The following is a 57,671-nucleotide window of genomic DNA, read 5'->3' as shown; positions in this document are numbered from 1 at the left end:
GAAAATCTGAATATTTTGCGCAGAACTAAGATAGCTCAAGATGGATGAATTCGCATAATTGGTTATGAAATCCGTACTTACATATTTTTCAGGAATATATATACGGTCTAGAGCAAACGGCTTCTTGTCCGCTGTACGGATACGCTCAAAGGATAATAAGATTTCTTCATCGTTCAAGCGAAGCAACCCTCTGATCTCTTCATCATGGGTAACCTCGGGCTCTGTGATCCCGATCGTGCCGACCGTATAGTTTTGTGCCTTCACTAGATCTGTCATGCTGTCTAGCTTCTCAATCCCTGTCGTTAACATCGGCGTTTTGGAGATGACAAATGTCCCTACGCCATGTTTTCGCACAATGTAGCCTTCGAGCTCTAGCTTCTGAAGAGCTTCTCGCAAGATGGGGCGGCTTATGTTCAACTTGTCCGCGAGCTTTTGCTCCGCATCCAATTTTTCTCCAATTTTGAATACATCATTTTCAATGAGATCTATAATGGTTCTTACCGCAAGCGACGATAATGATTCTTTTTCAATTCCAATGTTCTTCATTGATTTACCTCCTAAAAGCGACTGCCTTCATCTTACTATTGTTGAATATTGAAAAACAATATGCATTCTAGGAGGTAGAATCTTATAGGCTTAGCATTGTTTCCAGCGCAATATCAATCTCAGCTTGAATCGCTTCGTTCACAAAATCTGTGTGCGGGTTGTAATCATTCATATCACTAAAAGCATAACCATCGAGCGCAAAGATCCCGACAGCAGAGACACCTCTTAATCTGGCAATCACATAAAGTGCTGCAAGTTCCATCTCTGCCCCAAGAGCTCCTGACGCTTTGTACAGCATATGTGGGAATTCAAGTGGACCTGCATAGAACGCATCCAAGGTAACGATCGTACCTAGACCATACTTAAATTTCGTTTTCTTTGCTGCTTCTTCGAGTTTGAGTAACATTTTGAAGTCGGCAACAGCCGGAACGCCCTCAGGCACCATTTGCTTCGTTAATCCTTCTGCACGTACGGCTGAATCGGCGATAATCAAGCTTCCAGGAGGAAGCTCCTCGGTATAGGATCCTGCTGTACCTACGCGAATGATTTTCTTTGCACCTGCTTTAATCAGTTCTTCAAAACAAACAGCCGCACCCGGAGAGCCGACACCATGACTTGCAACGGTAATTTTTTTACCTTTATAGTAACCATTGATCGTACGGTATTCTCTGGAATAAGCGAGCTCTTCAGAATGATCTAATAGATCTCCAATCATTTTGGCACGCTCAGGATTACCAACGACAATAACATATTCAGATATAGCGCCTTGTTTCACTTTAATATTGGGTAACATCATTTCAGTCGTATCCACACGGATCACCTCACTCAGTCATTAAGAGGTCTGACCTCTTGACTATTATGATAAATAGATATGAAAACGTTGTCAAATGTTATTTTCATACAGATGTATCTCCGTTATACCCGATGGGGGAACCTAATAACGCCAGAATACAAATATCAAAAACCCGACCTCTTGAGGTCGGGTTCAATTTCGTGTGTACACCAGAAAAAAGCTACGGTTACTGCTTCAATTCAACTGGAAATAGGTAAAGTAATCTCGACAATCGTGCCCTTATTGATTTCACTTGTGATGTTGATACGGCCTTGATGGTCTTTAATGATTTTGTTACTGACAAGCAAACCTAAACCTGTTCCCTTTTCTTTTGAGGTGTAAAAAGGTTCTCCAAGTCTGGGCAGCAGCTCTTGTGAAATGCCGCATCCGTTATCGGAAAAGCGAATAAGGACTTGATTGTCGCTTAGAAGTTTGGTTTGAATATGAATTTCGCCAATTGCAGAGATGGCGTCCAGGGAATTCTTCATGATGTTGATGAATACTTGTTTTAGTTGATTTTCTTCACAGTTGATCGTAATGGGTATGTTTGAAAAGGTTGTATTGATTTCAATATTCTTTAAATGAGCCTCGGACGCAAGAAACTTTACAACGTTTTCTATGATTCGATGCAAAAGAATTGATTTTACATGGAGATTTTGTGGCTTCGCCAAGACAAGCAGCTCACTCACGATAAAGTTGATTCGATCTAGTTCAGACAACATAATGTCAGTAATAGTAGAAGATTTTTCTGAAATCGAGGGTTGTAGATATTGAATAAAACCCTTTAGTGAGGTAAGAGGATTTCTTATTTCATGCGCTATACTTGCCGCCAATCCTCCGATGACGGACAGCTTTTCTGTTCTCAGGAGTAATTCTTCATTCTGCTTCCTCTCCGTAATATCGCGTGTAATATTGAAGAAATGTTGACATTCGCCATCGGTGTTGAAAAAAGGCATTCCTATGGATTCGAAATAAATCCAATCACCATTTTCGAGTGTGTATCGATATTCGCAAGTAATGGGGGTTTTCGATTGAAGCATGTATGAAAAACGTTCACAGACGGTAGGAGCATCGTCAGGATGAATATTATGAAAGTTAATCCGATCTGTTCCTAACTTTTTAACATGCGAAGGAGAACTGTACATTGTATCGCCATTCTTATCAATCACAGAAATGAAGTCTGCTGTATTTTCAGCAATGAACCTGTATTGTTCTTCACTCTTCCGCAAAGCTTCTTCGGATTGTTTTCGTTCTGTGATATTACGTGACACGATTAGATAGCTCTCGATCTCATTGTTCTCAGAAAGGATCGGTACACAACGCGACTCCAAATACACCCAATATCCATCTTTATGTTGTACTCTGCATTCCATTTGAACGTTTTTTTTATGGATAGCGATGGATTGACGTAGATCTAGGAGTGTGTTGACATCATCAGGGTGAATAAGGGCGGCGAGAGTATCCTTCTGAAGATATTCATATGGAGTGTATCCCAAGTGAAGTTCTACAGAAGGAGATACGAATATTTTTTTCATGCTCAAATCATATGTGCTTATAATGTCGGTTGTATTTTCTACTAATATCCGATATTTAGCTTCACTTTCCCGCAAAGCTTCTTCAGCCATTTTACGGTATGTAACATCCCTAGCAATCACAGAAGTGCCAACGATATTCCCAGCTGAATCTCGTATTGGGGAAGCTGTTAGGCATACCTGGACCATCGTACCATCTTTTCGTTTACGTACCGTCTCATATCCAGAGAGTTTCTTACCAAAGGATTTAATCAGATGAAATCGTTCTTTCGTCTCAGTTATTAAAGGTTCTGGTACCAGGCAGTAAGGGTCATGAAGCAGGTCTTGGTAAGTCCAGCCATAGAACTGTTCAAAGGCAAGATTTACGAGAAGTATATTTCCCTGCATGTCCCGAATAGAAATCGCGTCCGTTGTAGTTTCGACAAGAGACTGAAGTAGTTCTTTCATGTCGATCTGTTCTTTACTTAGACTTGTTCGAAGAGTCTCTTTATCCATTGGGCGATCCCTACCTTTAATAAGGATTTGATTCTAAGTATATCTATTCCACCTTTCTTGTAAAGGTGGACTGAGGGCAGAATAGAAAAAAACATAAGAAACGACAAAAAGATACGAATAAAAATACAAAGTAATTCGATGGTCATCGAAGGATTCTCATGCTAGCATAGAGAGACAACATGAGAAATATAAGAAAGTAGGAATCGTTGTGCCTCGATTACTCTATGCCGCATTAGTGATGCTAAGTCTGATTTGGGGAGGTTCGTTTTTCTTTATTAAGCAGTTGCTGCACGATTTCGGTCCGTGGACGATCGCATTCCTCAGGTCCAGCTTTGGCTTGATTACTATTACAATAATCATGCTCGTACTACGAAAGCCATTCGAATTACGAAAAATCCAGTGGTTCCCGATGGCAGTCATGGCTCTCGTCAATACGGCTGTCCCATGGGCAATTATCGGTTTCAGTGAAACCAGATTGTCCAGCAGCATAGCATCGATCTTGAATGCTACAACGCCGCTATGGACGATCATCGTCGGGGCGCTGGTCTTCAAGGTGTCTACGAACCGGATGCAATGGATTGGCATGGGGGTTGCTTTTGTCGGGCTTGTTATTTTATTGGACATCAATCCGCATTCCATTGTGTCGGTTGATTTGATCGGATTTATTTGCATGCTGGTAGCTACGTTATGCTATGCGTTCGGTTCTCAGTTGTCCAAGCGGCTCAAGGGTGTGACCATGTATCAGACGACATTTGGCACGCTGCTCTGCGCCATGCTGGGAAGTGGGACCGTCGCATTTTCGGTCGAACCGGTTGACCTGTCGCGGTTGGCTTCATTAACGAATATCGGGATGATCATCGGGCTGGGTGTATTTGGCTCAGGAATCGCTTATATTTTGTTTTTTTTCATGGTTCAACGAGGAAGTCCCGAGTTCGCGACGATGGTTACTTATCTCGTTCCTGCAACAGCAATCATATGGGGGAGTACGTTATTGAACGAGCCCATTCATTGGAGCTTATTCGCAGGGCTTTCCTTTATTTTGGGCGGCGTATTCGTATCGAGTAGGAAACGAACGCCATCTGGGCTGCCATTGCAGAGCGAAGCGAAGTAAATATGCATTATCGTAACAAACTCGATCCAAAGACAAGACCCTCCCCGGAGAATTATCGAGGAGGGTCTTTCTTATTCAGGATCATGCGAGAGCATCTTCTGGCCCACTCAGAAAAATTTTCGAGGCAGAGCGTCTCGAAAACGCTTGCACCTTACGTAACGTAAGGTTTTATAATAGAGCTATCGGTATATAGTTAGCGCCAAAGAGAGGAGATGGTTAATGAAGAGATATTGGAAGATCGGGGACCTCGCCAAGATGACGGGGATTACCGTACGAACCTTGCGGTTTTATGATCAAATCGGATTATTCTCTTCGTCGGGACAGACGGAATCCGGCCACAGGCTGTACAGTGAATCGGATTTGTCACGTTTGCATCAGATTTTATCGCTTAAGGAGCTGGGCCTATCTCTCGAGGAAGTCAAAACGGTCTTAACTGGCGGGCAGATCACTCCGCTTGAGATCGTCAACTTGCAGATAGCCCGAATCAAAGAGCAAATCAAATTACAGCAGAAACTATTGGATCAACTCGGACATGTATCCAAGCTTATGCAGGGCAAGGCGCAATTAACGGTTGAAGATTTCACGAGCCTTCTGCAAGCGATGAAAATGGAATTTGAGAAGCCGGTCATTGAGCGTCAAACGATTTGGGAGCGACATTTGGATCTGTTGGGAAACTTTCTTATCGAGGAGCGCGAAATGCCGAAACCTAAGGAGGAAAATCAATGAACGAACGATTCATCAAGCATGCAACCTTCGTCGTCGAGCGGACTTATGCCGTTACGCCGGAGCGGGTGTATCAAGCCTGGGCCGACCCGATTGCCAAAGCCAAGTGGTTCTCGAAGCCGGAAATCTTCGACTTTCAGGTTGGAGGACGTGAGTACAGCAGTGGCGGGCCGCCGGAAGGGCCGATCTTTACATTCAACGCAAGTTACCAAGAGCTCGTTCCGGAGCAGCGCATTGTTTATACATACACCTTGGATTCGAACAGCACACGCATCTCCGTCTCGATAACAACAGTTGAGCTGATCAAGGTGGAGGGCGGCACGAAACTGATTTTTACGGAGCAAGGAGCGTACTTTGACGGACACGATACGCCTGAAGTACGGGAACACGGTACAAACGTCATGTTGGACGCCTTAGGCAAGGTAGTAGAAGGGGAGTTAGAAGCATGACTATAGGTGAAAATGAACTTATTGCTACGCGCGAGTACGATGTCCCGCGGGAGCTTGTGTTCCGGGCCTGGACAACCCCTGATTTGTTAGCCCAATGGTGGGGGCCGCAAGGCTTCACGAATACGATTCACGAGTGCGATATGAGTCCGGGAGGCACGTGGAAGTTCACCATGCACGGACCGAATGGCGTGGATTATCCGAACCATAATGTCTTTGTTGAGATCGTGCCGCATGAGCGGATCGTGCTTGACCATCTATCCGGCCACGAATTCCGAGTAACGGCTAGCTTCGATGACCTGGAAGGCCGCACCAAAGTTACTTTCCGTCAGGCTTTCAAGAAAAAAGAGGCGTTTGAACAAGCTAAGCTGATCTGCATAGAAGCTAATGAACAGCAGCTTGACCGACTTGGTAAAGTGCTGGCGGAAATGACGTCCTAGCTATGCAAGTGACATCGGAAGAAGCACCGCTTAAATAATGACTCTAAAGTTGTCGTCGTTCACGCCCCCTGTCGGGGTTGGACGGCGATTTTTATATTTTAGTAACGGGAGTACGGATTCCATCGAATGCGAATTTCACCAAATGTTGTACATAGGGTTCGTCCAACGTATCGCCTGTCACAAGCAAACGATAGAAAATCGGCCCATAAATGAGATCAGTGCATATGTCAATGTCGAGACTTTCTTTCAATTCCCCGCGTTGAATCCCTTTCTCTAAAAGACCCCTTGCCTCAAGTCGGCGGGGACGGAAAAATCGAGCTCGATAGGCCTCCGCCAACCCTGAATCAAACTGCCCTTCGCCTAATAACTCCGTAATGATGGTTCCCTCGCGACTCGTCAAAAACTTGGCTAAATTCGTGGCGTGTATTTGAATATCTTGAAATGTCGAACCCGTATCAGGCACGGGCAATCTGGCCGTGGCGGCATATAGGAAGCTATCCATGACCACGGCAGCCTTGTTAGGCCACCATTTATAAATCGTGGCCTTGCTAACTTGGGCACGATCGGCAATTTTATCAACTGTGACGGCTTGAAAGCCATTTTCCAACAATAGCTCATAAGATGCGGAAAGGATAGACTTTTGCGCTTCTACATTACGAGGCCTGCCTCTCTTGCCATTCATCGTAACTATCCCCTTTCGTCAATACATAACAGATAAAAACAAACTATACGTTCAGTATACCAATTATGAATAAAAAATAAAGTTGAAACCACCTATTTACAAAACTATACGTTCAGTATATTATCTTGTTATATAATTTATATACTATACGTTCAGTATTTAAAAACACGAAGAAGGAGGAACTACCATGAGGAGAAATTCGATGGAATTGTAATTGCCGTGAAGTAATGGAGTTTTCTGGCTTTAGAGGATTATCATTTTGTATAAGGAGTTGCCTAAAATGACTGCTGTAAAAGAACAAACAATCGAGAAAAATATCCCGACATGGTTAACCATACTTCTGGCTGCCGCATGCGGTATTGTTGTAGCTAATCTTTACTATGCACAGCCCTTGATCGGGGTAATCAGCTCTTCAATCGGGCTGTCCGCAACCAGTGCTGGCTTTATCGTGACGATAACGCAGATTGGTTACGTCGTCGGCTTGCTATTTGTCGTACCTATGGGAGATATTGTTGAGAACCGAAGGCTGATTGTCATATCTTTACTTCTCACAGCGGTTGCCCTTGCCATTACGGCAGTGTCGAAACAAGCTGTGCCGTTCTTAGCCGCTTCGTTTGTAATTGGTATTGGGTCGGTCGCTGCACAAGTACTCGTACCTTTTGCGTCATACCTTGCATCCGAATCCTCACGCGGCCGTGTTGTCGGCAATATCATGAGTGGTTTGTTACTTGGAATTATGCTTGCACGTCCTTTGTCGAGCCTGGTCGCTGACTTCTTTGGATGGCATACCGTATTCGCTTTGTCTGCCGCAGCTATTTTTATTCTGGCAATCGTACTGTCGAAGGTGCTGCCTACAAGAAGGCCTTCGACAGACACACACTATACAGCTCTACTCGGTTCGATGTGGTACTTGCTACGAACAACCCCGATCTTACGCCGTCGGGCTGCATATCATGCATGTGTGTTTGCGACGTTTAGCTTATTCTGGACAACAGTTCCATTACTGTTATCTAGCTCGATTTTTCATTTTTCTCAGAAAGGCATCGCATTGTTCGCGCTTGTCGGCGTCGCAGGTGCAGTAGCTGCGCCTGTGGCTGGGCGGTTGGCCGACCGCGGCTGGACTAAGCCTGCTACAGGGATTGCGCTCACTACGGTCGTCATTTCTGTTTTGTTACCGCTGATAATCCGTAGTAGTTCACCCATCGGCATTGCTGTTCTCGTGGTTGCAGCCATATTATTGGACGCTGGTGTATCTGCAAATCTTGTGCTCGGACAACGTGCGCTCTTCTCATTGAGTCCGGAAATTCGCAGTCGTCTGAATGGGCTTTTCATGGCTATTTTCTTTTTTGGTGGTGCCATCGGATCCGCAATTGGGGGGTGGATATACGCCACGGGCGGATGGAGTGCCGCGTTATGGATTGGAATAGCTTTCCCGATCATTGCCATACTTTATTTTGCCACAGAGAAGAAGTAGTTCTAAGCGTCGTCCTGTTTTTTCATTTTATTCATGTGAGCAAATGAACTTTCAGGATAGGCTGCACGTATTATAGCTATTCTACTAGAAGAGCGTATGGGCACAGATACGATCCTATTAAAAGCTCAGAAACCGCATTGAAAGGGTGAAGGGAATTGCTAACAATAAAACATTTTTCCAAGTGTTATAAGGGTGGCAAAAAGGCAGTAGACGACTTGAATTTAGTCATCGAGCCTGGCGATATCTACGGCTTTATCGGACATAACGGTGCAGGAAAAACAACAACCATCCGAGCAGTAGTCGGTGTTCTTGACTTTGAAGAAGGGGACATTGAAATTGATGGCATTTCGATTAAAAGAGATCCAGTAGCCTGCAAAGCGATTACCGCGTATATTCCTGATAACCCGGATCTATACGAGCACCTTACCGGCATACAGTACTTGAATTTTATTGGCGATCTCTTTAGCGTATCCAAGTCTGATCGTGAGTCACTCATTAAAAAATACGGCGATGACTTTCAGATTACTGCCTACTTCGGAGATTTGATCTCTTCGTATTCTCATGGCATGAAGCAGAAGCTTGCCATCATCTCTGCTCTCATCCATAGACCAAAGCTGCTAGTGCTGGATGAGCCCTTTGTGGGACTTGATCCAAAGGCTGCTCACATGTTAAAGACGATCATGGCCGATCTATGCAGTAATGGCAGTGCAATTTTCTTCTCAACCCATGTACTGGATGTGGCAGAAAAGCTCTGCAATAAGATCGCGATCATTAAAGCGGGGAAATTAATAACGCATGGCAAGACAGAAGAAGTAAAAGGGGACAACAGCCTTGAAAATGTGTTCCTGGAGTTGATCGATCATGATTAATATATGGAGATTAACGAAGATACAGCTGCTTTCTTCATTTGGCTTGAATAAAGCATTGCATACGCACGACGTTAAGGAGAGACGCAGATTACTCCTGCTGAGCATCGTTATTCTGATTAGTGTGGTCATGGTTGGAGTGGTCTCGTTCGGATACAGCTTCATGATGGCACTGACCTTTGAACAAATAGGCCGGATGGATCTCTTGCTTGCCATTATGATGGCTGTAGCTTCGGTAATCGGGTTCTTCACAACGATCTATAAGGCAAGCGGGGTATTATTTTTCTTTAAGGACTACGATTTGGTGATGTCGTTGCCTATTAAAGCCAGCCATGTTGTAGCGAGTCGTGTTCTTCAGCTTTATGTGCTGAATTTATTTTTTACTTTGATGGTGATGCTGCCGGCTGGTGTGGTTTATGCGATCAAAGTGAATCCTGAAGTGTTCTATTATCTGTTGTATCTCACGACGCTCTTATTTATTCCGTTAATACCTATCATTGCTGCAACGATCATTGGCTCACTAATTAGCTGGATCTCCTCTCGGTTCAAAGGGAGTCAGGTGATTAGCCTCATCTTAACCTTTGCAATCATCCTTGCAGTTATGTTTGGTTCGTTTCGTATGAATGGAAGTGTGCAGGTACTTTCGGATATGGGTACGCAACTGGCAGATATGATATTCAAGCTATATCCACTTACGTCCATATATGTAGATGCTGTCTGCTCGTATCAGATGGGTTCGTTTCTCTTATTTATTGTGATATCGGTTCTTGCATTTATGCTGTTTACCATTGTGCTTGGCACAAGATTTAAAGCGATATATACAGGAATAACCACCTCTCATGCCAGCAGCAAATATCAAATGAAGCCGCTAGAAGCAGCATCACCTTTTCTTGCACTTTATAGGAAGGAGCTGCGCCGATATATTAGTTCTTCCTTATATGTGCTGAATACAAGTATTGGCATGATTCTTTTGCTCGCGATGTCGATTTCCTTGCTGTTCATAAGTTCGGAGAAACTCGGACAACTGGTTGAAATCCCGCAACTTTCTACTTATCTAAGCAAACTGGCGCCAATGGTCGTTTCTATGTTTGTAACGTTAAGCTGCACAACGTCAAGTTCCATTTCACTTGAAGGCAAAAATATATGGATTTTAAAAAGCTCACCCGTCCCGAAACAAACCATACTGCTTAGCAAAATTGCAGTGAATCTTACGGTTACCATACCTATCCTGATTGTTAGTTATGTACTGCTTATGATATCCTTGCGCACGGGATGGATTGAAAGCTTGCTATTGCTTGCTATCCCCATGATTTATGCCTGTTATTCAGCGATGATGGGCGTGCTTGTCAACTTGAAATTTCCTAATCTGGAATGGACAAGTGAAGTTACGGCAATCAAACAAAGTGCATCGGTCATTGTGGCCATGCTTATAGGCTTCATCAGTCTAGTCATCCCATTTGCATTAGTTCTTCTTCTGTCCAATGTAAATGGCAATCTGATCTTGTTAGGGATTGGATTGATCATGATAGCGGTGTGCAGCGTGATTTTTAGATATATCCGGACAAAAGGGGAGCAGTTGTTTCAGATGCTTTAACCATCAGCATAAGAAGTGGGAAGGGGATTCCCTCCATAAATGCAACGCAGCTAATGCTACTGCGTTGCATTTAATTCGCTGACGTGAGCAAAATGCGAATCACATTTTCCATATGGTTCATCCAGTCCGAATCGCCGTCCCATAGTTCAAATTTTTTTAAGTATTTTTTAAGCGATAATCAAATTCAGTACTAACAATTGGATATTTTTATGATATGATATATGAATAGTCCTCAAAATGGAGGAAATCGTGATTTTTTGCTGTGAAGATGCTTTTTCCAAGTCGTTGGTGAGCATGGCGAACCAAAGCCACAACCCTTATAAGTACCTGGGTTAAGGCCTTGGTTTTTGTGTTATTCCTAGGTTTTTGTGTCATTACCTAAAATTTATCGGTTTTTTATAGCATGTAACTATCATATAATAGTAAATATCTTAATCTATTAATATTAGTGAGCCTAAACAGGCAGGAGCGCCTACATTATTTCTTTCAAATACTAGCGTGTAAGGACGGTAAACATGAGCGACAGACAAACCGAAACAGACGTTATTTTAATTGGTGCCGGAATCATGAGTGCAACTTTAGGGACAATACTGAAAGAATTAGTACCGGACTGGAAAATTACAGTGTTTGAGAAGCTAGCAAGTTCAGGAGAGGAAAGCTCTAACGAATGGAATAATGCAGGAACGGGCCATGCTGCACTGTGCGAGCTTAACTACACGGACGAAAAACCGGATGGATCGATAGATATTAGCAAAGCTGTAAAGGTTAATGAACAGTTTCAAGATTCCATGCAGTTTTGGTCTTATCTTGTACACAGCAATCTGATTCGTAATCCGCAAGACTTTATCATGCCGTTGTCCCATATGAGTTTAGTACAAGGGGAACAGAATGTAGCGTTTTTGAAAAAACGTTATGAAGCGATGTCAGCCAATCCTCTGTTTCCAGGAATGGAATTTTCCGATGACCCGAAAAAACTGATGGAATGGATTCCGCTCATTATGAAAGGCCGTGCATTGAACGAACCGATCGCGGCAACAAAAATTGACTCGGGCACGGATGTTAACTTTGGCGCTTTAACGCGCATGTTGTTCGACCATCTAAAGAGTAAAAACGTCGGTATCCATTACAAGCATAGCGTAGATGATATTAATCGTACTAGCGATGGCTTGTGGGAATTGAAAGTACGGAATGATAACGGTAAAGTCGAACGCCATACTGCAAAATTCGTCTTTATCGGCGGCGGGGGTGGCAGTCTTCCTTTGCTTCAAAAATCCGGTATTCCTGAAGGAAAACATGTTGGTGGATTCCCGATCAGTGGACTATTTATGGTGTGTAATAATCCGGAAGTGGTGGCACAGCATCATGCCAAAGTTTACGGCAAAGCTAAAGTTGGCGCACCTCCAATGTCTGTTCCGCATCTGGATACCCGATTTATCGATAATAAAAAATCGTTGCTCTTTGGACCGTTTGCCGGCTTCTCGCCAAAGTTCTTAAAAACCGGTTCCATGTTCGATTTGTTAGGTTCGGTGAAACCGAATAATGTTACAACGATGCTCGCGGCTGGTGCCAAGAACCTCTCATTGACAAAATATTTAATCCAGCAAGTGATGCTATCAAAAGAAAAGCGGATGGAAGAGCTGCGAGAATTCATCCCGAACGCAAAAAGCGAGGATTGGGATTTGCTAGTCGCAGGCCAGCGTGTGCAAATTATTAAAGATACGGCTGCCGGCAAAGGAACGCTTCAATTTGGTACGGAAGTGATTAGTGCCGAAGATGGCTCGATCGCTGCATTGCTCGGCGCTTCTCCGGGTGCTTCTACCGCCGTATCCGTCATGCTTGAAGTCATCAAAAAATGCTTCCCGCAGCATATCAAGGCGTGGGAGCCGAAAATAAAAGAAATGATTCCTTCTTATGGCGTGTCCCTGTTGAAAAACCCAGAGCTTATCCACGAAATTCATACTTCAACAGCACGGACGCTTGGTCTAAACAAAGAACTGCAGCCCGTCAGGTAGACAGCACAAAGAATACAAATCAGTTAAGCGGCCTTCGTCCTGAGTTCCATTGGATGGAAGGCCTTTTGAGTAGATAAAGGTATCTTCGCGATGAAAGGAACGAAACATGAAAGAAATATTGTTCAAGTACATGACGAGATGGACATCGCTTAACGAAGAAGAACAACAGGCGATCGTTGAAGATATCCTGATTGAGGAATACAGAAAGGGAACAGTGCTCCTTCGACAAGGAGATGTTCCCACGAAATGTTATTTTGTGTTAAAGGGATGCGTAAGGCAGTATTCAATTAATGAAGCGGGGAAAGAGGTCACCTCCAATTTCTATACGGAGGAGCAAGCCATCGCGATTTCCAATTCTTATAAACGAGATAAGTCATCCGAGTACACATTAACGTGTCTTGAAGACGCGGTATTGGTCGTTGGCGATCTAGCGATCGAAGATGACATGTATAACAAATACGATCAATTGGAATCCATGATACGCAAGATGATCGAGGAAAAGTTCGGTCAAGTACAGGATGAATATGCTGCATTTATCGCTTCTACACCTGAAGAACGCTTCAAATCACTATTACTGAAACGGCCCCATTTAATCGATCGCGTGCCTCAACATCAATTGGCAAGTTATCTCGGCATTACCCCCGAGTCACTTAGCAGAATTAAGAAGCGAGTCCATACAGACAATCATGAAGCAAATATTTAGGCCGTTATCGAGACTTTCCCGCCTTTGAACAGCAGCCATAACCCAAAGCCCAATTCTCCTACAATCATTGGCACAGTAAATATAAATTTAAGTACGGTAATGACCCCATCGAATTGTGGGAGAAACGCGTTGCATAGGTGAATTAGTATATAGCCTGCACCAGCAATTACCAATAAGATACTAATAATTTTAGGAATGCCGTTGGATTTGACAGCCACCCCACCCACAATGAGCAAGTGCCCGCCAAAAACAATTAAACCAATCGACCACATGGATTCAAAAGCATTTAAATACAGCATGACTTGTGCTTGAAGCGAATCGGATATCGCTAAAGGGTCAGCACTGTTCGCGAGCAGCCGCACAAATAGTAAATTCAATATGGCTATTCCCAATATCGCCGTATAGGTCAGACGGAACCATGCACCGAGCAGTGAAAGGCTGTTGTTCATTGGCTTCAGGAACATATAGAATGCCCAAGTAACCACGATGTCACTCATCAGGATGATGACCCAACCGAAGATTTCAGCTTTGAAAAGCGTGCTTGATGACATGAGATTATGAAATGTGGCGCTGGCATCTCCTTGCACCACAAGACTTGCATGGACATAGCCATACGAAAAAAATGAAGCAAGTGTCATGATGATAAGCGATATACCTGCAATCAGAGCAGGTTGTCGCTGATCCGTTCGTTGTATTCCTGTGGTAACCATCCCAATAACCCCCTTGTTAATCTCATTGTAATCGGAGGGTTATAACGGTTCATTGACTTAAATCAAGGGAATTCGTATTTGGAGGTAGTGATTGAATCATCGTATTGAAGGGCCATCTCAACAGATCCGAGTGGAGGGATGAATAATGAATCATAGTCCATGTATCATTCTAGTAACCGGTATTATGGCTAGCGGTAAATCTACAGTTGCGCAACTTCTTTCCGAACATTTCGATAAATCAGTACATCTTAGGGGGGACGTATTTCGTAAAATGATTGTGAATGATCGTAAGGAGGTTCATCCGGATGCAGACAAAGATGGGCTTAACCAACTTCGACTCCGCTATCGACTGGCTGCTCAAGCTGCAGAAACATATGTAAAGGATAGTTTCACGGTCATTGTACAGGATGTAGTTGTTGGCCCTATGTTGAATGATTTCATTTCGTACATTTCATATCGTCCGTTCTATGTGGTTGTTCTTTGCCCTGATCCCGATGTCGTCGCACAAAGGGAAGCTGAACGGGCTAAGACAGGATATGGGATATGGAGCGTAGCCGCACTGAATAACGTTCTCCGGCAAGAAACACCACGTACTGGAATGTGGTTAGATTCATCAAAATTAACCGCAGAAGAAACCGTCGATGAAATATTAAAACGAATGGAGACAGAAGCTCGTGTATAGAATATCAAATCGATAGGATAATCTTGCCGTTACAGACAGCGCGGAGAACCGTACCGCAAGTATCGGCAAGTTTTGGCGACCCGCCGTAAGGACTTCGAACATATATGTCGAAGTTTTTTCTGTGTAAATTTTTCTTGAATGAAGATTGCTTCTACTCTCTAGAAGCCGCGACTTGAAAACAACGATCCAACAATCAAAGACAACGTTTGCTTGTAAACGGCATGAGCGGCTTGTACATCACCCAAATGGCCACCCATGTAGAGATGGATAACGCCGTGAAGCGACGCCCAGAAGATACGGACGACGGTTTCCGTGTCATGCGGACCGGTAATCAGTCCTTGCTCTTGCGCATTGCCGATTACCGTCAACAATTGCCGCATGGCTGTCACGGTACCGTTCATGCTCTCCTCGTCCGGCTTAAAATCCGCGAAGGCTCCTCCGAACATCAGCTTGTAATAGCTGGAGTAACGCTGTCCGAATTGCCAGAATGCCTCGCCTAAATGGAGCAGCTGCTGTGCAGGATCGTCCGTGTGCGGCGTTCCCTCGAGTTCGTTGGCGAGAAGCTTGCAACCGTCGAGATACAGCTGCTGAGCCAGCCCCTCTTTATTGACAAACAGACTATATATGATTTTGGTCGAGCAATCCACCTTCTGCGCAACTTTACGGACTGTCACGGCTTCAGGACCCTCATCGTGCAAAATCGTTGCCGCAGCATCGACGACGAGCTTACGGAGATTTTCAGTATTTTGGAGACGAGCCTCCTGATACGTTTTCAACTTCCGTGTATTTGCAGCGGAGGGACTATTTTGGTCGGTCATCGCTATCACCCTCTATTCATGCGTTTTCGATAAGAAACGAGGTTTCCGATTCATAACAGGAATTTTAAATTGTTGTCGGACCGTTGTCAATGCGACGCGGAATGCTCCGAACCAGCGATTTAAAAAATGATGTTGACATTTTAAAAAAGCGAGATTACAATGAATCCAATTAGAAACAGTGTTACCGGAATGCGCAACAACTCTTGACTCTTATGGGAGTCAGGATTTATTTTTAACGCTTCGGTAACAGTGTTTCCTGATGAAAACAATGGATTCGATGGGAGAGTTGTAATATGAACATTCAAGGAAAATGGGCGCTTGTCACGGGAGCTTCTTCCGGCATCGGAGAGCAGTTCGCCCATCAATTAGCCAAAGAGGGCGGCCACCTCGTACTCGTAGCCCGATCGAAGAACAAGCTGGAGAGCCTGGCATCGGAGCTTAGAAAGAAGCATGGCGTCAAGGTCGAGGTGATTCCTGCCGATCTTGGCAAAGAGGGTGCACCAGGCGGTTTGTATCGTCAATGTCAGCTTCTGGATTTGGAGATCGAACTGCTGGTCAACAACGCAGGCTTTGCCACGCACGGTTTATTTGAACAAGTGTCAGGCGTGCGCCAGCATGAGGAAGTCATGCTCAATGTTGCCGCTGTTGTAGATATGACGCACTTGTTCCTGCCGGAAATGCTGCGCAGAAACTCCGGCGCCGTTATCAATGTCGCTTCGACCGCCGGATTTCAACCCCTTCCCTATATGGCCGTATACGGAGCGACGAAAGCTTTCGTGTTGTCGTTTACCCAAGCTTTGTGGTGGGAAAACCGCAACAGCGGCGTCCAATTTTTCACACTTTGTCCGGGAGCGACGGACACCGCATTCTTCAGCGTCGTAGGCACGGAAGAAGCGGCCGTCGGTAAGAAAGACACGCCGGAGAGAGTCGTAGAAGTTGCCCTTCGCGCGTTAAAGGATGGGAAGCTGTATGTTGTTCCGGGTACACAGAATTATATAGGTACGCAGATCGGACGATTCATGACGAGGAAGCAGGGACTTCGGCTCGTTGGCGGCATGCTTCGCCCGCACGACGGCTCCGCGAACCATAAGAAGCCGCCCGGTCCGTCCGATCTTGCAGGATGGATAATCCAGGAGGTGCACTCATGACTCATTCGCCAAAAGTTTCAGCAAATGCTGCTGCACAAGCAAACCGTCCCAAACGTTCGCGATTGAAACGAATACGGAACGTGGGATTATCTCTGCTCGCTATAATCCTTCTTGGAATCATCATTTTCGTGGTCGTGCCCTCGCCTGTCGATCCGGTGAAATGGATCGCGCCGACAGGCCCCTCTTTTACGGAACCGGGGCCGTGGCAAGAGAACGACAAGCTCAGTCCGGCCGAACTGGTCTCGGATGCTCCTCAATTCCCAGAGTTCATTACGTTTGACAAGGAAGGCGTGCTCTATACCGGGGATTCCAACGGAATAATTTACAAGGTTGGTTTCGATGCGGAGGGCAAACCGCAGAAGGCCCAGGTGTTTGCAGACACCCATGGGACACCTAACGGGCTCAAGTTCGACGCCAACGGTAATTTGATCGTTACAGATATCAAGAAGGGACTATTGTCCATCAACCCGTCTGGGACCGTACAGGTGCTGGCTGATCATGTGGACGGCAAACCGATCTACTTGGCTAACGAGCTCGATATTGCACAGGACGGGTCCATTTATTTCTCCGACACCTCGACCTATGGCCGCGTGTTGTTCAAAGAAATGGCCGAAGGCAAGCCGCATGGGCGCTTGCTGAAGTACGATCCGGCAACCAAGCAGACGAGTGTCCTGCTGGAAGGACTCTATTTCGCGAACGGAATCGCCCTGTCCAGTAACGAAGATTATGTGCTCATTGCGGAATCTTATCGTTATCAACTGACCAGATATTGGCTGAAGGGTCCGAAGAAAGGCACATCCGACATTTTCACAGACAATCTCGCAGGTTTTCCTGACAACATTTCGCGTGACGAGCAAGGCCATTTCTGGGTTGGGATCTTCACGACGCGCCTATCTTTTGTAGATCAGATGCATGGCAACCCGTGGCTGGCTGGTCTTATGGCCAAAGTGCCGCAGGCGCTGCTTAACGGGGCAAGTGCGCCAGTAAAGCACGGGCTTGTTGCGGAGATCAGTCCGGATGGGAAAGTCATTGGAAGCTGGCACGATCCGGAAGGCAAGCTGTATGGGGTAACTACGGCAGTCAACCATAACGGATATTTATATATTGGAACCGCGCCGGGAGGCAGTAATGGTGTTCATCGGGTACCTTTGACCCAATAATATGAAGAATTGAGGCACATGAGCCATCAAATTCGGCGTGAACGCAATAGCGCCGCATTGTGGTTGGAGATCAACGCTCAGGGAATTCGCGTGACGACAATTCAGCCTGGAAGTAACTTGCCATTATAGAGATGCTCAAGTTCTGCTTGAGTTTGGGGGCTTTCCTGGTAATAGGGAAAGTCCTTATCTTCGTCTATTTGTTCTCGATCTTATGAATGAGGACATATGTCCTTTCTCGATTCCTCGACTCATTGTTAAATAAGAGAAAGCGTTGGAGATGGGGAGGGAATCAGGAGATGAAAGGCTTAATATATGCATGTCTGGGAGGTGCTTTCCTGACATTGCAGGGTGTAGCGAATGCGGTCATTGGAGAGCATATCGGGACTTGGCAGGCTGCCACGATGACTCAGGGTACAGGATTTGTAGCAGCAATGCTGCTCGTCTGGTTGGTCGGCGACAGGTCTTGGCGAAATCTCAAGCAGGTGAAGCTGGTATATCGGTTTGGCGGGGCTTTTGCAGCCTTCATCCTATTCAGTAATATAACGGCGTTTCACCAGAATGGCGCGGCATTGACCGTATCGGCTGTCCTAATCGCCCAAATTACTGTAACGTTAGTGATGGAGAAGATGGGTTGGTTCGGATCAACCTCGCTGCATCTGCGGCCTTCTCAATGGATCGGCGTAGGGTTCATGGTTATTGGCATCCTATGTTTAACATTCTAAAGATTGTAATACCTAGCATGGGAGGAATCGTTACGTATGAAAGAGATCATGGATAAGGGAAAGATCGACCATTATCTCATCCAATTTGGGTTGGAGGAAGTTTTCCCAGAACCGTTACGACAACATCTGGCCTTATATCGTTTTGAACCGGACGAAGCGCTTTGTTTGCAAGGCGAAGAACCCCAGTTTTTATTTTTGCTGGTACAAGGAAAAGTAAAAGTGTATACAACATCAACGGAAGGAAGAACATTGCTGATCAATTTTACAAATCCGCTCGGGGTCATTGGGGAAATCGAATGTCTGAGAGGTAAGGAGAATCTAAACACGGTGACGGCGGTGTCCCTGGTTGAGACGATCGGAGTCTTTAAACGCTGGGTAGAACAGAATGCATTAGAAGCATCGTTTTTACGGTTTTTACTTGACATGGTGGCCGAAAAATTTTACATGAAATCGATCTCACTGAGCTCCAATCTGCTATATCCGGTAGAGGTCAGGCTCGCTAGTTACCTCTTGTCAGTCTCATATGACGACGAGGTGGAGGCAAATCCAAGAGTAAGCATGTCGAATATGAAGGATACGGCGAACCTGATCGGCACGAGTTACCGGCATTTAAATCGGGTTCTACAAAGCTTCTGTTCTGCAGGGTTGTTGGAGCGGAGAAGAGGCAAACTCGTGGTGATAGATAGGAAGGGGCTAACCGCTGTAGCTGGTCAGAATATTTACGAAAAAGGTGAAAGGAGGAATGGAATATGATCATGGGCATTGTGTTGGCGTTAGCAGCAGGCTCTCTGATAAGTATTCAAACGATGTTTAATAACAAAGTTAACGAAGCCGTCAGCTCTCAGACGACGACAGCTCTGGTGCTGGGTATGGGATTCTTAGCATCGTTGTGTATGGGCGTGTTGTTCGAAGGAACAGAATACTTTACGCTCGGGCCTATACAGCCATGGTTCTGGTTCAGCGGCTTGCTAGGGATAGGTGTCGTGACATGCGTAGTAAGGGGAGTGAAACTGCTGGGACCCAGCAACGCGATCGCCATTGTCATGGCTTCTCAGCTTATCTGTGCTTTATGGTGGGATTCCTTAGGCTGGTTCGGGCTGGAGACCGTCCCTTTTACGTTTCAAAAAGCAATAGGGGCGATTGTGTTGATCAGTGGCCTAATTTTATTCAAGGCAAAGCCGAAAAAAGGACAAAAGATGGAATCGTCTATCCTATAGGGATGGACTTTTTTATTATAAGAAGAAGTACAGGTGAGAGAAAAAAATTTTCAGTTCGTTGTATAGAGTATAAATCATTTTACAACAAGGGGGAGGGGCTGAGCTTGAGATCCAATGAGAACAACTACATACAGCGATTACAGCGGAAAAAAGAAGATGCGCTAGAGTATATCATTGATAACTATTTGCCGCTAATCAAAGGGACAGTGGTTAAAGTCCTTTCGCCACTTGCGAACGATGGCATCATCGAGGAATGCATCAATGATATTTTCCTGACGATATGGAACAATGCGAAAAAATTCAGCGGGGAGGGAGAGGATTTCAAGAAGTGGATTTATGCTATTGCGAAGTTTAAGGCCATTGATTACTACCGCAAGAGTCGGAGGAAGTCCGATGTTCTCTCCAATTCGGATGTAGACGTGTTGGCTGAGAGGTCCGCCGAAGATGAACTGATTCGAAGAGAAGACCAGACGGAACTCATCCATTTAATTAATCAGCTGGAGACTGTAGATCGGAATATTTTCATCATGAAATACTTTTTGGGCTTGAAGACGGAGGAGATCTCAAGAAAGCTCGGGTTGACCAGAGCTTCGATCGATAATCGAGTTTATCGAGGGAAGAAGAGACTCCATTCCCAAGCGATGAATCTGAATATGGAGGGTCATGGACTATGAAGGATATCTATGAACTATTGAACGATGTGGATATCGATGACAAGGAGTTGGAGGAGATGAAGGTGAACGATTTGGAACGGGCTAGAGTCAAAAAAGCTGTGAAAGCATCCATCCAACGGAAGAAAAGAACCTGGACAAAGGGCATTGCAGCCGCCGTTATTGTTGCTGGACTATCCACTGCTGCATTAGGAGCTGCGTTCCCGGCGTATGCGAGCAATATTCCTGTGATCGGAAATATTTTTAGATTTTTGGATATTGGAATGGGGGTTTATCAGGACTACAAGGAATATTCCAGCGAGATCAACATGTCGCAGGAAAGCAACGGTATTAAGTTCACCATCAATGATGCGATTTTCGATGGCGAGACGGTGTCATTAACCTATTCGATAGACAGTAATCGAGATTTGGGAGCTGACCCGATCATCCATGGGTTCTTAGACATTAAAGACTCGGAGGGGGTGGGTAGCAGCGATAAAATTACGAAGGTAAGCCCCAATAACTACGTTGGTCTATTGACGGGAACGGCCTTCCATCGGAAAGAAAGTGATACTGTTGAGCTTACTTGGAACATAGAGGGGATAAGGATTCCAGACAGCAAAGAACAAATTAAAGGGAATTGGAATTTTGCTCTTGCACTGAAAGCGACAGAAAGCAAGACACAATTGATTTCCCGTCAGGTGGAACATGATGGTGTAGCTGTAAATATCGATAAAATATCCTTCACACCGATGTCTTTCATCGTGAATTACGACCAAGAGGTCAGCGAGAAGGTTAGAAGTAAATGGGGCGGGGTCGATGTATCACTTGAGATTAAAGATGATCTAGGGAATGTTTACGCGGGTCAAGGTAATGGAGGATCAGGGGATAACGAAGGTTATCGCATGCATTGGAGTAAAACCTTTGAGAAGTTAGACCCAAAAGCAACGAAGCTGATGATTACGCCTCATCTCTCCTTATATGAATACACGGCAGATAACCATGGTTCGGTGGAAATCACGAGGGATGGAACGAAAGAAGTCGCGATACCTCAGAAATCGGGTAAAGGGAAAGAAGAATATACATTGGAAGACATCGTGATTGATTTAAAGAAATAATGAAGCGAAGCGAGAGGGAGTAACGCACACTTCGGGTGCTCCAAGAGTAGAAATAAGGCCAGCCTATTGAGGGTGGCCATTTTCTTATAGACAGAGGATTTATCTCCCGAGAAATTATGAGTAGATATTCCCAGCGACTTTCAAATGGATGCTGGGAGAAAACATTGACAGAAAAAAACAAGGGTACTAATATAAGTTACGTAAACGTTTACCTTATCAGATAGAACATGAATATATCAATAAAATTCGATTTTTAGAGAACGTTTACGTGGAGGGTAGCTGAATGGCAGCAACGATTAAGGACATTGCGAGAGTAGCCGGCGTCTCGACCGCAACGGTATCTCGAGTAATCAACAACCTCGGCGGCTATAATGAGGAGACCGAGAAGAAAGTGAACGCTGTCGCCAAGGCATTAGGATACCGCAAGAACGAAAATGCCCGCAGCCTGGTGCAGAAATCAACCAACACGATCGGCATCATTATGCCGGATGTCACGACGTCCTTCTATGGCGATATCATTCGAGGCATCGAGGATATGTCGTATGAGCATGGATACAGCGTGATCTTAACGCATGCCGGCAGTAGCGGGTCCCGGATTCATGAGAGCTTGAATCTTATGGGAGAACGCAGGGTTGATGGGCTGATCATTGTATCGATTGAGCTGCATGATGCCGCGATAGACGCGCTAACATCGCTTGATATTCCCTTTATACTGCTCTCGACGATGACGAATCGGGAAGATATGCCATATCTGAAAGTGGACGATTACGCCGCAGCCTATACTGCCGTCGAATATCTCATTGCGAACAATCATCGCGTCATCGGCATGGCCGGGGCGAATCTGAATGATCCGATTTCCGGGGCGCCGCGAATTCATGGTTATACGCAAGCGTTGCGTGATCACGACATCAAGGTCGACTTGAACCTGATCAAGGCAGGAGACTTTAGCTTCGAATCCGGGCAAGCGGCGATGAAGTCGTTCCTCGAAGATCAAGCGCCGATGACAGCGGTGTTCTGCGCAAGCGATGAGGCCGCACTAGGGATCATCTCGACGTGCTTCGAACATGGCATTGGCATTCCCACGGACCTGTCCGTCGTCGGATACGATAATTCCAAAGTATCGCATATGTCGATTCCACCGCTTACGACAGTCGCTCAGCCTTTATACGACATGGGGCGGGAAGGCTGTTCGGAATTGATGGACGCGGTTCAACATAAAATCAAAATTGAGTCCAAAGTCATTCCGCATGAACTGGTGGTGCGCAAGTCGGTCAGGCCATTATAAATTCCTCGTCAGAGGTTTTTATTACACTTTACGTAAACGTTTACGTTGAAAGATAGAAACTACACACGAATTTCAAATGGGGAGGAATGAATTCAATGCAAGAGACAATGACGAACGAAAAAGAAGTGAAATGGTGGCAGACCGCCGTTGTCTATCAAATTTATCCGCGAAGTTTTCAAGACAGCGATGGGGACGGGATCGGTGATTTGAGAGGGATCATTAATCGGATCGACTACCTGAAGAAGCTAGGGATTACGGCGGTCTGGTTGTCGCCAGTCTACAAATCGCCGAATGATGATAATGGTTATGATATTAGCGATTACGAAGACATCATGGATGAGTTCGGTACCATGGCGGATATGGAAGAGTTGCTGGACAAAGCAAACGAGGCCGGCATCAAGATCGTTATGGATTTGGTCGTGAACCATACGTCCGATGAGCACAAATGGTTCATTGAGGCGAAGAAGAGCCGAGATAATGAGTACCGTGATTACTATATTTGGCGCGATCCGGTGAACGGGGGCGTTCCGAACGGGCTTGGTTCCATATTTAGCGGTCCAGCATGGGAATGGGATGAAGCCAGCGGCCAGTATTTCCTGCATTTATTCAGCAGACGCCAGCCGGACCTGAATTGGGAGAACCCGAAGGTTCGCCAAGAAGTCTACGATATGATGAATTTCTGGCTCGATAAAGGGGTCGGCGGTTTCCGGATGGATGTCATTGATTTGGTCGGCAAGATCCCGGATCAAGAAATTACAGGCAACGGACCGAAGTTGCATGAATATTTGCATGAAATGAACCGCAAAACATTTGGATCTCACGATGTCCTTACGGTAGGTGAAACCTGGGGAGCTACGCCGGAAATTGCGAAGCTGTATTCCGACCCGGCACGCAATGAGCTGTCCATGGTGTTCCAATTCGAGCATGTCATGCTCGATCAGCAAGAAGGCAAAGATAAATGGGATTTGAAACCTCTAAATATCGCGGAATTAAAAAGCGTGCTGGCGAAATGGCAGACATCGCTTGGCAACCAAGGCTGGAACAGCTTGTTCTGGAACAATCATGACCTGCCGCGCATCGTATCTAGATGGGGAAATGATCAGGAATTCCATGATCAGAGCGCGAAAATGTTCGCTATCCTCCTGCACATGATGAAGGGTACTCCTTATATTTATCAAGGCGAAGAGATTGGCATGACGAACTGCCCGGTCTCGAGCATTGATGAGGTCGAAGACATCGAGGCCGTGAATATGTACCATGACCGCTTGAGCAAAGGGTACGCCGTCGAAGATATTATGATTTCGATCAATGCCAAGGGACGCGATAATGCCCGCACACCGATGCAATGGGATGACAGCAGCAACGGTGGCTTCACGACTGGCAAGCCTTGGCTGCATGTCAATGCGAACTACACGAGCATTAACGTGAAGCAGAATCTCGATAATCCGGATTCGATTTTTTATACGTATCAACGGTTAATCAAGCTGCGCCAAGAGAATCCGATTGTCGTCTGGGGCGATTTTGAATTGATAGAGCATACGGTTGAGGAAGTATTCGCCTATTACCGTATCTATGAAGGAGAGAAATGGCTTGTCGCTGCGAACATGACGGGGAAGGAGAATGTTTTCGCAGCAGATGATCGAGTGACGGAGATCATTATGAGCAATTACAATCGGACCGAGATCGATGTTGCGAACTTGACCATGAAACCATACGAAGCCTTTGCAGTCAAAGTACAAGGATAAAGCAGAAGAAGCCCATATGCCATTTGTGTGGGCTTTTTGCTTGTGGGATAATAGGAGGGAAGTGAGCCCAAAATATGGGAAGTGGAGGGCGAAGAAATGAAGGATATCGATGTAAATCTGGTCACACGTTTGATCGAGGAACAATTTCCCGAATGGTCTACACTCGGGATTAGACCCGTTCAGGTGAGCGGAAATGACAATAGAACATTTCATCTAGGGGAGCGGATGAGCGTAAGATTGCCAAGCGCTGCTGGTTATGTACCTCAAGTGGAGAAAGAACAACGATGGCTTCCGATCTTAAGCAAGCAGTTATCTCTGCCGATTTCACAGCCGATTGCCATGGGACGTCCTAACGATGAATATCCTTGGCTTTGGTCCGTGAATCAATGGTTGGATGGCGAGGCATTGTCTCAGAGCATTCTGGAAGATGAAGATCTGGGTCAATTGGCTCGGGACTTGGGGGCATTCCTTCGTGAACTGCAGTCGATCGACGCTTCGAAAGGTCCTCTGGCTGGATCCCATAATTTCTATCGGGGCGGGACGCTATCGGTCTATGACGAAGAGTCACGCACGGCGATCTCGAGCAATCAAGAGGTATTCGATGCTGAGCTATTGATGGTGATATGGCATCTGGCGTTGGCATCGGAGTGGACGCGGGAACCGGTCTGGGTTCATGGTGATGTCGCTCCTGGAAATCTGTTAGTCCAGTCAGGGAAGCTCTGTGCGGTCATCGATTTTGGCATCCTAGGTGTGGGCGATCCGGCTTGCGATGCCGCGATGGCATGGACCTTCTTCGATGAAGGGAGCCGGGAGACCTTCAAGCAGGCCTTGCAGATGGACGAAGAGACATGGGATCGTGCTAGAGGATGGGCGTTGTGGAAAGCGCTAATTACGTACGACGGGAATAAAGATACGGATAAAGCGCGCGCGGAAGAAGCCTATCACGTGATTCGTACCGTCATGGACGAATACGCGTCGGCGAAAGCGAACCGCGCCTGAAGGTGATTGCCGAAGGAGTGTTTTCCGCTGCAGATCTTGCGGAACGGAGCACCTTTCCCGGTCATGGCATTGAATTACCCAGATATCGATCATACGCATGCCTTGCTCGGACTTCTATCTATCCACGGTAGAAAGGCGGGACGCTGGTGCGCAAGTCAGGAATCTATACCGGTTCCGCTGCATTTTCGTTAGCTTGAGAATGGAACGCTTTCCCTAAGGGTACTTATGATTATCTTGGAAGTCATAAGAAGAACGATTTCAACAACTCTTGAATCGGTTGCAGGGCTGCTTTGCTCTCTCCGGTATAAGAGTTTTTCTTTTCCCTATTGGTTATTAACGGAAGCAATGATTAGGCGTCGATATCGTCTTTTCTGGGTATGCTACTGAAAACAGGACTAGGAGGGGTTCCAAATGTCTCGAAGAAGGAAATATGCCGTGCCCGGCGTTGAGCGCGGAATGCAGCAATTTAAGGCGGAAGTGATGCGGCGCGAGGGGTATAACGTGAATCCAGATCGGCCGGATGATGTGAAATACGAGGTGGCCAAGGAACTCGGTGTGCCGCTTGAGCCGGGGGACAATGGGGATTTGAGCACCGGATCTGCCGGCAAGGTCGGCGGTAGAATCGGCGGATCCATGGTTCGAGAAATGATCCGACTCGCGCAGCAGGAGTTAGTGGATCGGAAAAAGGAGTAGCGATCTTGCGCATGAATGTAAAAGTCGGGCTTTCCCGATTTTCGGGAAAGCCTCTTCTATTTGACTGATATGACCTGTCCTTGAGCCAATGCAGCAGTCCATTACTGCGGGTTCATTCCAATATGGCCTTGGGCTAGTATTCGTTCAATTCATCGTCTATTGATGTCGTCCCTATGCATAGTTCTGCAAAAGAATCAGCGACCTTCTTACTGTCCTCATAGCCCAAATTACCGGAGTGGGCCGCAAGAATAGGGTATTCCCCATCTCTCATGTCATTCCGCATATCAAAAACATAATGATTGCCGCATCCGTCCATGCCAAAAGAAACCGCTCCCTGCATATACTCCGGCAACTCATAGGCTAGATTCATCTCTCTGAATTCAGCCGCGCCGAAAAATTGAAAGTATCTGTCCCCGTTGCCGAACTCTCCACCGTTGGAATACCTGAGGAATTGGAGATAGCTATCGGGTAGTTTCATTTGCGGGATCGTCCACCGAGAGGGATCGAAGGGCGTATATTGACGATGGAGTGGATCGGTCACGGGAAAAGGATTCCGCTGCCGCTCCACGATTTCTGCGATCTCTTCCTCGGTCATCGGCATATTCCAGGTGCTCAGGAAGCGCTGCAGGTCGTTTTCGGATAAGCCTTCCTCTTTCATATATTCTTTTTCGAATACCGTATTCCAGTTCATCATTAGAGCCTCCCAACACAAGCATTATATAGCCCCACTATACCGTTCGTCTCCGTAAGCTGTCCATGTGTGGCGGGCCCCATTTACATTCGGGCAGCGCTTTGTACAGGATCTACATCTGGACTCATCATTTTCCGGGCAGGTTCCGTCGCTCTCCGCCCCATCAGATTCGTTCCAATCACACCAACGATAATCATCACCGAACCGACAAGATGATACCAAGTGACTTCTTCACCGAGGACCCAGGCACCGGCGGCGATGGACACGATGGTCGAGAGATTCGTAAATACGCTCATTTTCGATGCTTGGATGCGGGACAGAATATAACTTCCCATCAATGCGGTGGCGAGCTGGACCACACCAAGATAGGCGATCAACAAGAGAAAAGAAACGTCTGCGAGTGGTGCGAATAGGCTGCTCAGCGTTCCATTTGCCGCATGGGTGGTGAATGAATGAACGAGAGTCGCGACCAAGCCGGTTCCTATCATGAAATAACTAATTTCTGTCACGCTAAAATGTCGGGAAATGGAACGAGCGAGCACACTGTATCCAGCAAGAACGACGCATGCAAGCAGCAGTAGAAGAATCCCTGTCATTTTGGAGAAATCGATACCGCTTCCCTTCATGATGAAGATAAATAGCACGCCTGATACGGATAGAAGTGTGGACAGTTTTTGCAAGAAAGACGTTGCTTCTTTCAAAAAAACCGAAGCGAGGATCATGGTGACGACGGGGGTAAACGAGCTTATTATGCCTCCCTCTGCGGAGGTAGCGTACTGCAGTCCAAATGTTTGTAACATGAAGAACCCGAGTGGATACATCGTCGCCAGCAGCAGCAGTTTATAGAGCGGCTTGCCACGGTAGTTCAGCTTGACGAAGCCGAACGCTACAGGGATGGACAGCATCACAAACGCTGCGGCAAAACGGAACGTCAGGGTATCGAGCGGGTTCGCATTGTCTAACGTCATTTTGACAAACAAGTAGGATGCGCCAATTACAACAGCGTTAATCACAGCCAACAGATAAGCCAGCCGTACCCCTTTCGAGCGGATAGAAGCAGCTGGATGATACTTCATATTTTTTTCTATCGTCATCTCAATGATCCTCCAATTTGGTTGTTTGTCCGTCAGTACTTACTGACATTTTATTTGTAAAAAAAGCTAGGGGGTTAAAGCCCTAGCGAATATCTTCACACTCTCATGCATGAAAGGTTCAAGCGCGATATCAGGGTAGTTCTTCCCTGCTTCTAGATTGTTAACGAACGCTCCGAACTGCGACATCATGAAGGTAAAGGCCTGCATCTTCGGATCCGTGCGAATCATCTTGCCCTTCTCACCCATCGCGATGAAGTAATTCGTCAGAATCTCCAGTAATTGCAGCGGATGCTGCTGTGTCCGTTCCTTGAATCCGGGTAATTGAACCTCATCTCTGGTACTGATCTGGATCAACTTCCGGTTGCGGTTCATGATCTCATGGTACGTCCTGGAGACCGTAAGCAGGTCCTCTTCTAGCTCCCACACCAGCTTCTCCTTGAAAAGCTTGCGCATCTCTTCGGCATAGTGATATCGGTCGAAGGCGGATTCGAGGAGCTTCTGCTTGCTTCCGAAATGTCGGAACAGCGTCTTCTCACTTAGCCCGGCAGCTGTGGAAATCTCCTGCGTGGTTACGCCATTGTAGCCTCTCTCCGAGATCAGGTTAATGGCAGCTAACAAGAGTCTGTCGCTGCTTCCCAAATTGTTGTTCTCCATATGCCAGATTCCTTTCTCTACACACAATGTCTGTCAGTGGTTACTGACATCATAATATTCCCATTCCATCCACCTGTCAAGGGTTACTTAACCTTAGAGTAAGAAAAAACGCTAATCCAGTCATATCCGAGGGCTTAGCGATATTTTTAATTTGGTATGATGTTGAATAGGGTCTTGATATTTTTCAAGACTCATTTTTTATGCAAAAAAACGCCGTTCCTCTATGTGTGGAACGGCGTTTCGTGTATTAAAAATCAAAATTATCCGGATCCGGGCCAACGCGCAGATCCTGATTCAATCCATCAATTTGCGCCATATCGTTCGTGCTCAATTCAAAGTCGAACAGCTCAGCATTTTCAATAATGCGCTGCTCTTTAACGGATTTCGGAATGGTGATGACGCCATGCTGCAAGTCCCAACGTAGAATGATTTGCGCGACGGATTTGCCGTACTTGGTTGCTATCGCAACCAATGTCGGGTTATCCAGTAATTCGCCTTGCATTAATGGGGACCAAGCTTCAAGCTGGATGCCCTGCTCCTTCGTGTAGCGAAGCAATTCCTTCTGTGTCAATCGAGGGTGGAACTCCACTTGGTTCACCATCGGTTTGATTTGAGCCTTCGAGATCAAATCCTCCAAGTGATGAATTTGGAAGTTGCTCACGCCAATGGCTTTGACGCGGCCTTCATGGTACAAGGTCTCCAGCGCTCGCCATGCTTCGTTATATTTCCCTTGCACCGGCCAATGGATGAGGTAGAGATCGAGATAGTCGAGGCCTAATTTCTCTAAGCTGGCTTCATAGGCAGCCAATGTGGACTCATATCCTAAGTCGGCGTTCCATACCTTGGATGTAATGAATAGATCTTCCCGTGCAAGTTGGTTCTCCTGCAGAGCTTCTCGAATGGCTTGTCCGACACTGCGTTCATTTCCGTAAATGGCAGCGGTGTCGATGCTGCGGTAGCCATGGGCAATAGCCGATTTGACGGCTTGCACCAACGTGTCACCTTCTTCAACCTTGAATACCCCGAGTCCGAGTCCGGGCATGTTCACGCCATTGTGTAAAGTCATTGTATCTTGCATGTGTTTCATCATCTGATGTCATCCTCCTAAGATGTTGTTATGACGGTTCTTTGATCTTTGTTCTCCAGAGTTCTTGCCCAGGCTGTCAAGAATACGGCCCCTAATACCATCAAGGCTCCGATCCAGGTGGTATGAATTATTCCGATTGAATCGGTAACGATACCACCCAGATAGGCCCCAATCGCAATACCTGCGTTGAATGCGGCGATATTGACGGCGGAAGCGACATCTTTGGCCTCTGGGGCTAAGCGTTCAGCTAACATGACCACATATACCTGCAACCCAGGTACATTCATAAAAGCGAACATCCCCATGAAAAAGATGGTGATCAGTCCAGCGATTTTGAAGGGGGCCGTGAACGTTAATAGGAACAGAATAACGGCTTGAATGGCAAACATATAGAATAATGCCTTCAAAGGCTTGCGGTTAGCCGCTTTGCCTCCGATCATATTGCCAATCGCAATAGCAACGCCATAGACCAGAAGAATGATGGCGATCGTCTTCTCATGAAATCCGGTTATATCGTGGAGCAGCGGGGATAAATAAGTAAAGACGACAAACGTACCCCCATATCCTAAAGCTGTAATCGCAAAGACAAGCAGCAATCGAAAGTTTGTAACGAGCTTGATTTGATCGCCAAGACGTACTTTGGCGCCTTTACGCAAATTCGAGGACACCAGCGTCATATTGGCGATAAAAGCTACAACCCCGACAGCGACAATGGCGATAAAAGCCGCCCGCCATCCCATTTGCTGCCCGATAAATGTACCTAGAGGAACCCCGGTTACCGTGGCGATGGTAAGTCCAGAGAACATGATCGAGATCGCGCTTGCCCGGCGATGCTCCGGTACGAGATCCGCTGCAATCGTGGATCCGATGGACATGAAAATACCGTGTGATAGCGCGGAGATGACGCGTGCAATGAGTAGAACAGTGATCCCACTAGCCATCGCGGCGAGCATATTGCCAGCGATAAATACGACCATGATCCATAGCAGCAATGTTTTCCGTGATACATTAGAGGTCAGGGAAGTCAGGACAGGCGCTCCGAAGGTGACGCCTAACGCATATAATGTGACGGTTAATCCAGCAGTGGTAACCGATATATGAAAATCTTCAGCGATTAAGGGCAGCAGTCCCACGCTGATAAATTCGGTTGTTCCGATTGAAAAGGCGCTGATGGCTAATGCGAGCAACGCCAATGTGCTTCTTCTATTCTCTATCGTCATGGTTCACACCCTTGCATTATTTATTGTGATATCCGGCCGGTAACTGCTATTATGAGTGGTATAGTTCAAAATGAACAGTAGGTACTTTTTTGTGCTATAGGTACTTAAAAGTACCTGTAAATAGATAGCAAGGGGATGAAGCAATGGCGGAAGAAGCTGTAGTGAAGAAGAAATATAATATTTCTGTCGAGGCGACATTAGAGGTAATTGGCGGCAAGTGGAAATGCGTCATCCTATGCCATCTAACGCATGGGAAGAAACGGACAAGCGACCTCAAACGACTGATGCCTGCCATTACGCAGAAGATGCTAACCCAGCAATTGCGGGAGTTAGAGGACGACGGCATTCTGAATCGAATCATCTACAATCAAGTGCCACCAAAAGTGGAGTATGAACTGAGTGAATACGGATGGAGCTTGAAGCATATTCTGGATTCCTTATGCGCTTGGGGAGAGAATCATATCATTAAGGAGTATGGCGATAAATTCGCCGTGTTAGAGGATAACATCCTCAATAATAAAGAACAGATTGATAGCTAAAGGTGACAAATTACAGTTAGGAAGGCCTATTCCAAGAAAATGGAGTAGGTCTTTTTGTTATGCAGAAAAGGTTAGATGCCCGTGCGGGATGGTTTGCGAGAAATCAGACTTGTACAACAATGGGATTTTGTTATCCAGCAAAAAGGATTTTACCGTTATCTCGCGAATATGTTCTGTAAAATATTGTATAGGTAGAATTTGGGTGAATGAGACTGTGGTTTTACGAAATTGAAAATGATACATGGAGGTAGATCAATGAACCAGCAGAAACAAACCAAAGAAGAAAACGACACGCAAGCCAGTCCGATCAAGAACAAGGTAGGTAGTATTTTTGTCCCCGTTCGAGATATTGAGAAATCGCGCAGTTGGTATTGTCAGGTTCTGGGGTTGAAGGAAGCAGACTGCAGCATTATGAATGGCCACTTATGCCCTTTGCCCATGGTTGGAACCGGAATTATTCTAGATACGATGCCGATGTGGGGAGGCGATCAGCCTGGCGGCGCCCCTTCGATTGATACACCTGCCTTTATGCTATTGACGGAAGATCTGAAGGGTTCATTCGAATTTATGAAGAAAATAGGTGCGGAGCTCGTAACCGAAATCGAGCATGATCATTGGTTCGTCGTGAAAGATCCAGATGGTAACAAATTAATGATTTGTGCTGAATAGGGGGATATGAATGAACGAGACCGTAGTTCCTGTTTTGCCTGAGATGGTGGCTCAGATTGTGGATCACAGTGAAATGAAGTTGATCGGTATTCCGTGTATTGGTCTTAATGACATGGGTAGCAAATATCATCATGCCAAAGATAGCTTGCTGGGGCTCTCCGCTCATATGCCTCAGATCATCGATGCTACTGTTCAGTATGGCATGTGGCCGCAGGTTACCGGTCAAAATACACCCGATACGCATGCATACATTCTTTGCGTGGAAGTGACTACTTTCGATGGCATACCGGAGTGGTTTGCACGCATGACGATTCCAGCGCAGCGCTGTGTCGTAGCTGCTAGCAAAGAAGGGGACTTCGATGAAGCCGGACGTGTGATCGATGCTTATATCGCCGAGAAGGGAATGAAAGTGGATCATCAAGGGTACCCTTACACTATCTGCGAGCGGTACCGTTACAACGCTGAAGGTTTCGCGCGCTATTCTTTGCCGATAGTGTCTGAGTGATAACGAACGATAAGGCCCTCCTTTACAGGATGGCCTTTTCATGTTGGTAAACAAACCTCATCTTGACCATACGAAACTGGTGAATTACGCACTTTTGAACGTAACAGCTTGGCTTGCTGGCGCAGGCCACAGCATTTTTCCGAATAGTATGCCTACTAACCCGAGTAGGGCGATTACCATCCCGAAATTCAGGAAGGTGACCGCAGGACCTGCCACTTGAACCAGCAGCCCCCCAATCAGCGGCGCTCCAATCATCACAATCCCTAAGATCGTGTTCTGAATCCCGAATATGCGACCGATCATATGCGGGGGTGTTTCTTTCTGCAGACAATAGTTGAACGTAACGATAAATATCCCATTGCCGACGCCCATGATAAATCCTAATATCAGTACAGGCAGTACGGAGACCCCGACAGGGAGCAACCCAAGCCCTCCAATCGATAGGCCGATCAAGGCATAACTACTCCCAAACCTCCACCCATAACCGATTGGCCGCTTGATACGATTCATCGCGACAATGATAAGGATGGCTCCAACACCCGATGCCGCTACCATCCAGCCGAGCAGTGATTCCTGATCCGGGGCAACCGTTCGGAAAAGGCTGGTGAACTGAAAGTCGACCATCTGAATGGCGAGTGCCCCGGTTAATCCGAACAGCATGGTGACGAGCAACAGTCGGCTGTGCAGGATGAAGCTCCACCCTTCTGCCCACAGCGTACGCAGCGGAATGGGCTGCTCTGGCGCGGACGCAGATTGATGCTCTGCATCGAGCAATTCCCTGCTATTTCCCGTCTCGGTATGCTTGACGGTGAGCAGCAGCAGATAAGAACCTAATCTTAAGCAGGCACAAATCAAAATACACCATTGCGGCGATAACACGGACAGCGCGAAGCCGCCTAACAAGGGGCCGGCGATTTTGGAGCCTTGGTTCACGATGCCGTTGAGTGAGGTGGCCTGAAGCAGTTGATCCTCCCTGACGATGCTGCGCGTGAGCGCTTGCTGTGCAGGCACGTTTAACGTCGAGATGGCTGCACGCAGCATCAGAAGCGGGAGCAGCCATGCCATATTGGGCGCGAACAGCACGAGTAAGGTCAGGATTGCCGTCAACAAATCGCAAATTCGCATGAGCTTCAGCTTGTTCATCCGGTCAGCGGCGGCGCCTGCAACCGAACCGAGCAGAATGCTGGGCAGCGCATTGGCGACCGGAATGAGGGCCAGCATCAGTGGATCGGCATGCCAGCGATACCCGACAAGCACCTGGATGGCGAGCATATCGAACCAGTCCCCGAAGGATGCAGCGGCAAAGGCACTATAGACGCGCATGTATATTTTGTTGCGAAGCAGGCTGATCCCTGCTTGTTGTGAAGCGATCATGAGTCATTCCTCCAAATCACGATTAAGATCGAATAGGGCATGATCTTACTGTATTGGAGAAATGTCAGAGGATAATCAGAGCGTAATCAGCAACGGCCTAACTCGCTGCGTATCGCAGCTTCCAACGGCCCTAACAGCTTGAGGAGGCCAATCTGCTCCTGTTCTTCTTTAAACATGTCTGCATATTTCTGCTGCAATTCTTGCTTCGGAGGAAACATGCTGCAGTAATGATGAATTCGGTGCAAGGCATACAGCTTTATCGGCACGAAACCGGATCTGTCCAGGACCTGAAGCCCCTCGTCCAGCAGATTCTCGGCTTCGCGCCATGCCTGACGCTGCAACATCCACAATCCTTTGACCACCTTATAACTGCCGATCTCCCGCAAAAAAGGCTTGGCGGACAATATCCCATCCTCAATTGCTGTCGCCATCTTCTCCAGCTCGTAATCCTCCGTCCCTGCAACAAGATGTACAAACATCTCTGTAATAGCCGTCTGCGGAATGAAGCTCTCGTATTTCGGTTCTGCGATCACGACGTGACTCAACTTCAAGCGTTCAATTGCTTTACTAGGTTCACCCGCCAACGTATACAATTCAAGAATGTTGAGAATCTCCATTTCTCGGTGCTGCGCGGGAGTCAATAGCTTCTTCTCAAGGACTTGTTCGCAAAGTGCTAGATTCTGCTTGGGGTCTCCCGTGAACATATAGAACAACAGCAGCCAATATAAGCGTTCTCTCAGCGGCACCTCGTCCGTATTCAGCAGCCATTCCAGATTTCCTTGGACAAAATGGACATACACCGAATAAAACGGGTCCAGTTCAAATCCAAGCACGTCCTGTTGACGTGCAAGGGTCAGCATCGAACGACCCTGGCCGTATAGGTGGTATTTCCCGAATACATCCCGCATCGTCTTATGCAGCTCCGGATCTTGGGTGGTGGGGTTCGCTTCTCTTGCGGTTGAATTCTGCACCGACAGGCTGTAACCTAGTCCCCGGACCGACTTAATCTCTACATCTGCAAAAGGACGCAGCTTCTTACGCAGCCTGTATATATGATCATCCACCGTCCGTTCAACCGGATATTCCATCGGCCACACGTGATCCAGCAGCTGCTCCCGGCTGAATGTACGGCCTCTGTTGCGGTAGAGAAATTGCAATAGAGCGAACTCCTTCGGGAGCAGCACAACCGTTATGCCTTCGGCAGACACCCGATATTCACTTGCGTGTAATTCCAGTTGCATGCAGGCAACCCTTCTTTCCCATGGAAAAACTTCTTAACTTGAGTATACCAACCAACCCTTCCGTTACTCTAGAGAAAATGTGCATGGCCGTCCCTCCGACCGACTTTATAAAGGTTTTCCAACGTCGTATGTCGAAATTATCTCTCAAAATGATTGCGGGTTGTAGGTGATCAAGAGCTACGGACAGGACGGTACACATCTTAGTGGCAGAATAGAGGATACGCGTATGATGAAAGTAATGGTTGTTGGAGCCTCAGGGGTTCTTGGTAAATTGATTTGTATGGAATTACTTCGCATTTTTAACAATCAAATGACCTTGATTGTAACTGATTATAAAGAAGAAAGAGGAACGAGGTTAGCAGAGTCGATCCATCGGGAAGCAATATTCCGATATTTAGATGCAACAAATGAAGAAGACATAACGAAGACCATTCAGAATGTCGATATTGTAATCGTAGCTGTAAATCAACAAAATCCGTACATTCAAAGGGCTTGTATAGATCATCATATTCTTTGTATTGATGTAACCCCATTCCCTAACTTTGTAGAACAAGTAAAACGACTACATAAAGATGCTGATAAAAATGATGTAGGCTCTGTCGTAATGTCTGGATTTTTTCCGGGATTATCGGGGTTGATGGTTAACAAAGCAGTTTCTAGTTTTCAAGAAGTAACGGAAGTGAATATTGGATTACTACAAAATACGAATGCAAAAGCAGGGATATCTGGCATATTGGACATGTTGAAAATCATTTCTCAACCTGTTCATTATGATACGGACAGCGATACAGCTAACTTATCAGGATTTACAAAAAAGAGAAAAATGTATTTTATGGAACCATCCAATGAAAGTGAAGTAAGACTTATCGATCACGCAGAAAAAGAATGTCTAAAACAGAAACTAAACGTTGAACAAATTAACTATTGGACTTCTTGGAATAATCGTTTCTTTAACAAACAAATCTCTCTAATAAGAAGACTTAGAGTTATTGATCATATTCTTAAACGCAATAACAAAAAGTTTCTATCAAAAGTTGTTAAGCATAATCCGAATAAAAATGAACATGCTTTTCTTACTGTTGAAGTAAAAGGGATTATCGATCATCGTGAGTGCATAAGAACGTTATCCTTATCTACCTTTTCAGATTATCATACAACGGCGATGGTTACGGCCGGTTTAGCCAAAGTTACAGTACATAAAAAGATTAAAGGTGTCGTTTTTCCTTTCGAAATAACGGATATGGATGAAATACTTTCTGAAATCAATTGTAAAGATATCGTTTTGAAGGAATTTGCCAAGTTCGTGAATTAGTAATCGAGTAGAGGGAATAGATGAAAGAATGCCACCCCTTGGATTGGGGTGGCGTTTTCACGTGGCATCTCGGCGTTTATTTTTTCCCTTTGCGCACCTTTAACAGCTTGCCTTTTACTGTCGTATCTTTCATCATTTCAAGCACAAGCGGTCCTTTGCCATTCAGGATCTCAACATCCGTCACGAAATCGAGGATGGTAATGATGCCGATATCCTCTGTGGTTACGCCGTCAAGCTTAGCGATTGTCCCGACAAAATCTACGGCACGAAGCTTCTTCTTCTTGCCGCCATTGAAGTTAAGCTTCATAATCTGCTTGTTCAATTGCTCGCGTTTATCTTTTTTGAGTTCAGGTCCAATATGAAGCTTCTTCTCGAAATCGGCTCTACGGCGATCAACCTCCTCTTCGGAGGGAGCGTTCACTTTCGGAATCGCAAATCCAATATACGCCTCAATATCGGCCAATCGTCTGCCATCCCTCGGCGTGATGAAGGTGATGGCTTTACCCGTCTTGCCTGCACGCCCCGTACGCCCCGTACGATGAACATAGCTTTCCTTCTCTAGCGGAATATCGTAGTTAATCACATGGGTAATATCTGTGATATCGATCCCTCTGGCGGCTACATCTGTTGCAATCAAGTAACGGAATTGTCCCCTTCGGAACGCATGCATCACTTCGAATCGCTCTTCCTGCTCCATCCCGCCATGGATCCGATCGCATGGATAACCGAGATCAGCCATTTCTCGGAATAGTTGGTCCACGTGCTCCTGCGTACGGCAGAACACGATACAGCTGTCAGGGCTCTCAACAATTAGAAGATCCTGAAGCAGCGCCAGCTTGTCCGCCTCGGATACCTGAATAACAGCGTGCTCAATCGTGGCCGTCGTAATCCCGCTGGCTTGGATCTCAATTTCAGCAGGATTGTCCATATATTGATGTGACAGCTGGGCCACATCCTCAGGAAACGTAGCGGAGAATAACATAGTAACCCGGTCACGAGGCAGCGCTTGAATGATAGACTGTACCTGTTCAATAAAGCCCATATTCAGCATCTCGTCCGCTTCATCGATGACGAGGTAGGCCATCCGCTCTAGCGATAGCGTACCTCGTTCAATATGGTCCAGCACACGTCCCGGCGTACCTACAACGATATGCGTTCTTTGCTTTAACTCGGCCTTTTGTATATGAAAAGGGTGTTTTCCAAAAAGAGGCGTTGCCTTAATTCGCTTAAAGCGCCCAATGTTCGTTATATCTTCGTTGACTTGTAACGCAAGTTCGCGAGTTGGTGTTAGGATCAATGCTTGCGGCTTATTCTCGTTCCAATCCACAAGCTCACAGAGCGGAATGCCATAAGCAGCTGTCTTGCCGCTCCCTGTCTGCGATTTAACGACAAGATCCTTCTTCTGAAGCGCAACAGGAATGACTTCCGACTGCACCTCGGTTGGCGTGTCAAAGCCCAAGCTGTTCAGTGCTCTCACAATCTCTTCACTTAATGGATACGCTGTAAATCGTTTCTCACTCATCAATTAACCTCTTCTACGCTATATTCAAAACCTTATACATACAGAGTTCCACCATGTAACTGTCGTATACCCCTCTATTATACTCCGAATCTACATGTATCGGTGGAAAGACTGTTTTGTTAGGAGGGAGATGGATAAAAAAGGAAAAATGAAAAGATTGTCGTTTTGCAGAAAATATTGTAAAATACGTTGTGGAAAATATTAACTTTGTAGGGGGAAGATTGCTTTGGAAAGTAACAAAATCGCATTACCGATAATAGGCGCTTTGATCGCAGCGATTATTGGTGGTGCAGCATGGGCAGTTATCGTGGCATTGACGGATTATGAATTGGGTATTGTGGCGTGGGCGGTCGGCGGTCTTGCTGGATTTGTGGTTGCCAATCTTGCTAATAAACAAATTACTGCAGCACATCAAGTGATTGCAGTGATCGCGAGTTTGCTCGGTATTCTGCTCGGTAAGTATTTTACCGTTGGTTATATTTATACGGAGAGTATCTCTGGGATCTTCGGAAGTGAAGTCATGACTGTATTCCAAGAGAATCTCTCGAGCTTGTTCAGCACGATGGATATCGTATTTACGGCACTTGCCGTTGTTACAGCATGGCAGCTGCCGAAGAAAATGGCGAATCAGGCCGCTCCGCAAGAATCGACGCATGCTGCTGAATAAATGATGATTAGTCAATAGAAAAGCATCTGGCTCATCCATTCGTTGTGTGGATGGTCAGATGCTTTTATCGTCTTATTATTTAATATATTCGCTGCTCACGAGGTCCGATGCAATCACATCCGTAGGAATCACGAATTCTACAATCCCCATGGCTCCAGGAGCCACTTCATATTTATCGAAGGAGATCACCAGTTTGCCGCCTTTGTTAATATAGAAGCTCTGGTCTTTTTGAATCGATTGGTAATCATTCATTGGGTCCGTATCTTTGTCGTCCTTCTTCACCCAATAGGTTTTATCCGGATCTGATTTCATCTGCTCCAGCATCTGCTGCTTGATGTTCTCGCTAATTAAGGCGATATAGGCATTGTCCTTGAACAAGCTCGGAAGACTTATCAACACTTGGTTCTTCTTATCGATCGTATCATATTTCATCGTCGTTGAAGATGAACCTACGGTGTTGACCTCATAACGGCCGATCGAGAGAATTTGGTCATTATCTGTTTTTACCTCATATCCCGTATCGATCCCGAGGTGCCCCCCGCCTTGTTTTTTCAGGTCATCCATATCCTTCTGAAACTCAGCATACAATTTCTTATTCTCGTCAAGATATTTGTTGTTCAGCATCTGTTCGAGTGTTTTATTCTCGAGATTTGTCACCGCAGGTACCTTCAAATTGGCATTGTACGTATCTTCATCTACTTTATACTCTCGGAAGGTAATCACCTCCACGATTTTGCCGAGCACAGGAATGTTGGAGAAGGCATTTGCGAATGCTGGACTACTGTTCACACCAGACACGAACACGATGACGGCTGCCGCTGTACCGATAATCCATCGCATATTCGTTCGTTTCATGCGGCTCTGGCGAATTGCTTTTTTCACAATGAAGTCCAGTTCCTCAGGAATCGGAACTTCCGTATAACTTTTCTTTAACTTCTCTATATTATTATCCATGATCATTATACCTCCATAGTGGATTTATCATTTAACTTTACACGCAGGACACGGAGTGCTTGATACAACCTTGTTTTGACGGTATTGATGTTCTCATTCAACACTTCGGAAACTTCCTCAATCTTGAGGTCTTCGAAATATCGCAGAACCACGACGCTTCGGTACTTAACAGGCAACTCCTCTAATGCTCGTTCAAGATCAATATCGTGATAGGAATCCGATGTTCCTTGGCTATAGGCTTCTAGTGTTTCTTCATCAACGACTTGAACGCGCTTTTGCTTCCGAAGGAAGTCCAATGAGGTATTCACGACGATTCGATAGAACCAACTTTTGATGGCGTCAGGGTTCTTAAGGGATTCTGCATTTGCGAATGCCTTATGTATGGAATCCTGTACAATATCCAATGCGTCTTCTTTATTTCGTACATAGCTATATGCAAGCCGATAAATACTCTCTTTGTGCTCCGTAATGCACTGAATAAGTGAGTTCTCGAATTTTTTTTTATTGCTGGGCATGATTTCTTGCCTCCACCTCTACGTAATTACTTGATGTAGCTATGACGCTGGAACGACGTCAAAAAGTTTTACTTTTTCTGAAACATTTTCATAACCTCCTCATTGCGTGTCCTTGTGTTTTGTATTGGCAAGACGGGGGTTCTTCCGAAAAAGTTTGGTATAATAAATGGGAGGAAGTGGACATTAACAGTGCGAAGCCATAAGAAATAAAGGAGAACCTATGACAAATCATCATAAATTAGGTTGGAATTTCGATAACAGTTATGCCCAGCTGCCGAAGTCATTTTACTCCAGTATGAGCCTAAATCCGGTACGCTCACCGAAGCTGGTCGTGCTCAACCAACCATTGGCAGCATCTTTAGGATTAGATATTCAGGCGTTGCAAAGCGAAGAGGGTGTGGCTGAACTTGCGGGTAATCAGGTGCCCGAAGGAGCTTCGCCGTTAGCTCAAGCGTACGCAGGCCACCAATTCGGATATTTTAACATGTTAGGGGACGGCCGAGCGTTGCTGCTGGGCGAGCAGATTACGCCGCAAGGAGAGCGTATGGATATCCAGCTGAAGGGTTCTGGCAGAACCCCTTATTCCCGTGGCGGGGATGGCCGGGCAGCTCTTGGACCGATGCTGCGCGAATATATCATCAGCGAAGCCATGCATGCCCTTGGCATCCCGACTACGCGCAGTCTTGCCGTCGTAACAACAGGGCAGTTCATTACCCGCGAGAAGGATCTACCAGGTGCCATTCTGACACGTGTGGCCGCCAGCCATCTGCGCGTTGGTACGTATCAATACGTTGCACAATTTGGCACCGTGGAGGACCTCCGTCGCCTTGCCGACTATACGTTAGAGCGCCATTATCCAGACGTTGATGCGGGTGAGAACCCGTATCTTGTGCTTCTGGAGGAAGTGATCCGACGTCAGGCGGCGCTGATTGCCAAATGGCAGCTGGTCGGCTTTATTCATGGGGTGATGAACACCGACAATATGACCATTAGCGGGGAAACGATCGATTATGGTCCTTGTGCCTTCATGGATGCCTATGATCCTGCAACGGTATTCAGCTCCATTGATTCGCAAGGCCGTTATGCTTATGGCAATCAGCCGTATATTGCGGGATGGAATCTTGCTCGATTTGCTGAGACGTTATTGCCGCTGTTCCATGAGGATCAGGAGCAGGCTGTTCAATTGGCGCAAGACAAGATTGCCGGATTTATGGAATTATTTCACACGAACTGGAACGAGGGCATGCGGGCCAAATTAGGGATCTTGGGCGATGAGGAGCAGGATGAAGAGCTTATCAATGACCTGCTCGGGTTGATGGAAAAGCATCGTGCGGACTATACCAATACATTCCGTGCCTTAACCTTGAATCAGTTGGAGGAATCAGACCTGTTCGGGTCTCCCGAGTTCACTTCGTGGCATGAACGCTGGGAGGCGAGATTAGGCCGACAACAGGAATCAAGAGCGGATTCAAATCAATTGATGCGAAGCAGTAATCCGGCGGTCATCCCGCGGAACCATCGGGTTGAAGCGGCACTGAAAGCCGCCGAAGAACAAGGCGATTACAGTGTGATGGAACGGCTGCTCGCTGCTTTATCAGAACCCTATGCGTACGCCGATGATCAGAAGGAATACTGCACATTGTCGGAGTCGACCAAGCCGTATCGCACCTATTGCGGTACGTGATTTGTAATATAAAATCATATAGTTATGTCAGATGCCCTAAGAGCCTTGCCACTGTATGGTGGCAAGGCTCTTATAATACGGTATACGGGGAATTTCCGTTTATCCAGTAGCCTCTATATAATAAAACATGATCTTTAGACAAAACTTTGGAGGGACCCATGTTCAATAGATACAGGACATTAGGGCTGATCGTCATACTTCTTGTTTTCTGTTATTTTTTATACCAGTTTGTGTCTCCTACGTTGAAGATTGATCATCTGGTTCGGGAAATGAACCAGAGCAGCGTCGTGAGCAAATCGATGAAACACGTTGTGCTAATCGCCCAAGAGCTAGACAATCCATTCTGGCGGGCTGTAGAAAAGGGAGCCAATGAAGCTGCAATGCAGCGGGGGATCGCGATCGATTACATGGGCCCGATTCGTATCAATCCTACCGAACAGACGAAGCTTCTAGAAAAGTCGATTGCTGCGAAACCAGATGCGATTCTCGTACAGGGCATGAAGGGTCAGCCATATACGCAATTAATCAACAAGGCCATCGATCAAGGGATTCCCGTAATCACAATCGATGCGGATGAGCCGGATAGCAAGCGGATCGCTTACGTGGGAACAGATAATAGGGAAGCGGGCAAACGCATGGGGGAGCTTGTGATACAAGATACTGCCGAGAGGGGACGTATTGGCGTCATCATTGGAAGTGAATGGGCTGACAATCAACAGCTGAGGCTCGAGGGGTTCCGTTCCATGATTTCCAATACACCGGGTTATGAGATCGTGGCTGTCCGCTCATCGAATATTTCACGGATTCAAGCTGCAAAGCAGACAGAAGCCTTATTGAAGCAATACCCGCGTATCCAGACGATGGTAGGACTTAGCTCTTTGGATGCCGCAGGAATTGTTGAAGGATTGAAAGCGGCGGATAGAGCGGATGTACGCGTATTTGGATTTGATGATTTGGAGGTAACGAAGGAAGGGATCACGGATGGACTCATTACAGCTTCTGTGGTTCAACAGCCCCGAGAAATTGGTGCCCAAGCCGTTGAATTGGTAGATGCGGTTTTCAAGGGGGACGCTATTCCGGTTCAGCACTTCATTGCAACAAGTACGCTGGATCGTGACGATATGAAATCTAAGGGGAACAGCCCATGAATATACGTAAAATGCTGTTTATTGTGATTCCATCCCTTTTTATCGTGAGCAGCGCGTTGTCATTCTTCATCTTCCAGAGCGGCATAAAGGTACAGAACAGTTATAATGTGATGCTGGACCGGGTATTATTATACAAGCAAATTGCGGAACAGACACAGAACAATCTTCGGGCTCTGAATGTTTACTTAACAGATCGAAGCAAGGCCAGCCACAGCGAATTTATACATCAGCAACATGAGCTGAATGTTCTGCGGGAAAGCCTATCGGCGCAAGATACCATTCCATCTACAGATCTTACCGTCCGCAGCTATCGTCATATGGTCGACACCTTTATGGAGCAAGAAGCGAGTGTAATCGATGCTTTGAGCCGTACAGATGCCTTGGCGTATGCGGCTTTCTATGAAGAGGCTGAGCGGACTGCCGCGTTCATCCAGGAAGAGGGGCACGAGCTCAATGATTTGGAGCTCAGCTATTATCAGCCTTTTTATCGGCAGATTTTCACCCAGACCAAAGCGATGAATAATTGGGGCGTCGCGGTTTTTATCCTGAATACGCTGATCAGTGTCGTGTTTGCCTATTGGATTTCCTTGGGTATCACGAGACCCATTAAGCAGTTGACGCGAACCGCACAGCAAATATCCGATGGTAATCTACAAGTCTCCTCCCCCCAGCTGAGTGAGAATCATGAGTTTGGGATATTATCCAGAGCATTTGAACATATGCAAGACAACCTGAAAGAGCTGATTGAGAAAGAGAAAGCAAGCTTGGAGAAGGACAAGCTGGTCAAAACATTGGAGCTCGAGGTGCTTCAGAATCAGATGAATCCCCATTTTCTCTTTAATTCCTTGAATGTTCTATCTAAGCTTGCGTTACTCGAGGGCGCAGAGAAGACGAGCGATCTGACCGTCACGATGTCGAACCTCCTTCGGTATAACCTTCGGAAGCTGGATCATCCGGTAACGCTCAGGGACGAGGTGGAGCATGCCAAAGATTACTTTACGATTCAACAGGCTCGCTTTCGCGATCGAATTCATTTTGTAACCGAGATCGACGAGAAGGGACTGGATGTATGGGTTCCTACACTAACTTTACAACCCTTGTTGGAAAATGTTTTCGTCCATGGCATTGAGGGTATGGAGGAAGGGGCAGAGATTAAGCTTACCGTGACATGCAGCCCTGGGGAAGTCAGAGTCTCGATCTCTGACAATGGAATCGGAATGAGCGAAGAGATACGCCAGTCGCTGCTTCACAATGAGTACAAGCCGTCAGTTGCGCAGTCTAAGGGGCAATCCACGGGACTCGGAACACGCAATGTGTTTAAACGGCTGGAATTATTCTATGGACAAGAAGATCTTATTGATATTTACAGCGAGCCGGGCCAAGGAACGACGGTTCTGATTCGGCTTCCAGCTGCAGGGAAGGAGGAGGAAGATGTATCGCTTATTAATCGCAGATGATGAAGCCCTAGAGCGAGAAGGCATCGAATGGATCGTTACCCGAATGATGCCGAATACCTTTGAGATTATTCATGCGGAGAATGGTCGTATTGCGATTCAGAAGGCTTATGAATTTCGTCCGCATATCATTCTGATGGATATCAAAATGCCGGGGATTCAAGGCCTTGAAGCTTTAAGAGAAATTAAGGCCCACCATCCGCAGGTTAAAATGGTTCTGGTTACCGCCTATGAATATTTCGAATATGCCAAAGAGGCGCTTGCGATGGGAGTCAAAGAGTATTTGGTTAAACCGGCCAAACGCGATCATATCGTCGCACTCCTGCAGCAGCTGATTGACGAGATTGACCAGGAGAAGCGTAAACGGGATGAGGAGTTCGCAATCAGGGACAAGTTCTTCCAGCTTCTTCCCCTGGCGGAGACGGAAATGGCGCTCGTCTTCATGTCCGATCAAGTGAATGAGACGGAAGTAGAGCAGCTGGCTGATATTCTCGGGGTCTCTAGTGATAAAGGATGCGCAATCGTGCTTGCCTTGCCTGATATGGGACACCTTCCCTACCAAGAGCTCGGCATAACAAAGAGAAATATATTTGAGACGGTCAAAAACGCGGCAAAAGGGTTGATCAAGCATCGCACCGGCTGTGTTGTCAGCTCTATGGTGTACGGGCACATGGCCATTTTCCTTCTGGAGAGGCATATGACGAAGGATGCGGTACTGCGAGAAGAGGCGCTAGGGCTTGGTACGAAGCTGATGGAGCTACTTCGCGAACAGCGCGGTATCAACGCGACCGTAGGCATTGGCTCTGTGGGTACGGATATCCGAGGCATCCGAAAATCCTATTTTGAAGGTGTTTTTGCATCTACGTATCATAAGCAATGGGGCAGCTTATGTCTTTTTGAAGATCTGACTATGCCGTCGCCGGGAGGGCCAGCGGACCAAACCGCTGATCCTGTGATGACAGAGCATGTTGCTGAACGTACTTACGTGGAATTAGCTATCAAGCACATTCGGGAGGAACGAGAACAGCGTACATGGAGTGTCATCGATGATGCCGTTACATTCATTCAAGAGAGATTTCGCGAAGATCTCTCCCTAGAGGATGTGGCGGACCACGTCCACTTAAATCCGCATTATTTCAGCAAAGTGTTCAAGCAGCAGACCGGGGAGACGTTCATTGATTACGTGACAAGACTGCGCATTGACAAGGCCAAAGCGTTGATCAAGGAAGGCCAGTTCAGCTTGAAGGAAGTCTGTTATTTCGTAGGGTATAAGGACCCGAATTACTTCAGTCGCGTGTTCAAGAAGGTCATTGGCGTATCGCCTACGGAATATCGCAACCAACTATAGAATGGAATGTCCATGCAGCATGCATGGACTTTTTTGTTTTTGGGGGACAATAATGTGCTAGTCGATGGCTCTGATGCTAGGCAGCGGAAGCTTGGCCTAATATTATGCTGGTATACGACAAATAAGTGAAGGCAATCGAACCCTGACCTGGGCTCAACCCATGCTATAATGGGCTCTCAGTAACGAATATCCCTTGTGTGATCAGATAAAGGACTCGTATGCAAGTACGAAAAAAGTCAGAAAGGATAATCTTGCGTGAGCTTAAAAGAACAAAATGAAGGTCAACAAGTCAGCATGCGATTTGTTACCCTCGTCTCCATGGTTGCCGCTTTGGGAGGGTTATTATTCGGATTTGACACTGCTGTCGTGTCAGGTGCGATTGGATTTATGAAAGACCATTTCAGCTTAAATGAAGTGGAAGTAGGGTGGGCTGTCTCCAGCTTGATTATCGGCTGTATTGCCGGAGCTGCAAGCTCTGGTGTGCTTGGTGACAGATTCGGCCGGAAGAAGGTGCTCATTACCGCTGCGATCCTGTTTATTATCGGGTCTATCGGATCTGCCATTCCGACGACCTTCAGCGCTTATATCATCGCTAGAATTATCGGCGGTATTGGTATCGGAATTACCTCTACTCTTTGTCCGCTCTATAATGCGGAGATCGCGCCTGCGAAATATCGAGGCCGGCTGGTAGCCTTGAACCAGTTCGCAACGGTTACGGGGATCTTCCTGACCTATTTCATTAATCTTGGTATTGCCGGGTATGGGAATGACGCATGGGATATTGCGATGGGTTGGCGCTATATGTTCGGTTTCGGCGTCCTACCAGGCCTATTATTCTTGGTACTGCTATTCTTCGTGCCGGAGAGCCCGAGATGGTTGATTAAGCAGGGCAAGGCAGCTGAATCTCTGCCGATCCTGCTCAAGATCCACGGTGAGGAACTGGCGAAGCAGGAAGTATTGGACATTAAGAAATCGTTCGCACAGGAGAGTGGTTCGATCCGTCAGTTGTTCGGTCCTACGTTGCGGATTGCGCTAATCGTAGGCGTTGGACTCGCGATTCTCCAGCAAGTTACGGGGATTAATGCCGTGATGTATTATGCACCGGAGATTTTTAAGGAAACGGGTGCGGGCACGAACGCTGCGCTGATTCAGACCATCCTGGTTGGATTCATTAATTTCGTGTTCACTATTCTTGCGATTTGGCTGATTGATAAGGTCGGGCGTAAGGTTCTGCTAATGGTTGGATCGGCTTCCATGGCGGTGAGTCTGGCGGTGATTGGAGCTGCATTTTATACGGGGCATACCTCCGGGGTTCTCGTGCTCATCTTTATTTTGGTGTATGTCGCCTCCTTTGCGATATCGCTCGGTCCCGTTGTCTGGGTGATTATGTCCGAAATCTTCCCGAATCGTATTCGCGGGAAAGCGACGGCGATTGCGTCGATGGCATTGTGGGCAGCGGATTATATCGTATCCCAGACCTTCCCTCCAATGCTTGCTTCCGCAGGACCGGCGGTTACCTTCTGGATCTTCGGTGTCATGTCCGTGATTACGTTCTTCTTCACTTGGCGGATCGTACCTGAGACGAAGGGGAAATCGCTGGAGGAAATCGAATCCTTGTTGGCCTCCTCAAAAGGTTAAAAATATAGATGCCGGGACAATTGTCCCGGCATCTTTGTTGTGTATCATTGGCGATTGAACCTTCCTCGCTTTCAAAGCGAGTTTTGTAAGCAAAACTTGTAGGTCAGTCGCTTGCTCCGGAAATGTCTCGGTAGAGGTGTAGTCTATATCGTCAAATGCCGATAATAGTAAAGCGGTGAGAGGCGTCAAGAATGCGATTCTCTCCTCTATTCAAGAATTACATAACTTCTAAAGGTGGGAACATGATGAAATGGAGATTCACAATACGGGCGAGACTTATTCTATCTTTTATAGTCATATTGATCGCTCCCAGCGTAGCCATTGGCCTATTCTCCTATGATAGCGCCAGCTCCACAGTAGAGAAGCAAATCAGACAAGGTACGGAGCAAAGTGTCAAGTTATTGAATGAAAAATTGAGTTCGGTCATTCTGGAAAATAAACAGAATGTTGCCTTCCTAGCCAACACAATCCGATATCAAGGGGATAAGGAACAGAGTTATACTTCTGCTCGGCAACTCATTGAACAATTCCAGCTTCAGCATAAGGGGATCGAGGACTCCTATGTAGGCACGTTCGACGGAACCATGATTCAATTTCCTGATGTGAAAATGCCTGATGGCTATGACCCGCGCAACCGGGATTGGTACAAGGCGAGCATGGAACAAAAAGGGGATTCCATTGTTTCTCCTCCTTATAAATCATCTACAACAGGCAATATGGTCATTACGATCTCGCGAGCCCTTGAAGACGGCTCGGGGGTCGTCGCTGTGGATGTAAATCTTGAACAGATCCTAACGATAGCTCAGAACATGAAGGTAGGGGAAAAAGGTTACTCTGTTATTCTAGATCAGAATCGAAGAGTCATCGTTCATCCGACACACAAAGCCGGGCATGTATTGAAGGAGAGTTGGCTGGATGATGTATATGCCAAATCTTCCGGACATGTGGATTATGTACACGAGGGCAGTCCCAAGATCATGGACTTCGTGACCAATGAGCAGACAGGCTGGAAGATTACAGGAACCATCAATGTTCAGGAATTTAAGGACGCTGCTCAACCGATCTTCCGAACGACTGTTATTGTGATCGCTATTGGCCTGTTGGTTGGAGCCGTCTTAGTATATGTTACGATCAGATCGATCCTTAAACCGCTAAGACGATTGATTCAGGCAGCCAATATGGTTAGCGACGGCGATTTAACGAAACGGGTGCATCATAAGACGCAGGATGAGTTCGGTATTCTAAGTGAAGCTTTCGAAAAGATGACAGACTCATTGTGCAATGTATTGCAGGAAGTGTCGGATACGTCGATGCAGCTGTCCGCTTCTTCCCAAGAGCTGGCGGCTGCTTCCGAGCAATCAGCCCAAGCCTCCCAGTATACGGCTGAGAGTATAATGCGGCTGGCAGAAGGATCGGATGAGCAGATGAATAGCATGAACCGTGTCGACCTCACCGTTCAAGAGATGATCATGGGAGTAAGACAGATTGCGGAGAGCTCACAGACTGTGTCCCAGGCATCCGTTCATTCGTCTGATATGGTTGAAGCGGGCCATCATTCCATTCAAAAAACAGTTCATCAGATGCAGTCGATTAGCAGTAGCGTCAGCCAGCTTGGCCAATCCATGAAAGGTCTAAGCGATCAGGCGCGCGGTATTGATGATATCGTACAAGCGATTGCCGGCATTGCTTCGCAGACGAATTTGCTCGCGCTCAATGCCTCGATCGAGGCAGCTCGTGCAGGGGAGCATGGGCGAGGCTTCGCCGTCGTCGCTACAGAAGTGCGTAAGCTTGCCGAGCAGTCTAACTCGATGGCGCAGCAAATTGCCGGGACGATCCAACATATCCAGTCAGAGATGCTCAGATCCGCACGGGATACAGAGCAGAGTGCAGCGGAGGTAACGCTTGGTATCGAAGTGATGCATGAAGCAGGCGAAGCATTCCAGCGTATCGAACAGTCGGTGAATATTGTTACAACGCAGATCCAGGAAGTATCGGCTTCGGTCCAACAGATGGCAGCAGGAACCGAGCAAATGGCCAGCGATATCCATGATGCCAGGTCGATCACAACGGCGATGGCTGGGAACACACAGAGTGTCTCAGCTACGACGGAAGAACAGCTTGCCTCCATGCAGGAAATCAGCATCTCAGCAGAAGCGCTGTCGAAGATGGCGGATCGCTTGAAAGTAGTTATTTCCCAATTCAAGCTCTAAGCATGTCGTGTATCCGATCACGGAATGATCTTTGAATATCAAGAAGAGGGCGCCCAACGGGGCGCCCTTAAATTATACCGCAGCATAGTCGTTGTTATTTATCTTGCGACGCTTACAATTCGGTTGCGTCCTTCTCTTTTGGCCTGATACAAGGCTTCGTCTACAGATTGGAACAATTCATTAAGGGTTGATTTCGAGTCCTTGGAGTGCTGCATCGACATTTTGTCCAAGGCTAGCAATCCTATGCTGATGGTGATCGATAAAGCAGGCTTAATCTGAGAGACAATCATCTTTTTCGATTCGACGGTAGACTTGATACGCTCAGCTAGGATGCTTGCTTGGGTTTGATTCGTATTGGGCAGATAGATAATGAACTCCTCCCCGCCATAACGAGCCAAAATGTCACGCGGACGCAGATGCTGCTTAATGGCTTCCACCGTGTTGCATATGACTTGATCACCGACCAGATGTCCGTAGTTGTCATTGACTGATTTAAAATAATCGATATCGATTAGAAGCAATGTAAACGGTATTTGATGGTTCATATTTTTCATCACTTCAAGTTCTAATTGTTGTGTTAAGTAATGCCGATTGTAACAATTCGTCAAGCTGTCGGTGATCGCCATCTTCTCAAGTTTCTGGTTAGACTCAAAAAGCTCCTGCTGAATCGCAATTAAGGACCGATTACGTTCTTGTAAGATTTGGTTCTGCAAATTGGTCTCGTCGATGAGGCGGCGAAGGACGCTCATATCCTGAAACGTGATGATTCGCCCAACCATGGTATCTCCAACCATAATCGGGGCGGCATGAATATGGACATAGCTGCGATCGATTATATGATGATATATCACTTCAATTTCGGTTCTCTCTAGAGGGTATTCTTGATAAGCCTGAATAAATAAGTTCGTTTTATTAGCGGATTCATGATGTGGGAGGATGGATGTTATATCGAAGTGGTCACCAACATGCAAGTCGACATAGGGACGAAGCGACTGGTTAATTTCTACAATGGTCTCATTGTCGTCTAGCACGAGAATCCCGTGCGCTATGGTGTTAATGATGTCTTGGTGGGCAATGGTAACAATATCGAATACTTTATCGCGATGAATGGCAATAACAAAGATGATAGCAGATAGCAAAATGCCGATAGACGTCAACCCTGGAATAACTTCCTGGGAGTGCAAGAGAACAACGTTGATGAAGATGTCTGATAGAATGAACGCAGTCATGACCACAATACCTAACAGCACTTGCTTCACCTGCTTCTTGATGCGAGGCGGGCTATTGGCTGCCAAAGCGAGATACATGAGATAAAGCGAAACGACCACATACCCTATAAAAACCGTGATACAGAGCCAAAAAAGCGGTCCATAAGCTCTTTGTATATATCCGCCGTCTAGAGGGCTGACGAACATCGCATTGGGATTGCTAATCACGATGAGGGCTGCGAATAACGCAGGAACAGAAATGGCGAATGTTACTTTTCTTCGCGGAAATAGAGATCGACCCGTGAGGAAAAGTGTGAATAATAGCCATCCGATGGTCAACATAGACATATCTACAAAAGCGAGCTTCACATAAAATAATTGAAACTTGGAATTTTCCGTTGCTTTTATAGCAAACTGACAGAACGGCCATACCATCATGGAAAAGTGGAATACTAAATAAGCCTTGTGCAAGTTCGTAATGGTTACGGTAACAAATACGTAAGCAAATAGGGCAAATAAAAGGAAAAACAAAATCAAGTCAATCCACACCCAATATACACCTCTATGTCATAATAATCCAATTCATTATAAGCCCTTCGCTTCATATAAGGAAGTCGAAAGGGCTTATAATATGCAAAATTGTGAAATATTAGTTAACCCGTAATCACTCGCTCGACAGGATAATGGTACCGTGCTTCCTTTTTGTTGCCGCCAATGATAAATAAGAAAGAGGTAAGTCCGATTCTTCCGATGAACATCAGAACGATAAGAATCGATTTGGCAAAAATGCTGAGTTCCGGGGTAATTCCCGTAGACAAGCCTACCGTACCGAAGGCAGAGCAGACCTCTAGGAAAATTTCTATCAGCTGATGCTGCTTGTCCGAAATACTGATTGCTACGACGGATATACCGCACATGATCACGGCCAATAAGGTAATGGCGAGTGACTTCATCACATCATCTTGGTGCAGCTCACGTTTGAAAACTTTGATCTCCCGGTTCCCTCTAGCAAAGTGATAGATAAATAACATGTTCAGTGCAAAGGTTGTCGTCCGAATTCCGCCGCCTACTGAATTCGGGGATCCTCCAATAAACATGAGTACACCCATAACCAAGAGCGTCGGATGCGAAAATTCACTGATATCCATGGTCGTAAGCCCGGCGCTTCTCGTCGTTGCCGCTTGGAAGAACGAATAGAAAAAGCTCTCATGCCATGCCATACCCTTAAAAAAGTGTTGATATTCGAGTGCGAAAATAAGGACGGTCCCGATTAGAAGAAGAATCCCGTACGTCAACGTCGATATCTTGGTGAACAAGGAGAAGCGGAAGGGTTGTTCAAGCTTCGACTTTCTCCTAGACAAGTACGCCTTCACTTCAATTAAGACAGGGAAGCCGATGGAGCCGAAAATGATCAGCAGAACCGTCAGCAGCTGCACATAATAATCACCTGCAAAAGGGATCAGGGATTTCCCCGTAATATCTAACCCCGCATTGGTTGTCGCACTGACAGACGCAAACAGTCCTTGAAGAAATGCTTCATGCCAGGTCGGGAAATATCGCAAGAAATGAAACCCGAATAGGAGTGCCCCGACCAGTTCTGTCAGGATAAAAATTTGTAGGATTTCCTTTACCAATTGAACCAGACCTGATAGGGCGAACTGATTATTGTCAACCATGATCAGTCGTCGCTCACGCAGTCCAATTTTGCGGCCCAATAGGATCCAGAAGAATGTGCTCATCGCCATAATGCCAATACCCCCGAATTGCAGGACGAGCATAATGACAAAATACCCGAACACGCTAAAGGTTTCCGAGACATTGATAACACCCAAGCCGGTGTCGCTTACGACACTAACAGCGGTGAAGACCGTATCAAAAAAAGTCATGTCGACCCCAGGCTTATGCACCGCTGGGATATTGAATAATAGGATAGAAATGGTTACTGCAAGTAAATAATAGCCGGATATCACCTGGGCTGGTGAACGCCTTTCCAGCCAGTTTTTCATTTTCTTGAACATGGATTACTTAACCTCTCAATTGTGTTCATCATATAAATATGAGATATTGGCAGCAGAAAAGAAACCTATAGAAGAGCTGCCTCTTCTATAGGCTTATACGCATAGGATCATTTTTCGTTGCTCAGATTAGAGTCTACCATACTCCTTGTTTTTTCTCTAGTATCTGCTTGATTTGAAAATTTTGATTTTAATCATGATGAATAAGAAAGCTAGGAGAGCAAACATCACACCACTCCAGATGAGTTGATGGATGCCCAATCCAGAAATAAACCAGCCGCCGATGGAGGTACCTGCAGTTATTCCAAGATTGGAGAATGAGACGAAAAGGCTGTTACCAAATTCAGGAGCTTCTCTCGCCTCCGTCGTTAACCATGCTTGACTGACGATCAGCCCACCCGAATGCACCGCCCCCCAAATGAAGACGACCACAATCATCGGAACGAAATATGGCCCCAGATAATAAACAAATAAGTATATTACCGCATAGAGGAGAGGAAACAAGATGACGGTTTTGGTCATGTTTCTATGCAAAAATTCCCCAAACATAAAATTCCCCAAAATCATGATGACACCAAAAGCCATCAACATGATGCTTACCCATGACCCATTCATTGCGGTGACTTGTCCAAGATATTCAGCAAAGTAGCTATACACCGAGAACATCGCCGCAAAGATAAAAATAACGGTCAAGATATTTAACCACAATTGAGGTTTGCGTAGGATCCCAAGCTGCTTGCCGTAGGACATTTTTTCTGTGACAGGCATGGAGGGGAGCCAGGCAAGTATGCCTACGAAGGCAATCGCGCTCACCAATGCGCCGAACAAGAAAGCAGCTTCTAACGAAAACTGCTCGGCAAGATACGAAGTCAATGGTACGCCAAAAGCAAATCCGACCGTTATTCCAGCAAAAACTTGCGTAATCGCCTTGCTGCCCTTCTCCGGGGGAACAAGTCTAGCTGCCGTCACAAGGGCGACGGAGAAGAAAACGGGATGGAAAATGGCGGGGATAATACGGAAAGCTAGCATAACTTCAAATTTCGTCGTATAGGCATACACGATATTGGATATCGCGAAAAGGAGAACGGCCGTTAATAGGACGATTTTCCGATTCATACCGGAAGTGAGTAATGTCAGGAATGGACCTGAGACAGCAACGACCAGAGCAAATATACTGATAAGCCAACCAGCTTGTGAAGCCGAGATATTAAATTTTTGAATGACTTGGGGCAGAACCCCGATAATGCCCATTTCGGTCGTGATAATGCCGAATACGCCTAGAGCCAGAATGATGATAAGTAACGAGTTAATCTTTTTCATGTTCGGTGTAAGTCTCCATTCATATTTATATATATAGAAAAATAGATATGTTAAAACAAAAAAAGAGATCCTCCTCTCCGTTTACAGTTTATTTTGGATGTAGTCGGAAAATGCTTGTATGGTCTGTTCATTCCGACGATAATACGTCCACTTGCCGATTCGCTCAGACTCTAACAAACCCGCTTTTTGCATCGTCAACAAATAACTCGAGATCACCGACTGTGCAAGTCCAGATTTCGCCTGAATATCTCCTACGCACACGCCAATCCGAAAACTGAGGTCTTGTTGTAAGTAGGGGTTTTCATCAAAGAATTCCTCGGGATTTTTTAACCATTGCATGATCTGACAACGTGTCTCGTTCGATAAAGCTTTATATATCAATAAAGGTTCCATATAGAACATTATATCTACTTTTATAGATTTGTAAATGTAAAATGACCGAAGGCAACGGATTGCTGCCCCGGTCATTTCATTTCGCTCTTATAATATGTACTTCCAGATCGCCCAGGAGATCAATGCGGAGAACCAGGATATAAATCCGAATATCATCACGATTTTGTTCTCACTCCACCCGTATTTCAGACTAAAGTGAAAATGGATGGGAGCCATTCGGAATATTCTTAGTTTGGTTTTCTTGTAATACCAGACCTGCAGGATTACCGAAAATTGTTCCACGAGATAAACGGAGAATAGGATCGGGATTAAGATTTCAACCTTTTCAATCACCGCTAAGAAAGCAAGTGAGCCGCCAATGGCAAGGGAACCGGTGTCGCCCATGAAGGCTTTTGCCGGATAAATATTGTAAATAAATAAACCTAGCAGGCAGCCGACCATGACCAAGGAAAATGTCTTTACTTCAATTCGCTCCGAAATGACAAAGAAGAAAAAGAAGGTAGGTATGGCAACGTTGATCAGCAGGCCGTCGAGCCCATCTGTAAAATTGATCGCATTCGCAGATCCGACAATAAACAATGTCATGATGACGAGATAGGCAAGGATAGGTAAATGAAAGGTGAAACCTTTGAATAGCGTAATCTCCGAACTCAAATCGAATTGGAATAGCAAGATAAGCAGCAGGGCAATGGTGAATGTAAATTGAAAAATCAGTTTTGTTTTCCCCGATATCCCCGACGGATCTTGAAATGCCGCCTTCTTAAAATCATCCATAAAGCCAACGAGACTAAATAACACAAATGTTGCCCCGATAAAAAGAACAAGCGGTTTGGGATGGAAGTAGATTGAAGTCAGTACCCCAATAAGCAGGATGATGCCGGCCATGAGCGGCGTACCGCGTTTGGCATGATGTTCTGGCGGCAGCTCTACTCGGATTGGTTGCGTGAGCTTCAGACTACGTAACCCCCAAATTAAGACAGGTGTTAGCATCGTTACCAGCAAAAAAGAAATACTTAAAGCAGCAAATAATGAAGACTCCATAGGAAGCTTCTCCTTTGATCGATATCATTCTAGTTTATTATATTTTCATAATATGGACAAATATTCCTCGTTGTCTTACGATTTACTTTCCAACTTGAAAATCAATTCGTTCGCCATTCGTTTATTTAGTCGATAGGTTTCTTTTTTGCCAAGCTTGGCGGATAACGCTGTTATTCTCTTGATCTGCGTGTCCGTCGGAGGCTGCAATTCGATCAATCGTTCATAATTTTGAGAGGCAATTTTGAGAGCTGTCTCAGGGGTTAATAGATCAATCGTCTCGTATAATGCCTTCGCGGCTTGTTCGGTCGTTAGACCATATCCGGAATCCGTCGATAACATAAATCGGTCTGGGTATTCTTCCATAAGTGGAATGAAGTCTTGTAATTTGTTCGTGCTTTCGGGATTATAAGCCGTAAATCCTGCGAAAAAATCAATATACACATTCGGATGTTTGGCTAATAGGTTTTTGATATGACTAGGGTCGTTGTAGGCATTGGCATGTCCAAAAATAATAATCGTATCCGGGTGCTGCTCCAAGGCTTTCTCGAGATCGGAAATCGGCGGCCCATTGGGCGGGTCGATGTGAAGTAGAATCGGAACGCGATATTTGGCAGCCAGGCCATAGATTTGCGGGAAATAACCGTCATTGGGGTGTTTCGCCTTCCATTCTACTTTGGAGACAACCGGCGAATAGGTCGATGCGGCAGCGATCTCTCCGATATTCAAGTATCCTTGCTCCAATTTGTCTTTCACGATGGATAGCCCTTCTTCTTCATAGATCGGGAAGCCTGCAAAGGAAGGGTATACATGCGCAGGTTCCTTGCGATATTGGTCCCAAGCCAGCTGATCCGTAGCTTGTGCGCTAGGCTCCGAAATATCTCCGAATAATACGATCCGGTCAATGCCATATTGGCCCCATTTCGATACGGCCGCCGGGTACCCAGCATCGTGGTTATGAATGTCAATGAGCGTAAGGTCGCGGTATACCTCGTACAATTCTTTGCTTGCATCTTTGTTCTTGCGAATACTCTGAATCAACTCGAGATCTGGCTTAGGCGTATACTCGCTCATTGGCTCGACAGTTACGCTGTTGCCAGAGGTGCATCCTGTGAATAGGAGCATACCGACGGTGATTACGCTAAGTACAACATGCCGTTTTTGTTGAGGCACGTTCATTCCTCCATTCGCTCTATTAAACTCATTTTGGATGTATTACCAGAAATTATATATAGAAAAACGAGCTGGTTCAATAGAAACCAGCTCGCCATGGGCAGCACGAGGCGACTCCGATGCAGTGAAAAATTCGGACCAAGTCCAGCGGAGGCTAAAAAGAACGCCAATAAATAGTAGAATAATCGTTATATGTTTGAGGGAAGATTTTGTTATTCGCATCATACCGGAGAAGTTCGACATAAGATGAGGTGGTTCCTTTATTGGGGTGAAGAGAAAAGCAGCCCCAGGTTTTGAAGTGACCCCAAAAAGTTAGACAATATTTTTATGCAACCTGTTGGGCATGAGCTCGGTATTGTACCGGGCTCATGCCTTTTAATTTTGACTTGATGCGTTTGTGATTGTAGTAATCAATATATAGTGCCAGTTCTTGTTTGAAGTGATCTACACTTTCAAATTCATTAATATAAAGAAATTCCGACTTCATAATGCCAAAGAAGTTCTCGATTACCTCGTTATCGTAACAATTGCCTTTTCGAGACATGCTTTGGGTAATTCCTTGTTTCTTCAAAGCATGTTGATACTGTTTCATCTG

General features: G+C 46.1%; 56 protein-coding genes (1 of these 56 running past the window's edge). 33 read left to right on the top strand and 23 right to left on the bottom strand.

Translation table 11 applies throughout. The features are described 5' to 3' along the window. The 3 genes from ACFQZR_RS28335 to ACFQZR_RS28325 all read right to left on the bottom strand — a co-directional run. A protein-coding gene (locus tag ACFQZR_RS28335; RefSeq protein WP_379351648.1) for a GntR family transcriptional regulator crosses the window boundary here: on the bottom strand, nucleotides 1–546 show its 5' portion. 189 nt of this gene lie to the left of the window's left edge; the window shows 546 of its 735 coding nt (coding positions 1–546); its start codon is at nucleotides 544–546; its stop codon lies beyond the left edge, outside the window. Between the two features lie 82 nt (nucleotides 547–628). Then, nucleotides 629–1,357 (bottom strand): nucleoside phosphorylase, encoded by a 729-nt coding sequence (locus ACFQZR_RS28330; RefSeq protein WP_379351647.1) that lies wholly within the window; start codon nucleotides 1,355–1,357, stop codon nucleotides 629–631. Between the two features lie 221 nt (nucleotides 1,358–1,578). Next, on the bottom strand, nucleotides 1,579–3,357 hold the full coding sequence (locus tag ACFQZR_RS28325; protein WP_379351646.1) for a PAS domain S-box protein: 1,779 nt from the start codon (nucleotides 3,355–3,357) through the stop codon (nucleotides 1,579–1,581). Between the two features lie 256 nt (nucleotides 3,358–3,613). On the opposite strand from ACFQZR_RS28325, the gene ACFQZR_RS28320 reads away from it, so the two are divergent. The 4 genes from ACFQZR_RS28320 to ACFQZR_RS28305 all read left to right on the top strand — a co-directional run bounded on the left by ACFQZR_RS28320 (nucleotide 3,614) and on the right by ACFQZR_RS28305 (nucleotide 6,125). Next, entirely contained in the window at nucleotides 3,614–4,516 is a 903-nt protein-coding gene (locus tag ACFQZR_RS28320) for a DMT family transporter (protein WP_379351645.1), read from the top strand. A gap of 219 nt (nucleotides 4,517–4,735) precedes the next feature. After that, nucleotides 4,736–5,242 (top strand): MerR family transcriptional regulator, encoded by a 507-nt coding sequence (locus tag ACFQZR_RS28315; protein ID WP_379351644.1) that lies wholly within the window; start codon nucleotides 4,736–4,738, stop codon nucleotides 5,240–5,242. Next, complete coding sequence (locus ACFQZR_RS28310) at nucleotides 5,239–5,688, top strand: SRPBCC family protein (protein WP_379351643.1); 450 nt, start codon at nucleotides 5,239–5,241, stop codon at nucleotides 5,686–5,688. Before ACFQZR_RS28315 ends, ACFQZR_RS28310 begins: the two co-directional genes overlap by 4 nt. Continuing rightward, on the top strand, nucleotides 5,685–6,125 hold the full coding sequence (locus ACFQZR_RS28305) for an SRPBCC family protein (protein WP_379351642.1): 441 nt from the start codon (nucleotides 5,685–5,687) through the stop codon (nucleotides 6,123–6,125). The genes ACFQZR_RS28310 and ACFQZR_RS28305 overlap by 4 nt, the downstream gene beginning before the upstream one ends. Nucleotides 6,126–6,216: 91 nt before the next feature. Here ACFQZR_RS28305 and ACFQZR_RS28300 read toward each other — a convergent pair whose 3' ends face one another. After that, the gene (locus ACFQZR_RS28300; protein WP_379351641.1) at nucleotides 6,217–6,807 is read right to left on the bottom strand and encodes a TetR/AcrR family transcriptional regulator; all 591 of its coding nucleotides are present in this window, start codon (nucleotides 6,805–6,807) and stop codon (nucleotides 6,217–6,219) included. A 280-nt stretch (nucleotides 6,808–7,087) separates the two neighbouring features. Here ACFQZR_RS28300 and ACFQZR_RS28295 point away from each other — a divergent pair, with 280 nt between their 5' ends. The 5 genes from ACFQZR_RS28295 to ACFQZR_RS28275 all read left to right on the top strand — a co-directional run bounded on the left by ACFQZR_RS28295 (nucleotide 7,088) and on the right by ACFQZR_RS28275 (nucleotide 13,456). After that, nucleotides 7,088–8,281 (top strand): MFS transporter, encoded by a 1,194-nt coding sequence (locus tag ACFQZR_RS28295; protein ID WP_379351640.1) that lies wholly within the window; start codon nucleotides 7,088–7,090, stop codon nucleotides 8,279–8,281. A gap of 155 nt (nucleotides 8,282–8,436) precedes the next feature. Continuing rightward, on the top strand, nucleotides 8,437–9,150 hold the full coding sequence (locus tag ACFQZR_RS28290; RefSeq protein WP_379351639.1) for an ABC transporter ATP-binding protein: 714 nt from the start codon (nucleotides 8,437–8,439) through the stop codon (nucleotides 9,148–9,150). Next, entirely contained in the window at nucleotides 9,143–10,741 is a 1,599-nt protein-coding gene (locus ACFQZR_RS28285; protein WP_379351638.1) for an ABC transporter permease, read from the top strand. The genes ACFQZR_RS28290 and ACFQZR_RS28285 overlap by 8 nt, the downstream gene beginning before the upstream one ends. 515 nt (nucleotides 10,742–11,256) lie before the next feature. Continuing rightward, nucleotides 11,257–12,753 (top strand): malate:quinone oxidoreductase, encoded by a 1,497-nt coding sequence (locus tag ACFQZR_RS28280; RefSeq protein WP_379351637.1) that lies wholly within the window; start codon nucleotides 11,257–11,259, stop codon nucleotides 12,751–12,753. A 106-nt stretch (nucleotides 12,754–12,859) separates the two neighbouring features. Continuing rightward, nucleotides 12,860–13,456: a Crp/Fnr family transcriptional regulator gene (locus ACFQZR_RS28275; protein ID WP_379351636.1), complete on the top strand. Its 597-nt coding sequence runs from the start codon at nucleotides 12,860–12,862 to the stop codon at nucleotides 13,454–13,456. On the opposite strand, the gene ACFQZR_RS28270 is transcribed toward ACFQZR_RS28275, so the two are convergent. Continuing rightward, nucleotides 13,453–14,166: a DUF4386 domain-containing protein gene (locus ACFQZR_RS28270; RefSeq protein ID WP_379351635.1), complete on the bottom strand. Its 714-nt coding sequence runs from the start codon at nucleotides 14,164–14,166 to the stop codon at nucleotides 13,453–13,455. The two genes, ACFQZR_RS28275 and ACFQZR_RS28270, sit on opposite strands and share 4 nt — an antisense overlap. 145 nt (nucleotides 14,167–14,311) lie before the next feature. On the opposite strand from ACFQZR_RS28270, the gene ACFQZR_RS28265 reads away from it, so the two are divergent. Next, nucleotides 14,312–14,848: an AAA family ATPase gene (locus tag ACFQZR_RS28265; RefSeq protein ID WP_379351634.1), complete on the top strand. Its 537-nt coding sequence runs from the start codon at nucleotides 14,312–14,314 to the stop codon at nucleotides 14,846–14,848. 158 nt (nucleotides 14,849–15,006) lie between these two features. On the opposite strand, the gene ACFQZR_RS28260 is transcribed toward ACFQZR_RS28265, so the two are convergent. After that, the gene (locus ACFQZR_RS28260; RefSeq protein WP_379351633.1) at nucleotides 15,007–15,666 is read right to left on the bottom strand and encodes a TetR/AcrR family transcriptional regulator; all 660 of its coding nucleotides are present in this window, start codon (nucleotides 15,664–15,666) and stop codon (nucleotides 15,007–15,009) included. 293 nt (nucleotides 15,667–15,959) lie between these two features. Here ACFQZR_RS28260 and ACFQZR_RS28255 point away from each other — a divergent pair, with 293 nt between their 5' ends. The 12 genes from ACFQZR_RS28255 to ACFQZR_RS28200 all read left to right on the top strand — a co-directional run bounded on the left by ACFQZR_RS28255 (nucleotide 15,960) and on the right by ACFQZR_RS28200 (nucleotide 26,403). Beyond that, nucleotides 15,960–16,814, top strand: a complete 855-nt coding sequence (locus ACFQZR_RS28255) for an SDR family NAD(P)-dependent oxidoreductase (RefSeq protein ID WP_379351632.1) — start codon at nucleotides 15,960–15,962, stop codon at nucleotides 16,812–16,814. Next, the gene (locus ACFQZR_RS28250; RefSeq protein WP_379351631.1) at nucleotides 16,811–17,974 is read left to right on the top strand and encodes an SMP-30/gluconolactonase/LRE family protein; all 1,164 of its coding nucleotides are present in this window, start codon (nucleotides 16,811–16,813) and stop codon (nucleotides 17,972–17,974) included. The genes ACFQZR_RS28255 and ACFQZR_RS28250 overlap by 4 nt, the downstream gene beginning before the upstream one ends. 296 nt (nucleotides 17,975–18,270) lie before the next feature. Beyond that, nucleotides 18,271–18,696: a DMT family transporter gene (locus ACFQZR_RS28245; protein ID WP_379351630.1), complete on the top strand. Its 426-nt coding sequence runs from the start codon at nucleotides 18,271–18,273 to the stop codon at nucleotides 18,694–18,696. Nucleotides 18,697–18,732: 36 nt separating this feature from the next. After that, nucleotides 18,733–19,449, top strand: a complete 717-nt coding sequence (locus ACFQZR_RS28240) for a Crp/Fnr family transcriptional regulator (RefSeq protein ID WP_379351629.1) — start codon at nucleotides 18,733–18,735, stop codon at nucleotides 19,447–19,449. Next, the gene (locus ACFQZR_RS28235; RefSeq protein WP_379351628.1) at nucleotides 19,446–19,913 is read left to right on the top strand and encodes a DMT family transporter; all 468 of its coding nucleotides are present in this window, start codon (nucleotides 19,446–19,448) and stop codon (nucleotides 19,911–19,913) included. Before ACFQZR_RS28240 ends, ACFQZR_RS28235 begins: the two co-directional genes overlap by 4 nt. A gap of 104 nt (nucleotides 19,914–20,017) precedes the next feature. Beyond that, nucleotides 20,018–20,587, top strand: a complete 570-nt coding sequence (locus ACFQZR_RS28230) for a sigma-70 family RNA polymerase sigma factor (RefSeq protein WP_379351627.1) — start codon at nucleotides 20,018–20,020, stop codon at nucleotides 20,585–20,587. Further along, nucleotides 20,584–21,681, top strand: a complete 1,098-nt coding sequence (locus tag ACFQZR_RS28225; protein WP_379351626.1) for a DUF4179 domain-containing protein — start codon at nucleotides 20,584–20,586, stop codon at nucleotides 21,679–21,681. The genes ACFQZR_RS28230 and ACFQZR_RS28225 overlap by 4 nt, the downstream gene beginning before the upstream one ends. A 283-nt stretch (nucleotides 21,682–21,964) precedes the next feature. Continuing rightward, nucleotides 21,965–22,966 (top strand): LacI family DNA-binding transcriptional regulator, encoded by a 1,002-nt coding sequence (locus ACFQZR_RS28220; protein WP_379351625.1) that lies wholly within the window; start codon nucleotides 21,965–21,967, stop codon nucleotides 22,964–22,966. A gap of 95 nt (nucleotides 22,967–23,061) precedes the next feature. Beyond that, nucleotides 23,062–24,711 (top strand): glycoside hydrolase family 13 protein, encoded by a 1,650-nt coding sequence (locus tag ACFQZR_RS28215; RefSeq protein ID WP_379351624.1) that lies wholly within the window; start codon nucleotides 23,062–23,064, stop codon nucleotides 24,709–24,711. A 96-nt stretch (nucleotides 24,712–24,807) separates the two neighbouring features. Then, entirely contained in the window at nucleotides 24,808–25,710 is a 903-nt protein-coding gene (locus ACFQZR_RS28210) for an aminoglycoside phosphotransferase family protein (RefSeq protein ID WP_379351623.1), read from the top strand. Between the two features lie 36 nt (nucleotides 25,711–25,746). Further along, nucleotides 25,747–25,902 (top strand): hypothetical protein, encoded by a 156-nt coding sequence (locus ACFQZR_RS28205; protein ID WP_379351622.1) that lies wholly within the window; start codon nucleotides 25,747–25,749, stop codon nucleotides 25,900–25,902. A 219-nt stretch (nucleotides 25,903–26,121) separates the two neighbouring features. Further along, nucleotides 26,122–26,403: an alpha/beta-type small acid-soluble spore protein gene (locus tag ACFQZR_RS28200; RefSeq protein WP_018754323.1), complete on the top strand. Its 282-nt coding sequence runs from the start codon at nucleotides 26,122–26,124 to the stop codon at nucleotides 26,401–26,403. A gap of 133 nt (nucleotides 26,404–26,536) precedes the next feature. Here the strand turns inward: ACFQZR_RS28200 and ACFQZR_RS28195 are convergent, their stop codons facing one another. From ACFQZR_RS28195 to ACFQZR_RS28175, 5 genes are all read right to left on the bottom strand, one after another. Then, nucleotides 26,537–27,094 carry an SMI1/KNR4 family protein gene (locus ACFQZR_RS28195; RefSeq protein WP_379351756.1) on the bottom strand — a complete coding sequence of 186 codons (558 nt, stop codon included), beginning with the start codon at nucleotides 27,092–27,094 and terminating at the stop codon, nucleotides 26,537–26,539. Nucleotides 27,095–27,177: 83 nt separating this feature from the next. After that, nucleotides 27,178–28,188 (bottom strand): DMT family transporter, encoded by a 1,011-nt coding sequence (locus tag ACFQZR_RS28190; RefSeq protein ID WP_379351621.1) that lies wholly within the window; start codon nucleotides 28,186–28,188, stop codon nucleotides 27,178–27,180. 66 nt (nucleotides 28,189–28,254) lie between these two features. Then, nucleotides 28,255–28,842 carry a TetR/AcrR family transcriptional regulator gene (locus tag ACFQZR_RS28185; protein WP_379351620.1) on the bottom strand — a complete coding sequence of 196 codons (588 nt, stop codon included), beginning with the start codon at nucleotides 28,840–28,842 and terminating at the stop codon, nucleotides 28,255–28,257. Between the two features lie 247 nt (nucleotides 28,843–29,089). Then, complete coding sequence (locus tag ACFQZR_RS28180; RefSeq protein ID WP_379351619.1) at nucleotides 29,090–29,932, bottom strand: aldo/keto reductase; 843 nt, start codon at nucleotides 29,930–29,932, stop codon at nucleotides 29,090–29,092. Between the two features lie 14 nt (nucleotides 29,933–29,946). Next, nucleotides 29,947–31,149, bottom strand: coding sequence for an MFS transporter (locus tag ACFQZR_RS28175; protein WP_379351618.1), 1,203 nt, complete (start codon nucleotides 31,147–31,149; stop codon nucleotides 29,947–29,949). 143 nt (nucleotides 31,150–31,292) lie between these two features. On the opposite strand from ACFQZR_RS28175, the gene ACFQZR_RS28170 reads away from it, so the two are divergent. From ACFQZR_RS28170 to ACFQZR_RS28160, 3 genes are all read left to right on the top strand, one after another. Further along, nucleotides 31,293–31,688 (top strand): winged helix-turn-helix transcriptional regulator, encoded by a 396-nt coding sequence (locus tag ACFQZR_RS28170; protein ID WP_379351617.1) that lies wholly within the window; start codon nucleotides 31,293–31,295, stop codon nucleotides 31,686–31,688. 255 nt (nucleotides 31,689–31,943) lie between these two features. Continuing rightward, entirely contained in the window at nucleotides 31,944–32,357 is a 414-nt protein-coding gene (locus tag ACFQZR_RS28165; protein ID WP_379351616.1) for a VOC family protein, read from the top strand. 10 nt (nucleotides 32,358–32,367) lie between these two features. Next, nucleotides 32,368–32,862: an effector binding domain-containing protein gene (locus ACFQZR_RS28160; RefSeq protein ID WP_379351615.1), complete on the top strand. Its 495-nt coding sequence runs from the start codon at nucleotides 32,368–32,370 to the stop codon at nucleotides 32,860–32,862. A gap of 84 nt (nucleotides 32,863–32,946) precedes the next feature. Here ACFQZR_RS28160 and ACFQZR_RS28155 read toward each other — a convergent pair whose 3' ends face one another. Continuing rightward, nucleotides 32,947–34,236, bottom strand: coding sequence for an MFS transporter (locus ACFQZR_RS28155; RefSeq protein WP_379351614.1), 1,290 nt, complete (start codon nucleotides 34,234–34,236; stop codon nucleotides 32,947–32,949). Nucleotides 34,237–34,322: 86 nt separating this feature from the next. Then, a complete protein-coding gene (locus tag ACFQZR_RS28150) occupies nucleotides 34,323–35,477 on the bottom strand; it encodes a winged helix-turn-helix domain-containing protein (protein ID WP_379351613.1) in 1,155 nt (384 codons plus the stop codon). 226 nt (nucleotides 35,478–35,703) lie between these two features. Between ACFQZR_RS28150 and ACFQZR_RS28145 the strand changes: the two genes are divergently transcribed. Beyond that, nucleotides 35,704–36,789, top strand: coding sequence for a saccharopine dehydrogenase NADP-binding domain-containing protein (locus tag ACFQZR_RS28145; RefSeq protein WP_379351612.1), 1,086 nt, complete (start codon nucleotides 35,704–35,706; stop codon nucleotides 36,787–36,789). A gap of 76 nt (nucleotides 36,790–36,865) precedes the next feature. Here ACFQZR_RS28145 and ACFQZR_RS28140 read toward each other — a convergent pair whose 3' ends face one another. After that, on the bottom strand, nucleotides 36,866–38,311 hold the full coding sequence (locus ACFQZR_RS28140) for a DEAD/DEAH box helicase (RefSeq protein ID WP_379351611.1): 1,446 nt from the start codon (nucleotides 38,309–38,311) through the stop codon (nucleotides 36,866–36,868). Between the two features lie 226 nt (nucleotides 38,312–38,537). Here ACFQZR_RS28140 and ACFQZR_RS28135 point away from each other — a divergent pair, with 226 nt between their 5' ends. Beyond that, entirely contained in the window at nucleotides 38,538–38,978 is a 441-nt protein-coding gene (locus tag ACFQZR_RS28135) for a hypothetical protein (RefSeq protein WP_379351610.1), read from the top strand. Nucleotides 38,979–39,053: 75 nt separating this feature from the next. On the opposite strand, the gene rsiV is transcribed toward ACFQZR_RS28135, so the two are convergent. After that, entirely contained in the window at nucleotides 39,054–39,932 is an 879-nt protein-coding gene (gene rsiV, locus ACFQZR_RS28130; RefSeq protein WP_379351609.1) for an anti-sigma-V factor RsiV, read from the bottom strand. 5 nt (nucleotides 39,933–39,937) lie between these two features. Beyond that, nucleotides 39,938–40,447 (bottom strand): RNA polymerase sigma factor SigV, encoded by a 510-nt coding sequence (locus tag ACFQZR_RS28125; protein WP_379351608.1) that lies wholly within the window; start codon nucleotides 40,445–40,447, stop codon nucleotides 39,938–39,940. Between the two features lie 220 nt (nucleotides 40,448–40,667). Between ACFQZR_RS28125 and ACFQZR_RS28120 the strand changes: the two genes are divergently transcribed. The 6 genes from ACFQZR_RS28120 (at nucleotide 40,668) to ACFQZR_RS28095 (ending at nucleotide 49,929) form a co-directional block, all read left to right on the top strand. Beyond that, nucleotides 40,668–42,131 (top strand): protein adenylyltransferase SelO, encoded by a 1,464-nt coding sequence (locus ACFQZR_RS28120; protein WP_379351607.1) that lies wholly within the window; start codon nucleotides 40,668–40,670, stop codon nucleotides 42,129–42,131. A gap of 158 nt (nucleotides 42,132–42,289) precedes the next feature. Beyond that, nucleotides 42,290–43,279 carry a sugar-binding protein gene (locus ACFQZR_RS28115; protein ID WP_379351606.1) on the top strand — a complete coding sequence of 330 codons (990 nt, stop codon included), beginning with the start codon at nucleotides 42,290–42,292 and terminating at the stop codon, nucleotides 43,277–43,279. Then, a complete protein-coding gene (locus ACFQZR_RS28110; RefSeq protein ID WP_379351605.1) occupies nucleotides 43,276–44,736 on the top strand; it encodes a sensor histidine kinase in 1,461 nt (486 codons plus the stop codon). The genes ACFQZR_RS28115 and ACFQZR_RS28110 overlap by 4 nt, the downstream gene beginning before the upstream one ends. Next, on the top strand, nucleotides 44,711–46,081 hold the full coding sequence (locus ACFQZR_RS28105) for an AraC family transcriptional regulator (protein WP_379351604.1): 1,371 nt from the start codon (nucleotides 44,711–44,713) through the stop codon (nucleotides 46,079–46,081). The genes ACFQZR_RS28110 and ACFQZR_RS28105 overlap by 26 nt, the downstream gene beginning before the upstream one ends. A 255-nt stretch (nucleotides 46,082–46,336) precedes the next feature. Further along, a complete protein-coding gene (locus ACFQZR_RS28100; protein WP_379351603.1) occupies nucleotides 46,337–47,719 on the top strand; it encodes a sugar porter family MFS transporter in 1,383 nt (460 codons plus the stop codon). Nucleotides 47,720–47,961: 242 nt separating this feature from the next. Then, on the top strand, nucleotides 47,962–49,929 hold the full coding sequence (locus ACFQZR_RS28095) for a methyl-accepting chemotaxis protein (RefSeq protein ID WP_379351602.1): 1,968 nt from the start codon (nucleotides 47,962–47,964) through the stop codon (nucleotides 49,927–49,929). A 98-nt stretch (nucleotides 49,930–50,027) separates the two neighbouring features. On the opposite strand, the gene ACFQZR_RS28090 is transcribed toward ACFQZR_RS28095, so the two are convergent. The 7 genes from ACFQZR_RS28090 to ACFQZR_RS28060 form a co-directional block, all read right to left on the bottom strand. Further along, entirely contained in the window at nucleotides 50,028–51,686 is a 1,659-nt protein-coding gene (locus tag ACFQZR_RS28090) for a histidine kinase N-terminal 7TM domain-containing diguanylate cyclase (protein ID WP_379351601.1), read from the bottom strand. A gap of 104 nt (nucleotides 51,687–51,790) precedes the next feature. Next, nucleotides 51,791–53,155, bottom strand: coding sequence for a TrkH family potassium uptake protein (locus ACFQZR_RS28085; protein WP_379351600.1), 1,365 nt, complete (start codon nucleotides 53,153–53,155; stop codon nucleotides 51,791–51,793). A 156-nt stretch (nucleotides 53,156–53,311) separates the two neighbouring features. Beyond that, nucleotides 53,312–54,472: an MFS transporter gene (locus ACFQZR_RS28080; RefSeq protein WP_379351599.1), complete on the bottom strand. Its 1,161-nt coding sequence runs from the start codon at nucleotides 54,470–54,472 to the stop codon at nucleotides 53,312–53,314. An 81-nt stretch (nucleotides 54,473–54,553) separates the two neighbouring features. Beyond that, nucleotides 54,554–54,865 (bottom strand): ArsR/SmtB family transcription factor, encoded by a 312-nt coding sequence (locus ACFQZR_RS28075; RefSeq protein WP_379351598.1) that lies wholly within the window; start codon nucleotides 54,863–54,865, stop codon nucleotides 54,554–54,556. Between the two features lie 87 nt (nucleotides 54,866–54,952). After that, the gene (gene mraY / locus ACFQZR_RS28070; protein ID WP_379351597.1) at nucleotides 54,953–55,906 is read right to left on the bottom strand and encodes a phospho-N-acetylmuramoyl-pentapeptide-transferase; all 954 of its coding nucleotides are present in this window, start codon (nucleotides 55,904–55,906) and stop codon (nucleotides 54,953–54,955) included. Between the two features lie 75 nt (nucleotides 55,907–55,981). After that, the gene (locus tag ACFQZR_RS28065) at nucleotides 55,982–57,082 is read right to left on the bottom strand and encodes an amidohydrolase family protein (RefSeq protein ID WP_379351596.1); all 1,101 of its coding nucleotides are present in this window, start codon (nucleotides 57,080–57,082) and stop codon (nucleotides 55,982–55,984) included. Between the two features lie 319 nt (nucleotides 57,083–57,401). Next, on the bottom strand, nucleotides 57,402–57,671 hold a 270-nt coding region (locus ACFQZR_RS28060), incomplete at its 5' end, for an IS3 family transposase (protein WP_379351595.1).

This window comes from Paenibacillus sp. GCM10027629, assembly GCF_042676425.1.
In the GTDB taxonomy this organism is placed as follows: Bacteria; Bacillota; Bacilli; order Paenibacillales; family Paenibacillaceae; genus Paenibacillus_K; species Paenibacillus_K terrigena.
The sequence above is the reverse complement of the archived record's forward strand: the minus strand, read 5'-3'. Positions and strand labels throughout refer to the sequence as shown.

Bases quoted from the DNA above. Each gene is read 5' to 3' on its own strand.
- ACFQZR_RS28300 (WP_379351641.1), bottom strand. From the start codon at position 6,807: ATGAATGGCAAGAGAGGCAGGCCTCGTAATGTAGAAGCGCAAAAGTCT.
- rsiV (WP_379351609.1), bottom strand. From the start codon at position 39,932: ATGGATAATAATATAGAGAAGTTAAAGAAAAGTTATACGGAAGTTCCG.
- ACFQZR_RS28150 (WP_379351613.1), bottom strand. From the start codon at position 35,477: ATGCAACTGGAATTACACGCAAGTGAATATCGGGTGTCTGCCGAAGGC.
- ACFQZR_RS28220 (WP_379351625.1), top strand. From the start codon at position 21,965: ATGGCAGCAACGATTAAGGACATTGCGAGAGTAGCCGGCGTCTCGACC.
- ACFQZR_RS28110 (WP_379351605.1), top strand. From the start codon at position 43,276: ATGAATATACGTAAAATGCTGTTTATTGTGATTCCATCCCTTTTTATC.
- ACFQZR_RS28175 (WP_379351618.1), bottom strand. From the start codon at position 31,149: ATGACGATAGAGAATAGAAGAAGCACATTGGCGTTGCTCGCATTAGCC.
- ACFQZR_RS28270 (WP_379351635.1), bottom strand. From the start codon at position 14,166: ATGGTTACCACAGGAATACAACGAACGGATCAGCGACAACCTGCTCTG.
- ACFQZR_RS28200 (WP_018754323.1), top strand. From the start codon at position 26,122: ATGTCTCGAAGAAGGAAATATGCCGTGCCCGGCGTTGAGCGCGGAATG.
- ACFQZR_RS28195 (WP_379351756.1), bottom strand. From the start codon at position 27,094: ATGAACTGGAATACGGTATTCGAAAAAGAATATATGAAAGAGGAAGGC.
- ACFQZR_RS28115 (WP_379351606.1), top strand. From the start codon at position 42,290: ATGTTCAATAGATACAGGACATTAGGGCTGATCGTCATACTTCTTGTT.
- ACFQZR_RS28295 (WP_379351640.1), top strand. From the start codon at position 7,088: ATGACTGCTGTAAAAGAACAAACAATCGAGAAAAATATCCCGACATGG.
- ACFQZR_RS28305 (WP_379351642.1), top strand. From the start codon at position 5,685: ATGACTATAGGTGAAAATGAACTTATTGCTACGCGCGAGTACGATGTC.
- ACFQZR_RS28255 (WP_379351632.1), top strand. From the start codon at position 15,960: ATGAACATTCAAGGAAAATGGGCGCTTGTCACGGGAGCTTCTTCCGGC.
- ACFQZR_RS28140 (WP_379351611.1), bottom strand. From the start codon at position 38,311: ATGAGTGAGAAACGATTTACAGCGTATCCATTAAGTGAAGAGATTGTG.
- ACFQZR_RS28280 (WP_379351637.1), top strand. From the start codon at position 11,257: ATGAGCGACAGACAAACCGAAACAGACGTTATTTTAATTGGTGCCGGA.
- ACFQZR_RS28240 (WP_379351629.1), top strand. From the start codon at position 18,733: ATGAAAGAGATCATGGATAAGGGAAAGATCGACCATTATCTCATCCAA.
- ACFQZR_RS28165 (WP_379351616.1), top strand. From the start codon at position 31,944: ATGAACCAGCAGAAACAAACCAAAGAAGAAAACGACACGCAAGCCAGT.
- ACFQZR_RS28145 (WP_379351612.1), top strand. From the start codon at position 35,704: ATGATGAAAGTAATGGTTGTTGGAGCCTCAGGGGTTCTTGGTAAATTG.
- ACFQZR_RS28325 (WP_379351646.1), bottom strand. From the start codon at position 3,357: ATGAAAGAACTACTTCAGTCTCTTGTCGAAACTACAACGGACGCGATT.
- ACFQZR_RS28105 (WP_379351604.1), top strand. From the start codon at position 44,711: ATGTATCGCTTATTAATCGCAGATGATGAAGCCCTAGAGCGAGAAGGC.
- ACFQZR_RS28065 (WP_379351596.1), bottom strand. From the start codon at position 57,082: ATGAACGTGCCTCAACAAAAACGGCATGTTGTACTTAGCGTAATCACC.
- ACFQZR_RS28260 (WP_379351633.1), bottom strand. From the start codon at position 15,666: ATGACCGACCAAAATAGTCCCTCCGCTGCAAATACACGGAAGTTGAAA.
- ACFQZR_RS28250 (WP_379351631.1), top strand. From the start codon at position 16,811: ATGACTCATTCGCCAAAAGTTTCAGCAAATGCTGCTGCACAAGCAAAC.
- ACFQZR_RS28215 (WP_379351624.1), top strand. From the start codon at position 23,062: ATGCAAGAGACAATGACGAACGAAAAAGAAGTGAAATGGTGGCAGACC.
- mraY (WP_379351597.1), bottom strand. From the start codon at position 55,906: ATGGAGTCTTCATTATTTGCTGCTTTAAGTATTTCTTTTTTGCTGGTA.
- ACFQZR_RS28185 (WP_379351620.1), bottom strand. From the start codon at position 28,842: ATGGAGAACAACAATTTGGGAAGCAGCGACAGACTCTTGTTAGCTGCC.
- ACFQZR_RS28310 (WP_379351643.1), top strand. From the start codon at position 5,239: ATGAACGAACGATTCATCAAGCATGCAACCTTCGTCGTCGAGCGGACT.
- ACFQZR_RS28245 (WP_379351630.1), top strand. From the start codon at position 18,271: ATGAAAGGCTTAATATATGCATGTCTGGGAGGTGCTTTCCTGACATTG.
- ACFQZR_RS28095 (WP_379351602.1), top strand. From the start codon at position 47,962: ATGATGAAATGGAGATTCACAATACGGGCGAGACTTATTCTATCTTTT.
- ACFQZR_RS28120 (WP_379351607.1), top strand. From the start codon at position 40,668: ATGACAAATCATCATAAATTAGGTTGGAATTTCGATAACAGTTATGCC.
- ACFQZR_RS28235 (WP_379351628.1), top strand. From the start codon at position 19,446: ATGATCATGGGCATTGTGTTGGCGTTAGCAGCAGGCTCTCTGATAAGT.
- ACFQZR_RS28080 (WP_379351599.1), bottom strand. From the start codon at position 54,472: ATGAAAAAGATTAACTCGTTACTTATCATCATTCTGGCTCTAGGCGTA.
- ACFQZR_RS28210 (WP_379351623.1), top strand. From the start codon at position 24,808: ATGAAGGATATCGATGTAAATCTGGTCACACGTTTGATCGAGGAACAA.
- ACFQZR_RS28275 (WP_379351636.1), top strand. From the start codon at position 12,860: ATGAAAGAAATATTGTTCAAGTACATGACGAGATGGACATCGCTTAAC.
- ACFQZR_RS28125 (WP_379351608.1), bottom strand. From the start codon at position 40,447: ATGCCCAGCAATAAAAAAAAATTCGAGAACTCACTTATTCAGTGCATT.
- ACFQZR_RS28180 (WP_379351619.1), bottom strand. From the start codon at position 29,932: ATGATGAAACACATGCAAGATACAATGACTTTACACAATGGCGTGAAC.
- ACFQZR_RS28315 (WP_379351644.1), top strand. From the start codon at position 4,736: ATGAAGAGATATTGGAAGATCGGGGACCTCGCCAAGATGACGGGGATT.
- ACFQZR_RS28160 (WP_379351615.1), top strand. From the start codon at position 32,368: ATGAACGAGACCGTAGTTCCTGTTTTGCCTGAGATGGTGGCTCAGATT.
- ACFQZR_RS28190 (WP_379351621.1), bottom strand. From the start codon at position 28,188: ATGACGATAGAAAAAAATATGAAGTATCATCCAGCTGCTTCTATCCGC.
- ACFQZR_RS28075 (WP_379351598.1), bottom strand. From the start codon at position 54,865: ATGGAACCTTTATTGATATATAAAGCTTTATCGAACGAGACACGTTGT.
- ACFQZR_RS28225 (WP_379351626.1), top strand. From the start codon at position 20,584: ATGAAGGATATCTATGAACTATTGAACGATGTGGATATCGATGACAAG.
- ACFQZR_RS28085 (WP_379351600.1), bottom strand. From the start codon at position 53,155: ATGTTCAAGAAAATGAAAAACTGGCTGGAAAGGCGTTCACCAGCCCAG.
- ACFQZR_RS28155 (WP_379351614.1), bottom strand. From the start codon at position 34,236: ATGATCGCTTCACAACAAGCAGGGATCAGCCTGCTTCGCAACAAAATA.
- ACFQZR_RS28285 (WP_379351638.1), top strand. From the start codon at position 9,143: ATGATTAATATATGGAGATTAACGAAGATACAGCTGCTTTCTTCATTT.
- ACFQZR_RS28170 (WP_379351617.1), top strand. From the start codon at position 31,293: ATGGCGGAAGAAGCTGTAGTGAAGAAGAAATATAATATTTCTGTCGAG.
- ACFQZR_RS28265 (WP_379351634.1), top strand. From the start codon at position 14,312: ATGAATCATAGTCCATGTATCATTCTAGTAACCGGTATTATGGCTAGC.